General features: G+C 70.6%; 49 protein-coding genes and 2 pseudogenes. 21 read left to right on the forward strand and 30 right to left on the reverse strand.

The genetic code is table 11. The features are described 5' to 3' along the window. The first annotated feature begins 540 nt into the window (after positions 1–540). From ABZT02_RS31875 to ABZT02_RS31890, 4 genes are read left to right on the forward strand one after another with little or no spacing between them, the layout of a single operon-like run. The gene (locus tag ABZT02_RS31875) at positions 541–1,236 is read left to right on the forward strand and encodes a hypothetical protein (protein WP_356023626.1); all 696 of its coding nucleotides are present in this window, start codon (positions 541–543) and stop codon (positions 1,234–1,236) included. Then, positions 1,233–2,042 (forward strand): hypothetical protein, encoded by an 810-nt coding sequence (locus ABZT02_RS31880; protein ID WP_356023628.1) that lies wholly within the window; start codon positions 1,233–1,235, stop codon positions 2,040–2,042. Before ABZT02_RS31875 ends, ABZT02_RS31880 begins: the two co-directional genes overlap by 4 nt. Further along, positions 2,035–2,589, forward strand: coding sequence for a hypothetical protein (locus tag ABZT02_RS31885; protein WP_356023630.1), 555 nt, complete (start codon positions 2,035–2,037; stop codon positions 2,587–2,589). Before ABZT02_RS31880 ends, ABZT02_RS31885 begins: the two co-directional genes overlap by 8 nt. A gap of 28 nt (positions 2,590–2,617) precedes the next feature. After that, entirely contained in the window at positions 2,618–3,148 is a 531-nt protein-coding gene (locus tag ABZT02_RS31890) for an SUKH-4 family immunity protein (RefSeq protein ID WP_356023632.1), read from the forward strand. 386 nt (positions 3,149–3,534) lie between these two features. Here the strand turns inward: ABZT02_RS31890 and ABZT02_RS31895 are convergent. Then, positions 3,535–3,978, reverse strand: a pseudogene (locus ABZT02_RS31895) (alpha/beta fold hydrolase); the annotation flags it as partial. A 109-nt stretch (positions 3,979–4,087) separates the two neighbouring features. Between ABZT02_RS31895 and ABZT02_RS31900 the strand changes: the two are divergent. Then, complete coding sequence (locus tag ABZT02_RS31900) at positions 4,088–5,044, forward strand: arabinan endo-1,5-alpha-L-arabinosidase (protein ID WP_356023634.1); 957 nt, start codon at positions 4,088–4,090, stop codon at positions 5,042–5,044. A gap of 15 nt (positions 5,045–5,059) precedes the next feature. Here ABZT02_RS31900 and ABZT02_RS31905 read toward each other — a convergent pair whose 3' ends face one another. The 8 genes from ABZT02_RS31905 to ABZT02_RS31940 form a co-directional block, all read right to left on the reverse strand. Beyond that, entirely contained in the window at positions 5,060–6,742 is a 1,683-nt protein-coding gene (locus tag ABZT02_RS31905; protein WP_356023636.1) for a histidinol-phosphate transaminase, read from the reverse strand. Between the two features lie 175 nt (positions 6,743–6,917). After that, positions 6,918–8,066, reverse strand: coding sequence for an aldose epimerase family protein (locus ABZT02_RS31910; protein WP_356023638.1), 1,149 nt, complete (start codon positions 8,064–8,066; stop codon positions 6,918–6,920). A gap of 60 nt (positions 8,067–8,126) precedes the next feature. Continuing rightward, positions 8,127–9,371, reverse strand: coding sequence for a multiple monosaccharide ABC transporter permease (mmsB, locus tag ABZT02_RS31915; RefSeq protein ID WP_356023640.1), 1,245 nt, complete (start codon positions 9,369–9,371; stop codon positions 8,127–8,129). After that, positions 9,368–10,918 (reverse strand): multiple monosaccharide ABC transporter ATP-binding protein, encoded by a 1,551-nt coding sequence (gene mmsA / locus ABZT02_RS31920; RefSeq protein ID WP_356023642.1) that lies wholly within the window; start codon positions 10,916–10,918, stop codon positions 9,368–9,370. Before mmsA ends, mmsB begins: the two co-directional genes overlap by 4 nt. Positions 10,919–10,964: 46 nt before the next feature. Then, positions 10,965–12,071: a multiple monosaccharide ABC transporter substrate-binding protein gene (gene chvE / locus ABZT02_RS31925; RefSeq protein ID WP_355737416.1), complete on the reverse strand. Its 1,107-nt coding sequence runs from the start codon at positions 12,069–12,071 to the stop codon at positions 10,965–10,967. Between the two features lie 146 nt (positions 12,072–12,217). After that, positions 12,218–13,189 carry a hypothetical protein gene (locus tag ABZT02_RS31930; RefSeq protein WP_356023645.1) on the reverse strand — a complete coding sequence of 324 codons (972 nt, stop codon included), beginning with the start codon at positions 13,187–13,189 and terminating at the stop codon, positions 12,218–12,220. 109 nt (positions 13,190–13,298) lie between these two features. After that, positions 13,299–14,303 (reverse strand): alcohol dehydrogenase catalytic domain-containing protein, encoded by a 1,005-nt coding sequence (locus ABZT02_RS31935; protein WP_356023647.1) that lies wholly within the window; start codon positions 14,301–14,303, stop codon positions 13,299–13,301. Next, on the reverse strand, positions 14,300–15,457 hold the full coding sequence (locus ABZT02_RS31940; protein ID WP_356023649.1) for a mandelate racemase/muconate lactonizing enzyme family protein: 1,158 nt from the start codon (positions 15,455–15,457) through the stop codon (positions 14,300–14,302). Before ABZT02_RS31940 ends, ABZT02_RS31935 begins: the two co-directional genes overlap by 4 nt. A gap of 301 nt (positions 15,458–15,758) precedes the next feature. Between ABZT02_RS31940 and ABZT02_RS31945 the strand changes: the two genes are divergently transcribed. After that, entirely contained in the window at positions 15,759–16,832 is a 1,074-nt protein-coding gene (locus tag ABZT02_RS31945) for a hypothetical protein (RefSeq protein WP_356023651.1), read from the forward strand. A gap of 60 nt (positions 16,833–16,892) precedes the next feature. Here ABZT02_RS31945 and ABZT02_RS31950 read toward each other — a convergent pair whose 3' ends face one another. After that, a complete protein-coding gene (locus tag ABZT02_RS31950) occupies positions 16,893–20,879 on the reverse strand; it encodes a CHAT domain-containing tetratricopeptide repeat protein (RefSeq protein ID WP_356023653.1) in 3,987 nt (1,328 codons plus the stop codon). Positions 20,880–20,922: 43 nt separating this feature from the next. On the opposite strand from ABZT02_RS31950, the gene ABZT02_RS31955 reads away from it, so the two are divergent. Beyond that, the gene (locus tag ABZT02_RS31955; protein ID WP_356023655.1) at positions 20,923–21,267 is read left to right on the forward strand and encodes a hypothetical protein; all 345 of its coding nucleotides are present in this window, start codon (positions 20,923–20,925) and stop codon (positions 21,265–21,267) included. 5 nt (positions 21,268–21,272) lie between these two features. After that, entirely contained in the window at positions 21,273–22,184 is a 912-nt protein-coding gene (locus ABZT02_RS31960) for a hypothetical protein (protein WP_356023657.1), read from the forward strand. A 48-nt stretch (positions 22,185–22,232) separates the two neighbouring features. Here ABZT02_RS31960 and ABZT02_RS31965 read toward each other — a convergent pair whose 3' ends face one another. Continuing rightward, positions 22,233–22,667 (reverse strand): MarR family transcriptional regulator, encoded by a 435-nt coding sequence (locus tag ABZT02_RS31965; RefSeq protein WP_356023659.1) that lies wholly within the window; start codon positions 22,665–22,667, stop codon positions 22,233–22,235. Between the two features lie 91 nt (positions 22,668–22,758). On the opposite strand from ABZT02_RS31965, the gene ABZT02_RS31970 reads away from it, so the two are divergent. Beyond that, positions 22,759–23,757: an NADP-dependent oxidoreductase gene (locus ABZT02_RS31970; protein ID WP_356023661.1), complete on the forward strand. Its 999-nt coding sequence runs from the start codon at positions 22,759–22,761 to the stop codon at positions 23,755–23,757. A gap of 97 nt (positions 23,758–23,854) precedes the next feature. Continuing rightward, positions 23,855–24,277: an organic hydroperoxide resistance protein gene (locus ABZT02_RS31975; protein ID WP_356023663.1), complete on the forward strand. Its 423-nt coding sequence runs from the start codon at positions 23,855–23,857 to the stop codon at positions 24,275–24,277. A gap of 65 nt (positions 24,278–24,342) precedes the next feature. Here the strand turns inward: ABZT02_RS31975 and ABZT02_RS31980 are convergent, their stop codons facing one another. Together ABZT02_RS31980 and ABZT02_RS31985 are read right to left on the reverse strand one after the other, a co-directional pair. Beyond that, positions 24,343–25,494 carry a serine hydrolase domain-containing protein gene (locus ABZT02_RS31980; protein WP_356023665.1) on the reverse strand — a complete coding sequence of 384 codons (1,152 nt, stop codon included), beginning with the start codon at positions 25,492–25,494 and terminating at the stop codon, positions 24,343–24,345. A gap of 15 nt (positions 25,495–25,509) precedes the next feature. Continuing rightward, on the reverse strand, positions 25,510–28,044 hold the full coding sequence (locus tag ABZT02_RS31985; protein WP_356023667.1) for a M14 family zinc carboxypeptidase: 2,535 nt from the start codon (positions 28,042–28,044) through the stop codon (positions 25,510–25,512). A 172-nt stretch (positions 28,045–28,216) separates the two neighbouring features. Here ABZT02_RS31985 and ABZT02_RS31990 point away from each other — a divergent pair, with 172 nt between their 5' ends. Next, entirely contained in the window at positions 28,217–29,020 is an 804-nt protein-coding gene (locus ABZT02_RS31990) for an EI24 domain-containing protein (protein WP_356023669.1), read from the forward strand. Positions 29,021–29,060: 40 nt separating this feature from the next. Next, the gene (locus ABZT02_RS31995; protein ID WP_356023671.1) at positions 29,061–29,477 is read left to right on the forward strand and encodes a GNAT family N-acetyltransferase; all 417 of its coding nucleotides are present in this window, start codon (positions 29,061–29,063) and stop codon (positions 29,475–29,477) included. Positions 29,478–29,495: 18 nt separating this feature from the next. Here ABZT02_RS31995 and ABZT02_RS32000 read toward each other — a convergent pair whose 3' ends face one another. Both ABZT02_RS32000 and ABZT02_RS32005 read right to left on the reverse strand, forming a co-directional pair. Next, a complete protein-coding gene (locus tag ABZT02_RS32000) occupies positions 29,496–30,737 on the reverse strand; it encodes a pyroglutamyl peptidase (RefSeq protein ID WP_356023673.1) in 1,242 nt (413 codons plus the stop codon). Between the two features lie 75 nt (positions 30,738–30,812). Further along, positions 30,813–31,778, reverse strand: a complete 966-nt coding sequence (locus ABZT02_RS32005) for a LysR substrate-binding domain-containing protein (RefSeq protein WP_356023675.1) — start codon at positions 31,776–31,778, stop codon at positions 30,813–30,815. Positions 31,779–31,827: 49 nt separating this feature from the next. Between ABZT02_RS32005 and ABZT02_RS32010 the strand changes: the two are divergent. Both ABZT02_RS32010 and ABZT02_RS32015 read left to right on the forward strand, forming a co-directional pair. Continuing rightward, a pseudogene (locus tag ABZT02_RS32010) lies at positions 31,828–32,218 on the forward strand (RidA family protein). A gap of 11 nt (positions 32,219–32,229) precedes the next feature. Beyond that, entirely contained in the window at positions 32,230–32,553 is a 324-nt protein-coding gene (locus ABZT02_RS32015) for a YrdB family protein (protein ID WP_356023677.1), read from the forward strand. A 3-nt stretch (positions 32,554–32,556) separates the two neighbouring features. On the opposite strand, the gene ABZT02_RS32020 is transcribed toward ABZT02_RS32015, so the two are convergent. Continuing rightward, positions 32,557–33,138: a TetR/AcrR family transcriptional regulator gene (locus tag ABZT02_RS32020; protein WP_356023679.1), complete on the reverse strand. Its 582-nt coding sequence runs from the start codon at positions 33,136–33,138 to the stop codon at positions 32,557–32,559. A 103-nt stretch (positions 33,139–33,241) separates the two neighbouring features. On the opposite strand from ABZT02_RS32020, the gene ABZT02_RS32025 reads away from it, so the two are divergent. Next, positions 33,242–35,698, forward strand: a complete 2,457-nt coding sequence (locus ABZT02_RS32025; protein WP_356023681.1) for a glycoside hydrolase family 3 C-terminal domain-containing protein — start codon at positions 33,242–33,244, stop codon at positions 35,696–35,698. A gap of 73 nt (positions 35,699–35,771) precedes the next feature. On the opposite strand, the gene ABZT02_RS32030 is transcribed toward ABZT02_RS32025, so the two are convergent. Both ABZT02_RS32030 and ABZT02_RS32035 read right to left on the reverse strand, forming a co-directional pair. Continuing rightward, positions 35,772–36,743, reverse strand: coding sequence for an aldose epimerase family protein (locus ABZT02_RS32030; protein WP_356023683.1), 972 nt, complete (start codon positions 36,741–36,743; stop codon positions 35,772–35,774). A 10-nt stretch (positions 36,744–36,753) separates the two neighbouring features. Then, complete coding sequence (locus ABZT02_RS32035; RefSeq protein WP_356023685.1) at positions 36,754–37,638, reverse strand: SGNH/GDSL hydrolase family protein; 885 nt, start codon at positions 37,636–37,638, stop codon at positions 36,754–36,756. Positions 37,639–37,888: 250 nt separating this feature from the next. Between ABZT02_RS32035 and ABZT02_RS32040 the strand changes: the two genes are divergently transcribed. Further along, on the forward strand, positions 37,889–38,383 hold the full coding sequence (locus ABZT02_RS32040) for a DUF3145 domain-containing protein (protein WP_007381747.1): 495 nt from the start codon (positions 37,889–37,891) through the stop codon (positions 38,381–38,383). A gap of 66 nt (positions 38,384–38,449) precedes the next feature. On the opposite strand, the gene fabF is transcribed toward ABZT02_RS32040, so the two are convergent. The 5 genes from fabF to ABZT02_RS32065 all read right to left on the reverse strand — a co-directional run bounded on the left by fabF (position 38,450) and on the right by ABZT02_RS32065 (position 43,405). After that, entirely contained in the window at positions 38,450–39,730 is a 1,281-nt protein-coding gene (fabF, locus tag ABZT02_RS32045; protein ID WP_356023688.1) for a beta-ketoacyl-ACP synthase II, read from the reverse strand. A gap of 102 nt (positions 39,731–39,832) precedes the next feature. Then, complete coding sequence (locus ABZT02_RS32050; protein WP_030598985.1) at positions 39,833–40,081, reverse strand: acyl carrier protein; 249 nt, start codon at positions 40,079–40,081, stop codon at positions 39,833–39,835. Between the two features lie 77 nt (positions 40,082–40,158). Further along, on the reverse strand, positions 40,159–41,154 hold the full coding sequence (locus ABZT02_RS32055) for a ketoacyl-ACP synthase III (RefSeq protein ID WP_356023691.1): 996 nt from the start codon (positions 41,152–41,154) through the stop codon (positions 40,159–40,161). A gap of 17 nt (positions 41,155–41,171) precedes the next feature. Then, positions 41,172–42,110 (reverse strand): ACP S-malonyltransferase, encoded by a 939-nt coding sequence (locus ABZT02_RS32060; protein WP_356023693.1) that lies wholly within the window; start codon positions 42,108–42,110, stop codon positions 41,172–41,174. A gap of 89 nt (positions 42,111–42,199) precedes the next feature. Beyond that, on the reverse strand, positions 42,200–43,405 hold the full coding sequence (locus ABZT02_RS32065; protein WP_356023695.1) for a helix-turn-helix domain-containing protein: 1,206 nt from the start codon (positions 43,403–43,405) through the stop codon (positions 42,200–42,202). 93 nt (positions 43,406–43,498) lie between these two features. Here ABZT02_RS32065 and ABZT02_RS32070 point away from each other — a divergent pair, with 93 nt between their 5' ends. Next, complete coding sequence (locus tag ABZT02_RS32070) at positions 43,499–44,152, forward strand: pirin family protein (RefSeq protein WP_356023697.1); 654 nt, start codon at positions 43,499–43,501, stop codon at positions 44,150–44,152. Here the strand turns inward: ABZT02_RS32070 and ABZT02_RS32075 are convergent. Together ABZT02_RS32075 and ABZT02_RS32080 are read right to left on the reverse strand one after the other, a co-directional pair. Next, positions 44,149–44,964, reverse strand: coding sequence for a serine hydrolase domain-containing protein (locus tag ABZT02_RS32075; RefSeq protein ID WP_356023699.1), 816 nt, complete (start codon positions 44,962–44,964; stop codon positions 44,149–44,151). The genes ABZT02_RS32070 and ABZT02_RS32075 overlap by 4 nt on opposite strands. Positions 44,965–44,983: 19 nt before the next feature. Further along, positions 44,984–45,454 (reverse strand): GNAT family N-acetyltransferase, encoded by a 471-nt coding sequence (locus ABZT02_RS32080; RefSeq protein WP_356023701.1) that lies wholly within the window; start codon positions 45,452–45,454, stop codon positions 44,984–44,986. Positions 45,455–45,550: 96 nt separating this feature from the next. Here ABZT02_RS32080 and ABZT02_RS32085 point away from each other — a divergent pair, with 96 nt between their 5' ends. Then, positions 45,551–46,015 (forward strand): MerR family transcriptional regulator, encoded by a 465-nt coding sequence (locus tag ABZT02_RS32085; protein ID WP_356023703.1) that lies wholly within the window; start codon positions 45,551–45,553, stop codon positions 46,013–46,015. After that, entirely contained in the window at positions 46,012–47,028 is a 1,017-nt protein-coding gene (locus ABZT02_RS32090) for an aldo/keto reductase (protein ID WP_356023705.1), read from the forward strand. The genes ABZT02_RS32085 and ABZT02_RS32090 overlap by 4 nt, the downstream gene beginning before the upstream one ends. A 63-nt stretch (positions 47,029–47,091) precedes the next feature. Here the strand turns inward: ABZT02_RS32090 and ABZT02_RS32095 are convergent, their stop codons facing one another. From ABZT02_RS32095 to ABZT02_RS32105, 3 genes are read right to left on the reverse strand one after another with little or no spacing between them, the layout of a single operon-like run. After that, the gene (locus ABZT02_RS32095) at positions 47,092–47,949 is read right to left on the reverse strand and encodes a DUF4429 domain-containing protein (protein ID WP_356023751.1); all 858 of its coding nucleotides are present in this window, start codon (positions 47,947–47,949) and stop codon (positions 47,092–47,094) included. Positions 47,950–48,006: 57 nt separating this feature from the next. Continuing rightward, positions 48,007–49,224 (reverse strand): alpha/beta hydrolase, encoded by a 1,218-nt coding sequence (locus ABZT02_RS32100; protein WP_356023707.1) that lies wholly within the window; start codon positions 49,222–49,224, stop codon positions 48,007–48,009. A 54-nt stretch (positions 49,225–49,278) separates the two neighbouring features. Next, positions 49,279–49,914 carry a TetR family transcriptional regulator gene (locus ABZT02_RS32105; protein ID WP_356023709.1) on the reverse strand — a complete coding sequence of 212 codons (636 nt, stop codon included), beginning with the start codon at positions 49,912–49,914 and terminating at the stop codon, positions 49,279–49,281. Between the two features lie 66 nt (positions 49,915–49,980). On the opposite strand from ABZT02_RS32105, the gene ABZT02_RS32110 reads away from it, so the two are divergent. Together ABZT02_RS32110 and ABZT02_RS32115 are read left to right on the forward strand one after the other, a co-directional pair. Continuing rightward, complete coding sequence (locus ABZT02_RS32110; RefSeq protein ID WP_356023711.1) at positions 49,981–51,600, forward strand: MFS transporter; 1,620 nt, start codon at positions 49,981–49,983, stop codon at positions 51,598–51,600. Between the two features lie 252 nt (positions 51,601–51,852). Beyond that, positions 51,853–52,164 carry a small hydrophobic protein gene (locus tag ABZT02_RS32115; RefSeq protein ID WP_356023713.1) on the forward strand — a complete coding sequence of 104 codons (312 nt, stop codon included), beginning with the start codon at positions 51,853–51,855 and terminating at the stop codon, positions 52,162–52,164. A 638-nt stretch (positions 52,165–52,802) separates the two neighbouring features. Here the strand turns inward: ABZT02_RS32115 and ABZT02_RS32120 are convergent. Together ABZT02_RS32120 and aceE are read right to left on the reverse strand one after the other, a co-directional pair. Further along, positions 52,803–53,540 carry an ion channel gene (locus ABZT02_RS32120; RefSeq protein WP_356023715.1) on the reverse strand — a complete coding sequence of 246 codons (738 nt, stop codon included), beginning with the start codon at positions 53,538–53,540 and terminating at the stop codon, positions 52,803–52,805. A gap of 75 nt (positions 53,541–53,615) precedes the next feature. Further along, positions 53,616–56,348, reverse strand: coding sequence for a pyruvate dehydrogenase (acetyl-transferring), homodimeric type (gene aceE / locus ABZT02_RS32125; RefSeq protein WP_356023717.1), 2,733 nt, complete (start codon positions 56,346–56,348; stop codon positions 53,616–53,618). Positions 56,349–56,556: the final 208 nt, after the last annotated feature.

Genomic DNA, 56,556 nt, shown 5'->3' on the forward strand with positions numbered 1-56,556 from the left:
TCGGCGGCCTCCCTCGGTCGTGGCTGAGGACTGCGGCTGCCTAGGCTCCCGCCCGGCGGGTCCTTGCGGTCGCGGGTGAGGATCGGGAGTGTCTCGGCTCACGCTCGGCGGCCTCCTTCGATCGTGGCTGAGGGCTGAGGGCTGAGGGCTGAGGGCTGAGGGCTGCGACTGCCTCGGCTCCCGCTCGGCGGCGGCCCCTCGGTCGCAGCTGCGCTCCGCGACGCCTCGGCTCCAGCCCGGCGCCCCCTCGGTCACCGCTGAGGACTGCGACTGCCATGGTCCCGCCCGGCCGGCCCCCTCAGTCGTGGCTGAGGACCGCCCCCGCCCCGACCCCACCGCCGAGTCCCAGCCGCCCCACGCCGACCCATCTCCCCCTACCTCTCGACCCCGCCGCCCCCACCAGCAGAACCTCCGCCTCCGCCCCACAACCCACCACCCCGCTCCCTCCCACACCCCCGGCAAATCCCGCCCCCCGTAGTAAAGTTCGGCCGTCGTACGCGTGACCTGAAATGGTCCTGCCAAGACAAAGGGGGAACGAGCATGGGGGTCGTGCTGCCCGACGAGGCGGCCTGGGTGCTGGACCTCATCGGCGTCGAGTGGCCCAACGTCGACGAGGACGACTACCGGGACATGGCCGACGGCCTGCGTTCCTTCGCCTCCCGGATGCGGGAGGGCAAGGACGCCACGGCGAGCGTCGTCCAGGAGTTCCTGGAGGGGAACGAGGGCATCGCGACCGCGGCCTTCCAGCAGCACTGGGGCAAGGTCAGCGACGTACACCTGGAACGGCTCGGGGAAGCGGCCGATCTCGGGGCCATGGCCCTGGACGGCGCCGCCGTCGCCGTGGCCGGTGCCAAGGTCGCCGCCATCGTGCAACTGGGCATCCTGGCCGCCGAGATCATCGCCGCCCAGGCCGCCGCCCCCTTCACGCTCGGGCTCTCCGAGGTCGGCGCGCTCGGTGCCACCCAGGCCACCCGCCTCATCGTGCGGCGGCTGCTGAAGGAGGCCGAGCAACTCCTCATGGAGGAGCTCATGTCCGTCGCCATGGGCCCGGTCTACTCCGCGCTCGGCAACATGGCCACCGACCTCGTCCTCCAGCTCGGCGCCAACGCCGTGGGCCTGCAGGACGGTTACAGCCCCGGCAAGACCCTGCACGCGGGCAGCGAGGGCTTCTCCGAGGGGCTGGACGCCGTCACCGGCACCACGGGGAGCTTCGCCGGCAAGGGAGGCGCCGCGTGAGCGACACCGTACGCAGCGACAAGGACCTCCACGACCGGCTCGCCGACCGGATCACCTCCCAGGCCGACGAGCACGAGTCCGGTGCCCGCCCCCACCTGCGCCGCAGCCGTGCCGGGCTGGACCGGACCCGGGGCAAGGGCGCCCTGGCGGCGGCCGTCGAGACCGGGGCCGAGAAGATCCTCAAGGCCATCGAGGAGGCCGAGGACCAGCTCCACAAGCACCTCCAGGACGTGTCCAAGGGCGTGCGCGCCATGGGCGACAACCACGCGCGCAACGACAAGAAGATCGAGACGATGCTGCAGAGCATCGTCAAGCGCTCCCGCGACCAGGACACCGTCCGTGACGGCGGCGGCATCGGCAAGGACCGGCCGGACACGACCAGGGACCCGCACACCGTCACCCTGGAGTGGAAGCCCGGCATGCCCAAGCAGGCCTTCGAGCGGAAGGCGCGGGCCCTGCAGCGGCTCGGCGAGGAGGGCAAGCTCTTCAAGTTCAAGGGCAAGACCGAGGACTACCGCGACAAGAAGATCACCGCGGACTACAAGGGCGCGCTGGAAGCACTGATCCGCAGGAACCACAAGGACGACCCGGACTTCGCCGAAGAGGCCGCGGTGGCCGCCCGTAAAATGCAACCCGACCACGTCAACGAGCTCCAGACCGGTGGTCCGGACGCGTGGCGTAACCTGCGCATGCTCGACCGGACGACGAACTACGACATCGGCACCCAGCAGATACGCCCGCAGATCAAGGATCTTCCGGACGGCAATCCCATCAACATCGACATCAAGTGGTGGCCAGATGACTAGCGCGAGCCCGGCGTCGTCCCGTCTCATCGCGACGGTGGACGCCCTGCGGACGGCACTGGCGGAGAGCCCGGACGTGCTGTCGTTCACGCTCGGCGGGACGATCGACGAAGAGACGGCGGCTGCTGCGGAGGCCGACGGGGTGCCGCGGAAGTTCCTGGACTTCTGCCGGGTGCTGAACGGTGTGGGCTGCGGGCCGTCCGTGCAGCTCTTCAGCCTGCGGGAGGCCGAGGAGCACCAGTTCTACTGCGAGCCGGTGGTCGATTCCCCGCTGCCGCTGTCCCCCGAGAAGCTCTACTGTGTCGGGATGATCCAGGAAGCCCCGGTCTACCTCGACCGCGCGGGCGGCGACGTCCTCGGAGCTCTGGAAGAAGGCCCCGACTGGCCCGACGCGGAGCGCTTCGACCACTTGGCGCCCAGCGTGGAGGCGTTCTTCCTGGAGCGGCTGGTCGACCCCGCCGAGTACCAGCGGCTCGCCCTGATCGACGACGAGCTGGTCGAGTACGACGACTGGTTGAAACTGCTGCGACGAGCCGGCCTCAGCGGCTGAAGCGGGATGAAAGGGAAGAAGAGGACGCATGGCCACCCATGACGAGATGACGGAACTGTTCGGCGCGGACCGCGTGGTCACGCTGGACCGTGCCGTCGCCGAGGAGCGCGGACTGTCCGAGGCCGACGCCGAGGTGCTGTGCGAGGTCGGTGTACCCGTCTTCGTCGACGTGCTGTTCACCCTCGACACCGCCGAGGAGGGCCCCGACCCCTTCACCGTGGTGCCGGTCGCCGCGGGCGGCGAGGAGACCCACATCCTCGTCCTGGGCGGCCCCACCGACGACCCGGCGATGCGGTACTGCCTCGACATGGACCGCGGCTACGTCATCCTCATGTCCTTCGACGCCGAGCCACGCGCCGAGATCGTGAACCGCACCCTCGCCGACCTCGTCGAGTTCCTGTACCGGTTCGCACTGCGCGCCAAGCACCTGCAGGGGGCCGCCCCCCAGGACCGCGCCCCGTACACCGACAAGCTCGTCGAGTATCTCAAGGCCCGCGACCCGTACGCCTTCGCCCAGCCGGACAGCTGGTGGTCGATGGTCTTCGAGCAGGTCGGCTGAGTCCTACGACACTCAGGCCCGGGAGTCCCAGAACTCCCGCAGGGCCTCGGGTAGTACCCGGGCACCCGCACGAGGCGCGCCCCGAGGGAGTCCGTGAGGGACTCCGCGACGGCCATCAGCGGGAGACCCACGTGCTCGCGGTACGCCGTCGGCGCGTCCTCCCAGGTCCCGCAGATCACCAGAACCGGCACGGCGGCGGCCCGGACGGCCGGCAACGGAATCTCGGCCTCCCAGATCGGCCGCTCCCGCATCGACGTGGCAGCGGCCCGCAGCCGGCGCGGCGTGGGGTCGGGCATCCGCAGTCCGATGCCCTCCGTGGAGGCCCGCAGAAACCGCTCCGGCGTCACATGGTCCGGGACGACGGGCGTGCTGCCACGCACCCGGTCAAGGAGCTCGGCGACCACCGGACGGTCCGCGGCCGCGGTGAACGCGGAGGGCTGGATGAGCGCGAGGGAACGGACGAGATCGGGCCTGCGCGCGGTGGCGAGCAGCGCGGCGACGGCGCCGTTCCCGTGCCCCACCAGGTGCGCGCCACCGCCCAGTACGTCCATGACGTCCCCGGCATCGACCTCGAAGTCGCTGCGCGCGGTGTCTGGGCTGTCGCCGTAACCCCGGCGGTCCATCAGCAGCAGTCGTCGGCCGGCGGCGAGGGGCCGCTGCCCGGCGAAGCCGTACGTGGAGTCACTGCCCCAGGTGAGGAGGCTGTGGACGAAGAGGGCCGGGGCACCCTCGCGGGCCCCGACGCGGTCGTCCCATACGGTCACGTGCACGGCTGTCATGGAACACCCTTTGAGTTCCGGTTCACCAACAGCTGTTGCTGCGCGGACCATTGACGCGCAAGAGGTTCGATTCTACGGTCCCGTCCGAAGCTCTGATCGGTGATCGACATACCGAACATCCCCCCACTCGCGTCCCCCCACTCCTCAAAGGAGCGTCAGCGTGCGCCGCACCTCACTTCTGGCAGTTCCCGTCGCCTTCCTGCTGGCCCTGATCCCGGGCACGGCCTCCGCCTACCCCAACCCCGGGACCGTCACCGGTGCCACCACCATCCACGACCCGACGATGATCCGTACGTCGGCGGGACGGTACCTGCTGTACGGCACCGGCGGCGGTCTCGGCTACCGCACCTCCACCGACCGGACCGCGTTCACGGCAGGCAGTGACGCCTTCTCGACCAAGCCGAGCTGGTGGTCGTCGTACGCCACCGAGGCCTGGGCGCCCGACATCTCCTACCAGGGCGGCAAGTACCTGTTGTACTACGCCGTCTCGACGTTCGGCTCCAACAAGTCGGCGATAGGCGTGGCCACTTCGAGCACCGGTCTGCCGGGGTCCTGGAGCGACCAGGGGACCGTGTACACCTCGACCACCTCCAGCGACTACAACGCCATCGACCCGAACCTGTTCGTCGACGGCGACGGCAAGTGGTGGCTGTCGTTCGGCAGTTGGTGGACCGGCCTGAAGATGATCCAGATCAACCCGGCCACCGGCAAGCAGCTCTCCACCAACACGACCCGCTACTCCATCGCCTCCCGCCCCACCGGGACCAAGGCCGTCGAGGCGCCGTACATCGTCAAGCGGAACGGCTACTACTACCTCTTCGCGTCCTACGACACCTGCTGCGCCGGCACCAGTTCGACCTACAAGGTCAAGGTCGGCCGCGCCACCAGCGTCACCGGGCCGTACGTCGACAAGAACGGCGTCTCGATGATGAACAACGGCGGCACGTCGGTCCTGGAGTCGCACGGCCGGTACATCGGCCCCGGCGGCCAGTCGATCATGAACGACTCCGACGGCGACCTGATCGTCTACCACTACTACGACGGCAACGACAACGGCACACCCAAGCTCGGCATCAACCTTCTGAACTGGAGCAGTGGGTGGCCCGTCGCCTACTGATCCCGCCTGCGCCACTCAGCCGGCTTGGCCCATCCCCGCAGCGTTCGGCCAGCTCTGCGCGTTGGGCCAGCCGGTGGCGGGCGCCTGGGACAGCTCCTGCGGAGCCCCCGGCGCCGGCGCGGTCATCCCGCGCACCTGCGCGGCGGTGAGCCCCCCTCGGGCCGGCACCCCCGGTGGAGTCGGCCCGTAGGGCGGCGTGAAGGGCGCCGGAGTGGGCGGGGCGGCGGGCACGGGCACAGGGGCCGGCATGGGAGCGGGGGCCGGCATCGGGTCCGGAGCCGGCATCTGGGCCGGCATCGGCATCCCCGCCCCCATGGAGGCAGTCGGGCCCATGGGAGCGGCCGACCCCATCGAAGCCGCCACCTGCATGGGCGCCGCCGCGGCCACCGCCGCCGGCTGGGCGATCGGCATCGGCATGCCGACGCCACCGCCCATCCCGCCGCCCATCCCGCCACCGCCGACGGCCATCGCCGCCAGGTCCTGCATGCCCGCCCCGTTGGTCTGGCCGACGAGCCGGTCCACTGCCGCCGTACCCGAGCTGTAGCTGGTCCCTTGAGCGAGCTCGGGCACGGCGGCTCCCCTCCTGGTCCCGTAGAGCACCTGTTCCAGGCCGGACACCAGGCGACGCACGTCCACCTGGGGGCGCACCACGAGTCGCAGGAAGCGGCTCGAAGATCCGATCTTGTTGCCGCACTCGCGGACGAGGATCCGGTGCTCGGTGAGCATCCGGTCCCGGACCACGGTGCCTTCGGCGCCCACCGGCAGGCGCACGAAGAGGAAGTTCCCCTGGGAGGGGTAGACGGTCAGGCCGGGCAGCGCGGCGAGCTGGCTCGCCATGTCGAGGCGGTCCCGGCGGACCTGGTGGAGGCTCTGCGCGTACTCGGCGCCGTGCTCCTTGAGCATGAACACCACGTACTCGGCGAACGCGTTGAGGTTCCACTTCGGCAGCATCGAGCGCACCCGGCCCGCCAGCGAGGGGTTGGCGACCATGTAGCCGAAGCGGATGCCGTGCAGGCCGAAGTTCTTGCCGAGGCTGCGCAGGACGATGACGTTCGGCCGGATCATCGCCTCCTGGACCACCGAGGGCTCCTGCTCGGCGTCCGCGAACTCCAGGAACGACTCGTCGATGACGATGAGGTCCAGGTCGGCCATGGCGTCCATGAACTGCACGAGCGCGTGCTTGTGGAGGAAGCCGCCGTCGGGGTTGTTCGGGTTGCAGATGACCGCGACCCGCGTGCCCCGGGTACGTATGAACTCGGCGTACTGCGCGAGGTCCAGGGCGAATCCGCTGGACTCCTGGAGCGGGAACATGTCGACCCGCTTGCCGGTCTCCATCGGCTGGTCGGTCCAGCGGCCGAAGGTGGGGACCGGGACGGCGAGGGACTCGCGGACCAGCAGGTGGTCGATCCAGGTGATCAGTTCGGTCGAGCCGTTGCCCATCGCCACGGCCTGCGGCGGCAGTTGGAGCAGGTTGCACAGCTCGGCGGTGATCGTGTCGGCGCTGCTGGGGTAGTAGGTGATGATGTCCTTCAGCCGCGCGGCCATGGTGTCCATCATCGCCGGGGTGGGAAAGTAGGGATTGCAGGGGATACAGAAGTCCACCGGCCCCGTCCCGTCTCCGCCTTCGCGCGCCAGCGCCGCCATGGACGGGCTGTGCGCAGCCGTGCTGCGGAACAACGAGGTGACGTTGTCGGCCATCGAACCTCCGTATGGGGCGGACCCGGCGGGGACGACCGGGTCCGTCGTCATGGGGTGGCCCGCGCGGGGGAGCACGGGCCGCCCTTACATACGGATTCCTGCGTGGCGCTGTTCAACGGGTGTGAAAGAAGTGTGAGTTCGGGAACCCCGGGCCCGAACCCCGCATCAGACCAGGTCAGGCACCGAACGAGTGGATCGTCGTGGTCCGGTATGTCTGGCCCGGACGCAGCACCGTCGAGGGGAACGACGGGTGGTTCGGGGAGTCCGGGAAGTGCTGCGTCTCCAGGCACAGGGCGTCGCCCTGGCGGTAGGTGTGACCGCCGGTCCCGGTGAGGGTGCCGTCGAGGAAGTTGCCCGAGTAGAACTGGAGCCCCGGCTCGACGGTGGAGATCTTCAGCGTGCGGCCCGACGACGGGTCGCGCAGGGTCGCCACGTGCTCGGGCTTGGCGGTGATGCCCTTGTCCAGGACCCAGTTGTGGTCGTAGCCCTTGGCGAGGACCTGCTGCTGGTGGCCGGCCCGGATGTCCCGGCCGATCTGCTTGCCCTTGCGGAAGTCGAAGGGGGTGCCCGCGACCTTCGCCAGCTCACCGGTGGGTATCAGACCCGAGTCGGTGGGCGTGTAGCGGGAGGCGGCGATCCGCAGCTCGTGGTCCTCGATGGTGCCGGTGCCCTCGCCGCCGAGGTTCCAGTACACGTGGTTGGTCAGGTTGACCACGGTGGCCTTGTCGGTGGTGGCCTCGTAGTCGATCCGCCACTCGCCGTGCCGGGTGAGGGTGTACGTCACCTTCACCTTGAGGGTGCCCGGGTAGCCCATCTCGCCGTCGACGGACGTGTAGTGCAGGTGGATGCCGACGTCCGAGCCCTTGGTGAACGGCTCGACGTCCCACACCCGCTTGTCGAAGCCCTGGGTGCCGCCGTGCAGGCTGTTGGCCCCGTCGTTGACGGAGAGCTGGTAGCTCTTGCCGTCCAGGGTGAACTGCCCCTTGGCGATGCGGTTGCCGTAACGCCCGATCAGCGCACCGAAGTACGGGGTCTTGGCGACGTAGTCCTCGATGTTGTCGAAGCCCGCCGAGACGTTGGCGTAGTGACCGTGCCGGTCCGGGATCTCCAGGGACTGCACGACGCCGCCCCAGGAGAGGACCTTCATCCTCGTGCCGCCGTTGGCCAGCGACCAGATGTAGACCTTGGTGCCGTCGGCGAGGGTGCCGAAGAGCTTCTTGGTCGGCTTCTTGCTGCTGGACGCCTCAGCGGTGCCCCCGAGCGTCGTCGCGGCGATTCCCGCGGCCGCGGCACCCGCGATGACCGTTCGTCTGTTCAGTTCCATCTAGCGGCTCCTGTGAAGGAAGCGGGCCCCGCCGGTTTCTCCGACGGGGCCCGAGATGACTTACGAACCGGACTTGCGCTTGTTCCACACGTCGAACCCGACCGCGGCCAGCAGGGCGAGACCCTTGATGACCTGTTGCCAGTCGGTGCCGACGCTGAGGAGGTTCATGCCGTTGTTCAGCACACCGAGGACGAGACCACCGATGATCGCGCCGAGGACGGTTCCCACGCCGCCGCTCATGGACGCGCCACCGATGAACGACGAGGCGATCGCCTCGAGTTCGAAGTTCAGGCCCGCCTTCGGGGAGGCCGCGTTCAGGCGGGCTGCGACCACCAGACCCGCCAGGGCCGCGAGCACGCCCATGTTGAGGAAGACAAGGAAGGTGACCTTCTTGTCCTTGACGCCGGACAGCTTCGCGGCCGGCAGGTTGCCGCCGATCGCGTAGATGTGCCGGCCGAAGACCGCGTTGCGCATGACGTAGCCGTAGCCGACCACCAGCACACCGAGGACGAGCAGGATGATCGGCGCGCCCTGGTAGCTGGCGAGCAGCATCGTGACCGCGAGCACCGCGGCGGCGATCGCGACGAGCTTGAGCAGGAAGGCGTTCCTGGGCAGCACGTCCAGCGCGAACTCCTGCTGGCGCTTGCGGTCGCGGACCTCCTGGTAGATCACGAAGGCCAGCAGCGCGAAGCCGAGGAGCAGGGTGAGGTTGTGGTAGTTGGTGTTCGGGCCGACCTCGGGCAGGAAGCCGTTGCCGAGCTTCTGCAGACCGTTCGGGAACGGGCCGAGGGTCTGGCCCTCCAGCAGGATCTCCGTCAGACCGCGGAAGAGCAGCATGCCCGCCAGGGTGACGATGAACGACGGTATGCCGAGATACGCGATCAGATAGCCCTGGACCGAGCCCGCGACCGCGCCCACCACCAGGGTCAGCACGAGTGCGATCGGCCAGGCCACGTCGTGCTGGACCGTCAGTACGGCCGCGAAGGCGCCGACGAACGCGGTCAGTGATCCGACCGACAGGTCGATGTGGCCCGCGATGATCACCAGCATCATGCCGATCGCGAGGATCAGGATGTAGCTGTTCTGGAGCACCAGGTTGGAGACGTTGCGCGGCAGCAGCAGGTCGCCGTCGGTCCACACCGCGAACAGCGCGACGATCAGGCCGAGCGCGATCAGCATGCCGTACTGCCGCATGTTGCGGCGCAGCCCGTTCAGCATCAGCTGGAGCAGGCCCTCGCCGGAGGACGACCCCCCGCCCTTGCCCGGCGGCGCCGCGGCCGGAACCTTCGTCACATCGGTGCTCATCGCGTTACCTCTTTGTCCTTCGTCATCTGGCGCATCAGCACTTCCTGCGTGGCCTCGGCCCGCGGAACCTCACCCGTGAGCCGCCCGGCGGCCATCGTGTAGATGCGGTCGCACATCCCGAGCAGCTCCGGCAGCTCGGAGGAGATGAAGACGACCGCCTTGCCCTCGGCGGCCAGCTGGTCGATGACCGTGTAGATCTCGTACTTGGCGCCCACGTCGATACCGCGCGTGGGCTCGTCCAGGATCAGCACCTCGGGACCCGCGAAGATCCACTTGCTGAGGACGACCTTCTGCTGGTTGCCGCCGGACAGCCTGCCCACCGTCTCGAAGACGGTCGGCGCCTTGATGTTCATCGACTTGCGGAAGCGCTCGGCGACCTTCCGCTCCTCGTGCTCGTCGACCACACCGCGCTTGGCGACCTTGTTCAGGGCGGTCAGCGAGATGTTCCGGTTGATGTTGTCGATGAGGTTGAGGCCGTAGTGCTTGCGGTCCTCGGTCACGTACGCGATCCCGTGCCCGACCGCCTCCGCGACGGTCTTCGTACGGATCTCCTCGCCGTCCTTGAAGACCTGGCCGCCCGCGTGCCGGCCGTAGGTGCGCCCGAACACGCTCATCGCGAGCTCGGTGCGGCCTGCGCCCATCAGACCCGCGATGCCGACGATCTCCCCGCGCCGCACATGGATCGACACGTCGTCGACGACCTTGCGCGTCTGGTCGATCGGGTGGTGGACGGTCCAGTTGCGGATCTCAAGGGCCGGGGCCGCGTCCGCCTCGCCCTCGTACGGCGTGCGGTCGGGGAAGCGGTGGTCGAGGTCGCGGCCGACCATGCCCGAGATGATCCGGTCCTCGGTGGTCTCCGGGGCCTTCACGTCGAGGGTCTCGATCGACTTCCCGTCGCGGATGATCGTGACCGAGTCGGCGACCCGGCGGATCTCGTTGAGCTTGTGGGAGATGATGATCGAGGTGATGCCCTGCTTCTTCAACTCCAGGATGAGATCCAGGAGTTTGCCGCTGTCCTCGTCGTTCAGAGCCGCGGTCGGCTCGTCGAGGATGAGCAGCTTCACCTTCTTGGAGAGCGCCTTGGCGATCTCCACCAGCTGCTGCTTGCCCACACCGATGTCGGTGATCCGGGTCTCCGGGTGGTCGGTCAGACCCACCCGGCGCAGCAGCTCGGTGGCGTGCTTGAGCGTCTCGTTCCAGTTGATGAAGCCGCCGGAGGCGTGCTCGTTGCCGAGGAAGATGTTCTCCGCGATCGACAGGAACGGCACCAGGGCCAGCTCCTGGTGGATGATCACGATGCCGTGCTGCTCGCTCGCGCGGATGTCCTTGAAGGAGACGACCTCTCCTTCGAAGAGGATGTCGCCCTCGTACGTGCCGTGCGGATGGACGCCGGAGAGCACCTTCATCAAGGTGGACTTCCCGGCGCCGTTCTCACCGCAGATGGCATGGACCTCGCCCTGACGGACGGTCAGTGTGACGTCCGACAGCGCTTTGACGCCGGGAAAGGTCTTGACGATCGAGCGCATTTCCAGGACGGGTCCCGCCATGGTCGTGCCTTTCAATCAGGGGGATGGGCCGACAGTGAGGGGCTGACTAGTTGAGCTCGCTCGCCTTGTAGTAGCCCGTGTCGACCAGTTCCTTGGTGTAGTTGCTCTTGTCGACGCTGACCGGCTGCAGCAGGTAGGCGGGGACGACCTTGGAACCGTTGTCGTACGTCTTGGTGTCGTTGACCTCGGGCTTCTTGCCGTTGAGGACGTCGTCCACCATGGTCGAGGCGACCTCGGCGAGCTTGCGGGTGTCCTTGTAGACGGTCTGCGTCTGCTGACCCGCGATGATCGACTTCACCGAGGCGAGCTCGGCGTCCTGGCCGGTGATGACCGGCAGCGGCTTGCTGGCGGAGCCGTAGCCGTCCGACTTCAGCGCGGCGATGATGCCGATGGAGATGCCGTCGTACGGCGACAGGACCGCGTCGACCTTGCCGCTGCCGTACGTGGAGGTGAGGATGTCCTCCATGCGCTTCTGCGCGGTGGCACCGTCCCAGCGCAGGGTGGTGACCTGGTTGATCTTGGTCTGACCGGACTTGACGACGAGCTTCTTGCTGTCGATGTACGGCTGCAGCACGCTCATCGCGCCGCCGAAGAAGTACTTGGTGTTGTTGTCGTCGTTGGAGCCGGCGAAGAGCTCGATGTTGAAGGGGCCCTTGCCGCTCTTCAGACCCAGCTTGTCGACGATGTAGCTGGCCTGCAGCTCACCGACCTTGGTGTTGTCGAACGACGCGTAGTAGTCGACGTTCGGCGTGCCGAGGATCAGACGGTCGTAGGCGATGACCGGGATCTTGGCGTCCTTGGCCTGCTGGAGCACGTTGTTCAGCGACTTGTTGTCGATGGCCGCGACGATCAGGCCCTTGACGCCCTGCGTAATCAGGTTCTCGATCTGCGAGACCTGCTGGTCGGGGTCGTCCTCGCCGTAGACCAGCTTGGTCTTGTAGCCCTTGGACTGGAGGTTCTTGACGACGTTGTTGCCGTCGGCGATCCAGCGCTCGGAGGACTTGGTCGGCATCGCGATGCCGATGGTGCCTCCCTTGGCGCTGCCGGTCGACTCCTCGCTGCCGCCCTTGCTGTCCTGGCCGCAGGCGGAGAGGGTCAGGGCGAGGGAGGCGGCGCCGGCTATGGCGGTGAGTGCGGCTCGACGAGTACGCATGATCATCATCCTTGATGTCGGGACGGGCTCGGTCTGGTGGTGCGAGGACACTCTGGCAATGAGGTGCGGGCTCGGACCGAGGGGAAGAGGTGTGTGGGATTGTGTGTGACTGCGTCTGCTTTTGTGAAGGGAGTCTGTCCCAAACGTTATGAGGGTGTTTCGAAACGCTTCAGCGCACCAGGCAGTCGCGAGCCGAGCGGCGCCATGTCGCCGTCCGCTCCGTGCCGTGCGAGCAGGTCCAGGGCGAGCCGGCCCCGGCGTACCCGTTCCCGGGCCGTGTTCAGGGTCAGATCGCGCATGTGGTGCCCGTACGGGTAGATCCCCGGGGCCTTGGACAGGCCGAACTTCAGGTAGAGCGGCGCGCCGCGCCTGATCAGTTCGGCGACCTCGTACATCCGTACATAACCGCCGAGGTCGTCGGGCGCCTCGATGTACATGTCCATCGGAGCGGCCGACACTCGCCGGATCTCGGTGAGATGGTCGAGCGTCAGATCGCTGGGCACGTTGATGGAGTCGGCGCCCAGGTTCTCGTAGACCGCGTACGCGGCCGGGTTGACCGGACCGATGAGCGCGCTCAGCTTCAGGGTGGTCTCGGCCGGGATGATCCCGGCGGCACGCGCCCGGTGCAGCGTCCACAGCACGCCCTCGTCGGCGACGAGGAGGCACTGGACGCCCAACTCGGTTGCGCGGACGGCGTCCTCGACGCAACCGGCGACCGCGTCGTGGCCCCGGGCCCGCAGGCCCGCGCCGCGCGAGTCGGTGCGCGTCGAGCCGCCGATGTCCCAGGTGCCGCGCGGGCCGGTGAACAGACAGAGCTCGATGTCCCGCTCGCCCGTCGCCTCGACCATCTCGGTGATCTCGGCGTCGGTCAGCATCCACACACCGCTGCCCTGGCTGATCCGGTGGATCGGCACGTCGAGCCGCGAGGCTTCCTTCAGGACGACGGCCAGCGCCTCCGGCCCCTCGCACGAGGGGATCTCGGTGCGCCAGCGGCCGCCGCCGGGGAACGTGTGCGGTGAGGCGTCGGCGGGGTCGAGGGCGGGCGCGCCCAGGCCGAGCGCGGTGAGCGCCTGCTCACCGGGGCGGCGGGCCGCCGTGGCGGAAGCGTCGGTCGTCACAAGCTGTCCTTTGTGTTCGATATGTCGGACGAGGTTCGCGGCTCAAGTCGTGCGGGGCTTGGGTGTACGCCGGTACGGGGTGGTCAGGTCACCCCGTACCGGCGTACGTCTAGGGGCGGAGCAGCACCTTCCCGACCTTCGGATCACCGGACCCGACCAGTTCGATCGCCTCCGGGAAGCCGTCGAGCGGCAGCTCGTGCGTCACCAGCGGCAGCGGATCGAGCAGGCCGGCCCCGAAGACCCGCACCGTGTGCGCCCAGGCGTCCGGCGGGGCCCCGAAGACGGTGTGCACCTCCAGCTGCCGTACGACCAGGTCCGTCGGGTCGAGACCCTCGGCGCCCGGCGCCGGGATGCCCGTCAGGACCAGCCGTCCGCCGCGCCTGAGCAGGGAGGCGGCGGTGGTCGCGGCGGACGCGGACCCGGCGGTCTCGATGACGACGTCGAAGTCGTCGGGGAGCTCCTGGGCCCTGGTACGGAAGTCGGTGGCACCGAAAGCTTTCGAAAGCTCCGCCCGGTCGGGGCGGGTCCCTACCACCAGCAGCTCGGCGGGCGAGCCCGCCTTCAGGAACTGAACGGCGAACATGCCGAGCGTTCCGGTCCCCACCACGGCCACGCGCTCGCCCGGCAGGGCGTTCGCCTTGAGCGCGGCGGCCGCGATGCACGCGGCCGGCTCCAGCAGGGCCGCCGCCGTCAGGTCGGCGTCGTCCGGCAGGATGTGGAGCAGGCGTGCGGGCAGGGTGAGCGTGGTGGCCATCGCACCCGGCTGGGTGAACCCGGTCTCCTCGTACCCGGCCGTGCACAAGGTCGTCTCGCCCGCGTGGCAGCGGTCACAGACCTGGCAGTTGCGGAAGCCCTCACCGACGACCTTGCGGCCGACAAGAGTTGAAGGCACACCCGCACCGACCGCCTCGACCGTCCCGGACCATTCATGGCCCGGAGTGAGGGGATATCGGACGTATCCCTCGGGTCGGTTGCCCTGGTACACCTCGCGGTCGCTGCCGCAGATGCCGACCGCGTGGACGCGCACCAGCGCCTCGCCGGCCGCGGGCTCACGAGGGGCGTGATCGTCGAGCCGGTGCTCGCCGGGCCCCTCGATGACGACCTGCGAACTCACTTGGTTCCCTTGGGCTTGCGCTGCTCCCAGCCCTCGGCCCACAGGTCGAACCGGGCCTGCTGCTGCGGGAACTCCGCGGCGGCGTCCACGTCCAGCTCGACACCGAGCCCGGGCGCGTCGGAGAGGTGGAAGTAGCCGTCCACGACCTGCGGGGCGCCCTTGACGACCTTCTTGATGTCCGCGTCGGCGAAGTCGTTGAAGTGCTCGAGGATCTTGAAGTTGGGAGAGGTGAAGCCGACCTGCAGCGAGGCGGCGGTCAGCACCGGCCCGCCCACGTTGTGCGGGGCGACCAGCATGTAGTGGGTCTCGGCGGTGGCGGCCAGCTTCCGGGTCTCCCAGATGCCGCCGATGTGGCCGACGTCGGGCTGGATGATGTCCACGGCCTGGCTCTCGAAGAGCTCGCGGAACTCGATGCGGTCGTGGATCCGTTCACCGGTGGCGACCGGGATGTCGACCTTGGCGGCGACCTTCTCCAGCGCCTTCAGGTTCTCCGGCGGCACCGGCTCCTCCAGCCACGCGGGCTTGAAGGGCGCGAGGTCCTTGGCCAGCCGGACGGCGGTCGACGGCGAGAACCGGCCGTGCATCTCCAGCATCAGCTCGGCGTCCGGGCCGATGGCGTCGCGGACGGCCTCGATGAGCGAGACGGCGTACAGGCTCTGCTCGTGGTCCAGCTCGAAGTGGCCGGTACCGAACGGGTCGATCTTGAGCGCCTTGTACCCGCGCTCCATGACCCCGCGGGCGGCCTTGTGGTACGCCTCGGGCGTGCGCTCCGTGGTGTACCAGCCGTTGGCGTAGGCCTTGACCTTGTCGGTGACCTTGCCGCCCAGGAGCTGCCAGACCGGCACGCCGAGGGCCTTGCCCTTGATGTCCCAGCAGGCCATCTCGATGACGGCGATGCCGGACATGACGATCTCGCCGGCCCGACCGTAGTCGCCGTACTTCATCCTCTTGACGAGGTCCTCGACAGCGAACGGGTCGGAGCCGAGAATGTGATTGGTCTCGGCCTCCCGCAGGTAGCCGATCAGCGCGTCGGTGTGTCCCAGCATCCGGGTCTCGCCGACTCCGGTGATGCCTTCGTCGGTGTGCACCTGGACGTAGGTCAGGTTGCGCCACGGCGTCCCGACCACGTGTGTGCTGATTCCGGTGATGCGCACGGCGATTGCCCCTCGTTGCTTCGTCGGTCAGTGACGTCTGTTCGAAATTTCGTCACACGTTCGAAATGCTGACGTGACAGTAAGGAGGGGGTGAGGGGAGTGTCAATGGGTCGAACGCATAACGGTTTCGACACTGCTTTCGACACGGCTTTCGACGTCGGTTTCGGCGAGATCGGGAGGGATGCCCGAACGGTCCCTGGCGGACCCCTCAACTCGCCGTGCCGGAACGGGTAGTTCCGCACACAACCTTCACAGGCGTGACTATGAAAGCCAGGTGAGAGGAACTTAGTCTTCCCGCGTCATGGACTACTGCGACCCGTGCCGACGGCACCTCAATGGCGCCCTCGCCTGCCCGGGGTGCGGCACCTCCATCGAAGAGCTACGCGCGTACACCCCCCGCGTACCGGCCCAGGCCCAGCCGCAGGAGCCCCCGGCGTACGCGGCCTACGGGGCTTACGGGGCCGAGGGGCAGTACGGCGCCGGGGCCGGAGGTTCGCTCGCGGGCCATGAGGTGACACCGTACGCGGGAGAGGCCCCCGGTTCCGCCCCGTACGGCACGCACGGCGGGGGCGACCTCCACGGGGCGTGCGGCACGGCCGGGCAGGGTGACATGGCGTACGGCGGAGACGGCCATGAGGGCGCCCCGTGCGCGGGTGATCCTCTAGGCGCCGGCCCGGAGGCCGAGACCGGCGCCGCTGTGGGCAGCAGCCCCGCCGAGGAGGCCGTGGAACCGACCGGTGGCCGAGCGTCACGGCGGCGCGCACGCGGCCGTGGTGGCCGGAGCGCCGAGGACGCGGACGGCGCCGGGGAACCCGAGGACGCGCCCGGCGGCGAGTACGACGACGGCGGCGAGGGCGACCCCGACGACCCCGACGACCCCGTAGGCGGAGCCAGTCGTCGCGATCGCAAAGCCGCAGCGCACCGCCGACGCCGCCGCCGGACCCTGCTGATCGCCGCCGGCTTCGTGCTCGCGGCCGGTGGTCTGAGCCTCGCGGAGCTGGGCATGGACGCCCCGGGATCCTCTCCCAAGCCGGCCGCGGCGGGCGGGGAGTCGGCGGAGGGCGGCGCCTCCCCGGAGGCGAGCGCGTCGGCGTCGACGGACGCCGGCTCCGGCGCCACCGTTCCCTCGGGCTCGCCTTCCCCGTCGACCTCCGAGTCCCCGTCGCCGTCCGCGTCCAAGAGCGGGGACGCCGACGCGAGCAAGAGCCCCGAAGCCCAGTCGGCGACCACCAGGCCTCCTGGCGCGTCGACCCCCGCCGCCACGCCCACGTCCACGAGCGGCGGCTCGGCCCCCACCGTCACCCCCACCAGCGCGGCCCCGAGCCCGGACCCGTCCCCGACGGAGTGCGACCGCTTTCTGTGGTGGTGCACGTAGGGCTTCGCTTGTGTGAAGTCGGGATGGCCGTCGCTCGGGCGTGCCCGGGGGAGGACTCCGCTAGGGCCCGCTGTGGATCAGCGTCGCCCACAGGTGCGGTCGGCCGGGATGCTCGTCGCGCAGGTCCTGGATGACGCGATGGAGGACGGTCGCCGCGTCATCGGCGGACGGAGTGTCCGGCATCAGCCGGTAGAAGCGCTCGGCCGCGCCGGCCGCGACGCGGTCGTCCAGCGGCCAGAGACTCGCGACGACGTGCCGGAACCCGGCCAGCTGGAACGCGGAGGCAAGGTGGATGGACTCGTCCGCGTGCCGTCGGCCGACGTGTCCGGTGGAGCACGCGGACAGGTAGGCCAGCTCGGCCTCGTGGAGGTCGCGGCGGCCGATCACCGCGATGGACAGCACGCCGTCGTGCAGATGAAGCCCGCCCTCGGACGGAGTGTCGGGGTCGGTGCCGGCGTGACAGGCGAAGTGCGCCCAGCTCGCCTCGGGGAGCGCGCCGGTCACCCGGGCGGCGGTGGCCCGCTCGTTGGTGAGCAACGGCATGTCGGGATGGGCCGCGTGCAGGCTCGCCGCCTCGGCGGCGGTGGCCGGCAGGTCCGGCAGCCCCGGGGTCCGGTCGAGGGCGACGGTGAGCCGGCGCAGGGCCGTCGCAGCCGGACGTCGGTGGGCACGGGCCAGGGTCCGCAGAGTGGGCGTGTACGACGAGACCACCCGGTCGAGCGCCCCGGCCCGGCCGGGGTGTCCGGCCGCGTGCAGCGGCAGCAGCCCGAGCGGTCCGGTCGGCATCCACCACACGCGGGGGAGTGCTCCGTCGTCCGGCCGGAGCCGGTGTTCGACCGCGTCGAGGACCGGCTCGACCGCCGTGTCCCACAGTCGGCCGAGCAGCTCCGTCAGCACCCGTTGCCGGCGCAGCTCGCCGGTGAACGACCCGGCGTCGTGTGTCGCTTCCGTCAACTCGGCGGCCCATGCCTCGACTTCGGTCAGCCGCAGGTCGGGCAGCGGTACCAGCAGCGGGGGCCCGTCGGCGGTGACGACGATGCCGTCGCACCGCTGCAGTCCGGCGTTGAGCAGCACGACCGCCCCGCCGGTGGCGGTCGGCCGCAGCTCGCTCCACGTCGGCGGGAGCAGGAACCGGTCCAGGCCCGGCAGGCTGCGGATCTCCGTCAGCACGGCGTCGTGCTCGGCCCACAGCTTTTTGCGCCGGTCGACGTGATCGAGGTCCTGGCCGTCGGGCGTGGCCATGGCCGGGGGGTCCGGCGCGTTGAGGGCAGTACGGACGCGGCTCAGACGGCGGGCCAGGGCGGGATGCCCGGCCTCCAGGTCGGCGAGGGGTGTCCGCAGCGCCAGCCGCGAGGTCAGCAGGACCGACCGGCCCAGCTCACCGGCCTGGACCGCGCCGCCCGGGTCGTCGAGGGCACAGTGCGCGGCGATCGTCTCGCCGACCAGTCCACGGTTCGCGCCGAGGCGGTATTCGTGGTCCGCCGACGAGGTCTCCCGCGCCGCGACCGACGGCAGCAACTCCACCGCCGTGTCGAACAGCAGCCGGGCGGTGTGCGGTTCGTCCAGTACGTAGGCGAGCCGGCCCACCGCCCAGCAGGCGCGGAGTCGGTCGAGCGGGGGCGACGTCGTGGCCGCGAGCGCCTCCTGCGCGAGCCGGGCGATCCGTGACCGGTCGAGGGCGCCGTCGGTGTCCCACCGCCTTCTGTAACAGGCCCCGAGGAAGTAGATGCGCGCGGCCCGGTCGGGATGGTCGCCGGGGGTGATCGCGACCGCCTGTTCCGCGGCCTCGACGGCGCGGTCGAGGTCGGACGGTTCGCCGGTCCGCTGGAACCGCAGCCGGTGGGCGTTGCCGAGGTTGAACAGATGCTGCGCGCGGCCCGGATGGCCGACCGGGACTGCGGCGGCCGCCTCCCGCGCGAGGTCGACCGCGCGGTCGAGGTCGGCCGGATCGCCGGCGTGTTCGTACCGCATCTGATGGGCCCGCACGAGGTTGTACAGGCGCAGCAGCCGGTCGGGATGGTCGGCAGGGGTGGCCGCGAGCGCCCGGAGCGCGAGGTCGACGGCGTTGTCGAAGTCGGGCCGCTTGCGGCTCCGCTGGGAACGCGCCCCGTAGGCGACCCCGAGGTTGGACAGCCAGGTGGCCCGGCCGGGGTGGTCGTTCGGCGTGGCGGCCACGGCCTGTTCGTAATACGCGACGGCCCGGTCCAGGTCGTGGAGGCTGCCGCTGTGCCCGAACCGTTGATTGAGGGCGGTGCCGAGGTTGTTCAGGTGCATCGCGCGGTTCGGATGGTCCTCGGGTGTGGCGGCCACCGCGCGTCGGCCGGCGTCGATGGCCGCATCCATGTCGGACGACTCCCCGGTGCGGGCGAACCTGGACCAGTGGGCGAGGCCGAGGTTCGACAGGCGGTACGCGACATCCGGGTGGTCGGTGGGCGTGGTGGCCACGGCCTGTTCGTGATGCGCGACGGCCTGGTCCAGATCGGCCACGTCCCCCAGCCGTTCGAACCGCCCCCGCAGGGCCGCCCCGAGGTTGTTCAGGGCGGTCGCGCGGAACGGGTGATCGACGGGTACGGCGGCGACCGATCTCTGCAGGCTCTCGACGGCCCGGTGCATGTCGACGGGGTTTCCGTTCCGGTCGAATCGCGCGTCGTACGCGGCACCGAGGTTGGACAGGAGGGTCGCGCGGTCCGGGTGGTCGGTGGGCGTGGCGGTGACGGCCTGTTCGTAGTACGCGACGACACGGTCCAGATCCCCCACCTCGCCCAGCCGTTCGAACCGCGCGTGGTACACGACACCCAGGTTGGACAGGAACGTCGCGAACTGGTGGTGTCCCCGGGGCGCCGTGGCGACGGCCCGGCCGAGGTGGCCGATGGCCCGGTCCAGGTCGGCCACCTCGCCGAGCCGCTCGAACCGCGCGTGGTACGCCATGCCGAGGTTGGACAGGTAGGTGGCGCCGCCGGGCGCGTCGTCCGGGGCGGCGGCCACCGCGTGTTCGTGGTGGCCGATGGCCCGGTCCAGGTCCGCCAGGCTCCCGGTCCGCTCGAAGCGGGCGTGATAGGCGACGGCGAGGTTGGACAGGGTGGTCAGCCGATACGGGCTGCCCGTGTCGGCGGCGGCCTGTTCCCCGAACCCGATGGCGCGGTCCAGGTCCGCCCGGCGGCCCGCCCGTCCGAACCGTGCCCAGTAGGCGGTGCCGAGGTTGGTCAGGACGGTCGGCCGGTGCGGGGAGCCGGCGGGGCTGACGGCCAGCGCGCGCTCGCCGGTGTCGATCGCGCGGTCCAGGTCCGCGAGGTGTCCGCTTCCCTCGAAGCGCCGCAGGTGCCCCGTGGCGAGGTTGGTCAGGGTCGTCGCCCGGTTGGGGGAGTCGGCGGGGCTGACGGCCAGCGCGCGCTCGCCGGTGTCCATGGCGCGGTCCAGGTCCGCGAAATGCCTGGTCCTCTCGAAGCGCAGCAGGTAGCCCGAGGCGAGGTCGGTCAGGATGGTCTGCCGGTGCGGGGAGTCGGCGGGGGCGGCGGCCAGCGCGCGCTCGTCGGAGTCGATGGCGCGGTCCAGGTTCGGGAGGTGCCCGGTCCTCTGGAACCGCAGCAGATGGCCCGTGGCCAGAGTGGCCAGGTGGAACGCCTTGTTCAGGTCGGCGCCGGTCGCGACGACGGCCCGTTCCCCGAACTCGATGACCCCGTCCAGGTCGTTCGGGTGCCCGACCCGCTGGTACCGGAGGAGATGGGTGGCGCTGAGGTTGCCCAGGATCAGCGCGGAGTTCGGGTTGCCGACCTGGAGGTCGGCCACGGCCTGCCGCCCGATGCCGATCGACTGGTCGGCGTCGTCCTCCCGTCCCGTCAGCGCGTACAGCGCCCGGTGGGTCTCGGCGAGGTTGTACAGACGGGTGGCACGGTGGGGATGGTACGGCGGTGTCAGGGCGAGGACGCTCCGGAACAACGAGACGCAGCGGACCAGCAGGGCCGTGTCACCGGCTCGGGTGGCCGCGTCCAGAAGGTCGACCGCCTGTTGATTCAGCTGCTCCGGATCGAGCCGGTGGTCGGAGGACATCGCCCATGAGACTATCGGCCGACTGACGGAAGGGGGAGCCCTGTTGGACGCCGAACGATCGGCCCTGACCACGCTGTGCAAGGAGTTCGACGCGCTGATCGGCGAGACCAGGCTGCACTCCGCGGCACGTCAGGAACTGCTGGAACGGATCGTGACCGAGGCACGGGCCCGGCGCCCGGTGCTCGCTCTGCTGGGCCAGTTGCTGAACACCGACCGTGAGACCACGCTGCGCACGCTCGCCACGGGACTGCCGGGAGCCGGGTCGGGCACCGCCCGGCAGGAGAGGTTCCGCTGCCCGGACGGCGCCTGTGACCGGACGGCGGTGCCGCCACCGGCGGGTGCGATCCCGCGCTGCGCGGTCATGGGCCGGCCCATGGAGCGGGGGTAGCGCACGTGGGCGGTTTCTTCCAGCAGTTGGCCAAGACGCTGGCCGACCGGTGGATCAGCCTGCTCGTGCTGCCCGGTGCGTTCTTCCTCGGCGCGGTGTGGGTGTCCCTCGCCCTCGGCCAGGCCGACGCGTGGAACGTCGCGCTGCTGACCCGGCAGGCCGATGACGGCATGTCCACGGTCGCCGACCTGCCGAGCGGGGCGCAGGCACTCCTCGTCGTAGCCGTACTCGCGGCCGCCTCCGGTGTCGGCTTCGTCGTGCAGGCGCTGGCCGCGGTCACCCGGCGTGTCTGGCTGGGACCGTGGCCCCGCCCCTTCACCCCCATCGCGGTGGCGCGTACGGCGCGCCGACGGGCGCGGTGGCACCGGCTCGTCGAGGAACGCCGGGCGCTCGAAGCCGTGAACCCGGCCACCCGCACCCGCGAGCAGCAGGACCGGATCGACACCGCGGCCCACCGCGTCACCCGGCTGGCCATGGCCGAGCCGGGCAGGCCGACCTGGATGGGTGACCGGATCCACGCCGTGGAGTCGATCGCGTACCACCGCTACGGACTCGACCTGGCCTACGGCTGGTCCCGGCTCTGGCTGGTCGTCCCCGACCCCGCACGGACCGAACTCACCGCCGCGCACTCGGCGTTCGCCGCCGCGGTGGCCACCGGAACCTGGGCCGTGCCCTACCTCCTGCTCACCGTGGTGTGGTGGCCCGCCGTGCTGGTCGCCGCGGGCATCGGGCTGACCGGGTGGGCCCGGGCCCGCGCCGCCGTAGCCGATCTCACCACCCTGACCGAGGCCACCCTCGACCTGCACGGCCGTACGCTGGCGGCCGCGCTGGGGATCGGTGACGCGACGCAGGAAACCGGTCCGCTGACGATCAGCGAGGGCGAGCGCATCACCGACCTGGTACGCAAGGGCCGCTAGCCGGCAGTCGGCCGACGCGACCCCGGCAGCGCGGGCAGGCGTCCCCGGTCACGCCTCCAGCATCCGCCGCAACAGGTCCCGCAGAGACGTCCGCTCCCCTTCCGACAACCCCGCGAGCGGCGCCCGGGCGAACCGCAGCCCCTCCCGCAGCTCCCGCGCCACCTGAAGCCCCGCCTCCGTCACCGCCGCCACCTTGACCCGCCGGTCCGCCGGGTCGGGCCGTCGCTCCACCAGCCCGCGTGACTCCAGCCGGTCCACTATCCCGGTGACGTTCGACGGCTCGCACTTCAGTTTCTGGGCCAGTTTGCGCATGGGCAGCGGCTCCAGGGACAGCAGACTCAGCAGCCGTGCCTGCGCCCCGGTGAGGGCGTGCGCCGCGGCCGCGTCCTCGTAGTCCGAGTGGAAGCGGGCCACCACGTCCCCGATGAGCTCCAAGACTTCCATGGTCAGCGGGTCGGGCCGGGTCTTGTGAGGAGTGGGCATGGGATCCAGGATACCCCTTTACTTGACAACCTGAAATATTCAGAGGCATGGTTGTTTCAGGTACTGAAGCAAATGGAAAGGTCCAGGCATCATGATCAACCGCGAATGGCACCTCGTCTCCCGACCCGTCGGCTGGCCCAAGCCCGAGGACTTCGCCCTGGTCGAAGCCGAGGTCCCGACCCCCGGTGAGGGCCAGGTGCTGGTCCGCAACAAGTACCTCTCCGTCGACCCGTACATGCGCGGCCGCATGAGCGCCGCGAAGTCGTACACCGCCCCCTTCGAGCTCGGCAAGGTCATGCAGGGCGGCGCGGTCGGCGAGGTCGTGGAGTCCAAGGCCGAGGGCATCGCCGTGGGTGATCACGTCCTGCACTTCTTCGGCTGGCGCGAGCACGCGGTCATGGACGCGAAGCACGCCGTCAAGGTGGACGCCGACGCGGCCCCCCTGTCGACGTACCTCGGCGTCCTCGGCATGACCGGCCTCACCGCCTACGCCGGCCTCCTGCGCACCGCCTCCTTCAAGGAGGGCGACTCGGTCTTCGTCTCCGGCGCCGCGGGTGCCGTCGGCAGCCAGGTCGGCCAGATCGCCAAGCTCAAGGGCGCCTCCCGGGTCATCGGCTCGGCCGGCTCCGACGAGAAGGTCAAGCTGCTGGTCGAGGAGTACGGCTTCGACGCCGCCTTCAACTACAAGAACGGCAAGGTCAGCGACCAGCTGCGCGAGGCGGCCCCGGACGGTGTCGACGTCTACTTCGACAACGTCGGTGGCGACCACCTGGAGGCCGCCATCGGTTCCCTCAACGAGGGCGGCCGGATCGCGGTCTGCGGCATGATCTCCGTCTACAACAACACGGAGGCCGCCCCCGGCCCGCGCAACCTCGCCCGCCTGATCCAGACCCGCGGCCGCATCGAGGGCTTCCTGGTCGGCGACCACTACGACCTCCAGCCGGAGTTCGTCGCCGAGGTCGGCCCGTGGGTGGCGTCCGGGCAGCTCAAGTACCGCGAGACGGTCGTCGAGGGCATCGAGAACAACCTGGAGGCGTTCCTCGGGGTCCTGCGTGGCGACAACACCGGAAAGATGATCGTCAAGCTCTGACATCCGCAAGGTTTTTCCGTCATGCGGTAAGTTCTTTCCGAAATCCACTGTCGATCGTGGGCGCGAGTCGCGGTGGACCGAGGAGGAAGACAACCGCATGCCGGAAATCCAGCAGTCCGACGTCCTGTACACGGCCGTCGCCACCGCCGAGAACGGTCGCGACGGCCGTGTCACCACCGACGACGGCAGGCTCGACGTGGTCGTCAACCCGCCCGAGGAAATGGGCGGCAGCGGCACCGGCACCAATCCGGAGCAGCTCTTCGCCGCCGGCTACAGCGCCTGCTTCCAGGGCGCCCTCGGCGTCGTCGCCCGCCAGGAGAAGGCCGACATCTCCGGCTCGACGGTCACCGCGAAGGTCGGCATCGGCAGGAACTCCGACGGCTTCGGCCTGATCGTCGAGATATCGGCGAGCATCCCGAACGTCGACACGGACACCGCCAGGGCCCTGCTCGAGAAGGCCCACCAGGTCTGCCCGTACTCGAAGGCGACCCACGGGAACATCTCCGTGACCCTTGCCTGACGGAGCTCGTTGGTCGTACAGGCAGAGCCCGCACCCCTGGACGTGGGGTGCGGGCTCCGTCCTTCTCACACGGCCAGAGCCGCCCCGTGCACGGCCCTCACGAACCGCTCGTTCTCCGGCGCCGCGCCGCCCGGGAACGCCATCCGGCGACGGGTGTAGCCGTAGGCCAGACCGCTGCGGGGATCGGCGAAGGCCTGGGAGCCGGCGGCGCCGCTGTGACCGAAGGAACCGGCACCGAGGAACGGGTACCACATGTCGGCCGTGGCCTGGAAGCCCAGGCCGTAGGACTTGTGGGCCCGGGCCACCAGGTCGTAGCCGACGGACTGGATCTGGCCCACCTCGGCGATGGTGTCCGGCTTCAACAGGGGCGGCCGGTCGGCCACTTCACTGATCGCCGCCGCGTACATCCCGGCCAAACCCCGGGCGGCCGCCACTCCGCCCGCCGACGCCGGCCCCTTCGCCCGTACGGCACGGGAGTTGGCGTAGTCCACCAGGTCGCCCGGATCCGGTACCTGCTGGTTGAAGGCGATCGCGGTCAGGGTGTGCGGGCCCGTCGGCGCCGCGTCCAGCAGGGCCTGCTGCTCGGCGGTCGGGACCATCGGCTGCACGGAGCGGTAACGGGGCTCCAGTGCCTCGGGCAGCCCCAGGTGGAAGTCCAGCCCGTACGGCGCCCGGATCCGCTCCTCGTACACCTCCTGGAGCGTGCGGCCCGTCGCCCGCCGTACGATCTCGCCGCTGAGCGCGCCGATCACCAGCGCGTGGTAACCGAAGGCCGTGCCGGGGCGCCAGAACGGCTTCTGGTCCGCGAGCCGTTCCGCCACCGCCCGGTCGTCCGTCAGCTCCTGCGTGGTGAACCCGGCGTCCAGGCCGACCACCCCGGCCCGGTGCGCCAGCAGATCCCGCAGGCTCAGCTGACCCTTGCCCTCGGCGCCGAACTCCGGCCAGTAGTAGGTCACTTTGCGGTCCAGCTCCAGCGTGCCCTCCTGGAGCAGGAGGGCGACCACCAGATGGGCGGCACCCTTGGTCGACGAGAACACGCCGTAGAGGGAGTCCGGTCCAGCGCCCTCACCGGCCCACAGGTCGACGACCCGCCTGCCGTGCACGTATGCACTCAACTGCCCCTCGTAGTCGGGCCGTTCGCCCGCCACGAAGGCGGTGAACTCCTCGCGCACCGCCTCGAAGCCGTTCGCGACGGTGCCGTGGATCTCCTGCGTCATCCGCTCTCCTCAACCTCAGCCGCTGCCGGCGTGTGCCATGGTGAACAACGCCCGTCCGACCTGGGCGAACTCTCCCTTGGGATGATCCCGGAAGAGGGGCTCGGTGCCGAACAGGACGGCTTGCGGGCCACTGACGACCGAGGCCTTTCCGGCCGCGGCGGCGGGACCGCCCGAGCCGTCCGGCAGCGGCCGCCAGTGCCCGGAGACCAGCGGGTTCCCGGAGGCGTACGACTGCTCGACACGCACCCCGGGACCGAGGTCGGTGAACCAGACCGGCGCGTAGACGAACCCGACGTCGGGGGAGCCCGGGGCCCCGGCCGTCACCGGACCCGACGTGACCAGGCGCACCACGCCGTTGGCGTCCCCGTTGCCCTCCACCGGCTTCGCGGCCAGCAGCCCCGTGTCCGTGCTCAGTTCGGCCCCGACCGTCCCGCGGCCCACGAGCCCGTGCCCGGCGCCCAGGAAGGCGTCGAGGGCGGTGCGGGCGCCGCTGGTGAGGGCGGCGCGGTCCAGCCCCGCCGACACGAACAGCACGTCCACCGACGACCAGTCGAAACCGGCGTTCAGGACGGCCGTCGAGACCGGGGTGACCTCGAAGTTCATCTCCCGCAGCGCGAACAGCTCGCCGGGGGTCACGGCGGCGGCCACGCGTGTGCGGTGCAGCTCGGCCGCGCCCTTCAGCCTCGTAGCGTCGAAGACCACGTCGAAAGTGCGGGCGGCTTCGGTGGCGAGGTCACGCGCCGACGCGGGCACGATCGCACTGCCGTCGGGGGCCCGGCGTACCGAAACCCCTTGTGCGAGCAGCGAGTTGAGTGCCGCGATCTCCTGCGGGTCGGTCAGCCGCAGCCGCAGGTCGCCGCGCGGGGCCACCTGACCGACGTGCGCGGCGGCCCGGACGGGCCTCAGGGGCGCACCGGCCGGACTCCCGGACGCCACCGGCGTGACCGTCGCGCCCCACAGCCGACCCAGGCTCCAGCCCGAGATGTCGTACATCACGGACACCTTGTCGCTGATGTCCCGCCCGTCCGCGAGCAGCGCGTTCGCCAGACCCCGCTTCGGCTGGCGCATGTCGACGACGTACGACCCCTTCGGGTACGTCCGTCCGCCGAGCCGTACGTCACGGTCGGCGCGGCCGACGCGGACGTCGTTGGCGAGGAGGTGGTCGACGAGACGGGCTGCGGCGGTCGAGCCCGACACAATCACGTAGGCGCGGGGGAAGTCGGTGGTGTACACGTCCTCGGGCCCGATGCCCGGCACCCCGGGGACCGTCTCCTCGGACACCGGCACCTGAGCGGCCCCCGCCGCCCCGCGCCGGAAGACCTCGATCTGGTCGGCGATCAGTGAAGCGCGCTTCTCCCGCACGAAGTCGAGGGTCGCCCTGATGGCCGCGCCCGCCACAGCCGTGTTGATCGCGGACCGGCGCCGCAGTTCCGCCACGGGCAGGCTGTCGTAGAGGGAGTTGTTGACGGCCAGCGGGATCTCGACGGTGTGCGCGGCGACCGTGCCGTGGAAGGCCGCGTACTGCGGGGTGAAGATCGGCGGCCAGTCGTCCCAGCCCTCCTCCTGGTCCCGGAAGGGGATCTGCGCGGGCTCGACACCGTCCTTCGCGGGCGTGTAGCCGAGGCCGTTGACGGCGGCCTCCATGCCGAGCGCGTTCGCGTAGGTGTTCTTCAGGAAGAGGTCGTACTCGTAGTTCTCGCCGTGCGGGGGAGTGGTGGGCTCGATGAGTGTGCCGTTGACGTAACCGTGCAGGTCGAGCAGGACGGCCGGCTGCTTGTCGATCTCGATCTGCCGCATCGCCCGCACCTCGGGCTGCGAGGCGGTCACGAAGTCCCGGTTCAGGTCGAAGCCGTTGGCGTTCGCCCGGGTTCCGGCGATACGGCCGTCCGGGTTGGCCGTGATGTTGAAGTACAGCCGGGAGTGGGCGAGTAAGTCCTTGGTGCGCTTGTCCTCGGCCGTCGCGAGCTGCTCGACGATCCGCAGGGAGGCGTCCGTGCCCTCCCACTCGTTGCCGTGGATGTTGTTGTTGAAGAAGACCGGCGCCTTGTAATCCGCCCTGACCGCCTTCGACTTGGCGGCGGTCGCGGGCGCGTTCTCGATGAGCTCGCGCATCCGCTCCTGGGCGCGGGCCTGGGCGGTGGTCTCCGGGGCGGTCACGGTGACGAGGTAGAGCCGGTGCCCGCCCGCCGAACGCCCGGCGACCTCGACGCTCACCCGGTCGCCCAGCCGTTGCAGGGCGTTCAGCCTCGGCGCGATCGCGTGGTACGGGGTGAGGCCCAGCTTGACGGACCTGTCCGCCGGGTTCACGGGGTCGGGGGTGAGGACCTGCTCGCGGGGATAGCCGCGCGTGGTGTCCGTGAAGCCGGTGCTCGGGGCGGTGAGCGCGCGCCGGGCGGCGCTCTCCGGGGCCCGGGCCACGCCCTGGTCGCCGGCGCTCTCGCGGGTGGGGGGCTCGGGGTCCGCGGTCGCGCTGTACGGGGTGAGCAGCAGTGCGCTCGTGAGGGCGATGAGCAGGACGGGTCTCGCAGGAACGGTTCTCGTGGTGTGCACGCGTACCTCCTCCGGGGCTTCCTGAGATCGGTACGGCGAGATGTACCTGTTCGACTCAACCGCAACAAGAGGGAGTTCGTGGCGCGGATGCCCCGGATGGCGCAAGTCGGGTGTCGGGACGGGGCATCCGGCCGTATCCGCAGTCCGAGGGCCACCCGATAGGGTGCGGGACATGCGTGATCTCGGGGCGGGTTTCCACTATCTCCTGAAGGGCCAGCGGTGGGTGGCCCGGCACGGCAAGCAGTACGGCTTCGGACTGATCCCGGGGCTGATCACCCTGGTGCTGTACGCGGCGGCACTGGTGGCCCTGGCGACCTGGGGCGGGGACGCGGTGTCCTGGTCGACCCCGTTCGCCGACGACTGGTCCAGCCCGTGGCAGGGCCTGTTCCGTGGCTTCCTCACCGTTGTCCTGTTCGCGTTGGCCCTCCTCCTGGCGGTCCTGACCTTCACGGCGGTCACCCTCCTCATCGGCCAGCCCTTCTACGAGAACCTCTCCGAGAAGGTCGACCGGGACGTCTCCCCGGACGGCACGGCCCCCGAGTCCGGCCTGCCGCTCTGGCGCGAGCTGTGGATCTCGGCGCGGGACAGCCTCCGTATCGTCGTCCGAGCCCTCCTGTGGGCGGTCCTGCTCTTCGCCCTGGGCTTCGTCCCGGTCGTCGGCCAGACGGTCGTCCCGGTGATGGGCTTCTTCGTGACCGGCTTCTTCCTCACCGAGGAGCTCACCGCGGTCGCCCTCCAGCGCCGAGGGGTGGACCTCCGGGCCCGCCTGACCCTCCTGCGCTCCCGCAAAACCCTGATCTGGGGCTTCGGCACCCCCCTCGGCCTGTCCTTCCTGGTCCCCTTCGTAGCGGTGTTCCTGATGCCGGGCGCGGTGGCGGGGGCGACGCTGATGGCACGGGAGCTGCTGGGGGAGGAGACAAGGGAGGGGGACGACGAGCCCGACGGGGAAGCGGTGCAGGGTGCACTCGGCGCCTGACCCGACGATCCGCCCTGCGAGGCAAACGGATGCGGACGCCGTGTTCCGGCTCCTGCGGGACTTCGCCACCTCCTACCGCCCCGACCGTGCCCGCTACGAGTCCGTCACCTTCCCCCAGGTCCTTCGGGCCGCCGCCGAGCACCGGGCCGAATTCCTGGTCGCCGAGCAGGGGACACGGGTCGTCGGCTACGCCTACGCGGCCCGGATGCCGACCCTGTTCGCCGACGGCACCGTCCTCGAACTCCTGGAACTCGCCGTGGACGCACCCCTGCGCGGCCACGGCACGGGCTCCCGGCTCGTCCGCGAGGTGCAGGACTGCGCTCGGCAGGCGGGCGACACAGAGGTCACCGTGCCTACGCGCAGGGCCGCCGACTTCTACCACCGCCTGGACTTCACAGAGACAGCGACGTTCCTGAAGTGGCCTGTTCCGGGCGGCCGCGAGACACCCGGAAGGTAGCCCCCACCCCCGAGCGCCCTACGCCCCCGCCGCCACCGTCACGATCGCCCGCACCTGCGCGATGATGTCGAGCCGGTTGCGCACGAACCCCGGATCGGTCACCGTCCCCGTCGCCGGATCCGTGTTCCCCGCCCCGAACTCCAGGACCGGCGTGTGCACATGCCCGCCCGGCAGTACGTCGTGCAGCCCCAACCGGTCCCGCAGCAGCGTGACCCGGTACGCGATCTCGTTGGACAGGTAGTCCCCGCCGCCCCCGGCACGCGCCGTGGACCCGGGGCTCGGCCCGTCCGGACGGACGACCGGCTGAGTCCCTCCCGCCGGGATCTCGGTCACGCTCGTGTGGTCGTAGACGGGAAAACGCCCGGTGTCCGCGTCCACGATCGCCTTGTACGGCAGCGTCGTCGTCGTCCACTGCGGTTGCGAGGCCGGGTCGGTGACCGGCACGGTCCCCGTCACCCCGATGTTGTCGTTGTCCGGGAACCCGCCCCGCCAGGCCCCGTTGGTCCGCTCGACGTCGAACCGTCCCACCCGTCCCTGACTCACGGTCGTGAAGAGATCCACCCGCTTCAGATACGGCCGCAGCGCACGCTCCACGGCCTGGTCCGTGAAGTCCTGCCACCGCACGGGGAACACGACGGTCTCCACCCGCGCAGGCCCGTCCGCCGTCTCGATCACCGTCCCGTCGAGCGCGAGCGCACTCGCCCCGGACGGATTCGAGATCCGTATGTCCCGGTCCAGCGTGAACGGATCGAACCCGGTGACGAGCACCCGCTTCAGCCGGTCACCCCCCGGATACCGCACGGCCGTCTGCCCACGAGAGGTCCGCTCCAACTCGCCGAGCAGCGCCGCGCGTTGCCTGTCCGGCAGTGTGAACGACGGCTCCCAGGTCCGCACTTCACGCGTCATCCCCAACCGCGCCCAGTACAGCGGCCGGTCGTCGTCCCGGCCTAGATCGCCACCGGCAGACCCCCGCCCCTGCGCCCGGTCGACCGCCCGCTTCCACAGCGCCGACCCCTGCCGTACGACGACCTGCCGCGCCTCCCCGTACGAACGCGCCGACCCGAGCGCCCGCGTGAAGCGGAGGGGCACGGCGTCGAATCCGGACCGTTCGAGGATCTCCCGCGGCACGGCCTGATCGAGCCGCCGCTCCTCCACCGTGGGCGAGGGCGCGGTCGCTGCCGCCGCCGGGCTCACGGGGGCCACCGGCCCCGCCAGCAGGGCCAGTCCGAGGATGCCGATCCGAACACGTAGGGATGTCAAGGGAGTTCAGGTCCTTCCGTCGCTGTGGGGCGCGAGTGGTGCCGGACGACGGCAGTATCGCGTGACGGAAGTGGTCTACGCCATGGGGGGCGACGTACGGGGAATCCGCCCCGCCGCCTCCCGCAGCGCCGCCACGAACGCCTCCACGGCCGGTGAGGCCGACCGCCCCCGAAGCGTCGCCGCGTACACCGCCCGCGCCGGAGCCCCCTCGTCCAGGACCGGGAGCAGCACGACGTCCGGCCGTACGGACTCCGCGGCGAGCGCCGGTACCAGCGTCACACCGAGCCCGGCGGCGACGTACCCCTGCTTGGCGGTCCACTCGCCCACGACATGCGCGATCCGCGGCCGGAAGCCCTGCCGCAGGGCCGCGTCGAGGAGGGTGCCCTCGGGCCGCGGGCTCCCGGAGATCCAGTCGGCGTCCGCGAGCCGCCCGAGCCGCACCGGACCGCCGCCCTCACCCACCAGCGGATGCCCGGCCGGGACGGCGACGTACAGCGACTCGTCGAGCAGATGGCGCAGTTCGTACGCCGACAGCGGCGCCCCGCCGGTCGTGGAGACGACCGCGAGATCCAGTCGCCCCTCGGTGAGCCGGTCCAGCAACGACGGCGTGAGCCCCTCCTCGCGGGAGACCCGCACCCCCGGATGACGGGTGCGGAAGGCGCCGAGGGCGAGCGGGACCAAGGCCGCGTCCGCCGTCGGGAACGCCCCGAACCGCAGCCGCCCGCCCGCCACTTCACGCAGCGCCGCCAGCTCTCGTACGGCCTCCCGCAGCGCCCCGGTGACGGTCTCCGCGTACGGCACGAGCACCCGCCCCGCCTCCGTCAGCCGCACGCCCCGCGGCAGCCGGTCGAACAACGGCGCCCCGCCCAACGCCCCCTCCAGCGAGGAGATCTGCCGGGAGACCGCCGACTGGGTCCAGCCCAGCGTGCGCGCGGCCACGGTGAACGACTCGTGCCGGGCCACCTCGAGGAAGACCCGCAGCCAGACGGTGGCGAGGTCCGGGGGCAGCTCCGTGCGATGCGGGTTCGGCATGACGGCCATGCTGGACATTCGCTTGTCGCATCGCAAGGGCGGACCTAGCGTCGACGGCATGCAGATCACCCTGGACAACCCCGTCGGCGCGCCGCAGCCCCTGAGCCCCTACTACTCCCAGGTCGCCCGCGTCGAACAGGCCGACGGCGGCGCCCTGTTGTTCGTCTCCGGCCAGATCGCCGGAGGGGCCCACGCTCGCCGACCAGTCCCGGGGCGTCTTCGAGACCCTCGCCGCACTCCTTGCGGCGCACGGGGCGAGCCTGGCCGACGTCATCAACATCCGCACCTACCTCACGGACATCTCGGAGCTGGAGCAGTACGGCGCCGTACGACGGGAGTTCCTCACCGGCACCCCGCCCACCAGCATGACCTTCGAGGTGTCCAGGCTGTTCCGGCCCGAGGCGCGGATCGAGATCGAAATCGTGGCGGCGGTCCCGGCGGGCGGGTGATACTGCGGCCCATGAAGCAGGCGAACTTGGGCGTTCTCTTCCTCATCGAGCTGGGCGCTCTGGCGGGTGCCGCGTACTGGGGGTTCACCCGGGATGTCGGGGCACCCTGGCTGCTCGGTCTCGCCGCACCCGCCGTACTCGTCGCCCTGTGGGCGCTGTTCGGCTCACAGCGCGCCAAGTACAAGGTGCGCGGGGCCGGTCGATTCGGTTTCGAGCTGTTCTGGTTCGGTGCGGCCGCGATCGCCCTGTTCGCGGCCGGGGCCCAGGTCTGGGCGCTGGCGTTCGCCGCCGTCTGCGTGGTGAGCAAGGCCCTCGCCGCCGCCTGGAGCCAGTGACCCTCACTCCACCGGCTCGCCCAGCAGCCGCAGGAAGTCCCGGAACGCCCCCGGCATGTCCACCGACTCCGGGTCCAGCAGCCACTGGTACTGCAGACCGTCCATGACCGCCACCAGCAGGGGCGCGGTGCGTTCAGGGCTCAGTCCGTTGGGGAGGCGGTCGCCGTACCGGGCGCGGAGGGCCACCGTCATCGACGCGCGCACCCGGGTGTAGCGGTCGGTGAAGTACTCACGTGCCGGATGCCCCTCTGTCACGCTCTCGCCGAGGAGTGCGGAGAAGGTCTGGATGATGCCCGGCCGCATCGCGTTGTACTCGACGAGCGAGGTGAGCAGGTCGACGCGCCAGCTGCCGTTCGGCACCGCGTCCCACTTGTCCCGCTCCTCCAGCACCGCGACCAGCAGCGCGTCCTTCGTCGGGAAGTGGTGCAGCAGGCCCTGCTGGGTCAGCCCGACCCGCTCGGCCACCGCGGCCAGGCTCGCGCCCCGGTAACCGCGCTCGGCGATGACCTCCACGGCCGCCCGGACGATCTCGGCCCGGCGCTCCTCGCTTCTCGTCCTGGCGCTCATGGCGTCACCGTACGACATGACACCCCCGCAAATATAACGGCCATATAACGAAACCTACCGCTCGCCAGGTAATCGATGCACGATGAGAGGACCGCACGGACTTCAACGAGGAGGCACCGCCATGGCGGCACCCGAGGCACCCGAGGCGCCCGAGGGCACCACCCCCGCCGACCAGGCCCGCGAGGCGGCCGTCGAGGCGGCCCTGGCCGGACTGGACCTGGACGCCAAGGCCCGGCTCCTCGCCGGTCAGGACATGTGGACCCTGCCCGCGCTCCCCGAGATCGGCCTGGCCTCCCTCGTCATGTCCGACGGCCCGATCGGCGTCCGGGGTGTGCGCTGGAGCGCCGACGACCCGTCGATCGCCCTGCCCTCCCCGACCGCGCTCGCCGCCACCTGGGACCCGGAACTCGCGCGCAGAGCCGGCGTGCTGCTCGCCCAGGAGGCCCGCCGCAAGGGCGTCCACGTCCTGCTCGCCCCCACCGTCAACCTCCACCGCTCCCCGCTCGGCGGCCGCCACTTCGAGGCCTACAGCGAGGACCCCCACCTGACGGGACGGATCGGCGCCGGGTACGTCACCGGCGTTCAGGAGGGCGGAGTCGGCACCACCGTCAAGCACTACGTCGCCAACGACGCCGAGACCGACCGCTTCACGGTGAACAACCTGGTCTCCGAGCGCGCCCTGCGCGAGCTGTACCTGGCGCCCTTCGAGCACATCGTCGAGAACGCCCACCCGTGGGGCATCATGACCGCCTACAACACGGTCAACGGCACGACGATGACCGAGCACCACCACCTCGTCAACGAAGTCCTGCGCGGCGAATGGGGCTTCGACGGCTACAACGTCTCCGACTGGATGGCCGCCCGCTCCACCAAGGGCGCCATCGAGGGCGGCCTCGACGTCGCCATGCCCGGCCCGACGACCGTCTACGGCGAGGCCCTCGCCCGGGCGGTGCGGGACGGCGAGGTCGAGGAGAGCGCGGTCGACACGGCCGTACGCAACGTACTGCGGCTCGCCGCCCGCGTCGGCATCCTGGACGGCGCCGAACCCGTCGTCACCGAGCTCCCGGACCCCGTCGACGGCATCGAGCTGGCCCGCGAGATCGCCCGCCGCGCCTTCGTACTGGTCCGCAACCAGGGAGTGTTGCCGCTGCGTGAGGGCACGGTCGCCCTCATCGGCGCCGCCGCCCGCGACGCCCGGGTCCTCGGCGGCGGCTCCGCCACCGTCTTCCCGGAGGGCGTCGTCTCCCCGCTCGACGGCCTCACCGCCGCCCTCCCCGAGGGCACCCTCAGCTACGCCGTGGGCGCCGACCCCAACACCGAACTCGCTGTCGCCGACAAGGGGTTCACCCTCACGGCGGTCTGCCGGGACACGGACGGGAACGTCATCGGCACGGCGTCCGCCCCCAACGGCCAGATCCAGTGGATGGGTGCGGACCTCCCCGAGGGCGTCACCCACGACCGGCTGCACACGGTCGAGCTGACCGGCACCTTCACCCCGCGCGAGAGCGGCGAACACACCTTCGGCATCAAGGGACTCGGCGCCTTCAAGCTGGTCGTCGACGGCACGACGTACTACGACGACGTCCAGTCCACCGACGAGGACGACCCCTTCATCACCTTCTTCGGCGCCCCCCAGCCCCGCGCCCGGGTCCGACTGGCCGCGGGCGAACCGGTCGAGGTCTCCCTGACGTACGTCGTGGTCGTCCCCGAGGACGCGCCGATGAAGGTCATCGCCTTCACCCTCGCCCACCAGGATCCCCGACGCGACCCCGACGAGCTGATCGCCGAGGCCGTCGAGGCGGCGCGGAACGCCGACACCGCCGTCGTCGTGGTCGCCACCACCGAGCGCGTCGAGTCCGAGGGCTACGACCGCAGGGACCTCGCGCTGCCGGGCCGCCAGGACGAGCTGGTCCGCGCGGTGGCCGCCGCCAACCCGAACACCGTCGTGGTCGTCAACTCCGGTTCCCCGGTGGAGCTGCCCTGGCGCGAGGACGTCGCCGCCGTCCTGCTCGGCTGGTTCCCCGGCCAGGAGGGCGGCGCGGCCCTCGCCGACGTCCTGACCGGCGCCCACGAGCCCGGCGGCCGCCTCCCCACCACCTGGGGCGCCCTGGCCGACGCCCCGGTCACCCGGGTCGCCCCACAGGACGGCGAACTCCCTTACAACGAGGGCGTGTTCATCGGATACACGGCCTGGGAGAAGGAGGGCCGCACCCCGGCCTACCCCTTCGGCCACGGCCTCGGCTACACCGACTGGACCTATGAGTCCGTCGAGGTCCGCGGCACCACCGTCCGGGTCCGGCTGCGCAACACCGGCGCCCGCCCGGGCCGCGAGGTCGTCCAGGTCTACCTGGCGCCCGCCGAACCCGACGCCGAGCGCCCGGCCCGCCGGCTCGCCGGCTTCGCGGGGGCCGAGGCCGGTCCCGGCGAGAGCGTCGAGGTCACCGTGGAGATCCCGCGCCGGGCCTTCGAGATCTGGGACGAGAAGACCTCATCGTGGTCGTATGTGAAGGGTTCGTACGAAATCCAGGTGGGGCGCTCGATCGGGGACCGCCGGGTCACCGTGACGATTAACGTCTGATCGGAGGGGGCACAGCCCTCACACAAGCAGCCCCGGCCCGGGACCTGACCCCTGGGCCGGGGCTCGTGCGTGCTCAGCGCGTACCGAAGCCGTACACCGTCTCGGAGCGGTACACCTCGCCCGGCCGCAGCACCGTGCTCGGGAACTCCGGCCGGTTCGGGGAGTCGGGGAAGTGCTGGGTCTCCAGCGCGATGCCGTCGCCGGGCGCGAACGGCTCGGGCAGATGGTCCGCGGTGTACAGCTGGAGCCCCGGCTCGGTGGTCGCCACCGTCAGCACCCGCCCGGACGCGGGGTCGTACAACTCGGCGACCTCGACGGCCTGTTCGGTGATCCCCTTGTCCAGCACGAAGTTGTGGTCGTAGCCCGCGCCGACCTTGCGCGACCGACGGAAGTCGAACCGGGTGCCCGCGACCTCCTCGACCCCGGTCGGGATCAGATCCGCGTCGACCGGGGTGAACCGCGAGGCGTCGATCCGCAGCTCGTGCCCGCCCGCGTTCCCGGAACCGGCCAGGTTGAAGTAGCTGTGGTTGGTCAGGTTGATGATGGTGGGCGCGTCGGTGACCGCCTCGTACGAGATCCGCAGCGCACCCGACTCGTCCAGGCTGTACGTCCCGGAGACCTCCAGGCGCCCCGGAAAGCCCTCCTCGCCGTGCGGGCTGACCCGGCTCAGCCGCACCCCGTGCTCACCGGCGGGCTCCATGTCCCACACCCGCTTGTCGAAGCCGTTCTCGCCGCCGTGCAGGGAGTTGGGCGCGTTGTTGGGCGCGAGCGCGTACGTCCCCCCGTCCAGCTCGAAACGGCCCCCCGCGATCCGGTTCGCGTACCGTCCGATGAAGGCGCCGAGATACGGACCGGAGTGGTCCAGATACCCCTCCAGGCCGGCGAAGCCCAGCACCACGTCCGCCGCCCGCCCGTCCCGGTCCGGAACCTCGACCGACTGCACGATCCCGCCGTACGACAGGATCCGCACGCGGACGCCCGCGCGCTCCAGGGTCCAGCGGTGAACCGGTGTGCCGTCGGGAAGTGTGGCGAAGAGTTCGTTCATGTGCGGAACTTTAGGACACGGACCTGACCTTGCGGTAAGCGATCTCCGCCAGCCGCGCCTGTCCGTTCACACTCGGATGGAACCAGTCCCAGTGGCTGAGCTGGTCGGTGCCGAACCGGTAGTCGTACACCGCGCCCCCGTCGTACCGGCACCGCTCGTCCTTGGCGCACACCTCCTTCAGTACGGAGTTGTAGGCCTCCACCCGCTGCTGCACGGTGTCCCGGCGCTCGGTCGCCGCCGCGTCCAGGGCGTCCGCGTCGGCCAGCATCGACGGGCACACGCCCAGCTTCCACACCTGCTTGCCCAGCGGATTGGTGCGGCCCTGGGACCACAGCCGCTTGAGGTTCGGCACGCTCGCCACGTACACCTGCGCCTGGGGAGCCGTCTTGCGCAACACGCCGAGCGCGTCCTCGAAACCGGCGCGGAAGTCGGACACCGACGTCATCGCCGCCGTGGAGTCCCGGCAGGCGTCGTTGGCGCCCACCATCACCGTCACCAACCCCGGCTTGTGCGCCGCCGCCTGTGCCATCTGCCCGGGCAGGTCGGCCATCCGCGCCCCGGACACCGCGTGGTTCCAGCTGCGCCCGGCCGCCTTCGTCCTCCCCAGCAGCCGTACGGCCAGGGAGTCGACCTGCGTACTGCTCCCGGTGGCCCAGGACACGTCGGGGCAGTCCTTCAGCACTCCGCACGCGTCGAAGCCCCGGGTGATCGAGTCGCCCACGGCGGCCATCGACCCCGGGCTGCTGTCCCACGCCGGGGTCGGCTTCGGCGAGGGCGTGGCCTTCGGGGTCGGCCCTGCCGAGTCGCCGCCCACGGCGTCACAGCCGGCGACACCCACCAGAGCCGCCGTCAGGACGGCGACGACGGCCCGCGAGCTGTGGCCCTGCTTCCGCATCCGTGGTGTTCCCCTCGTGAAATGGTGGTCCTCTCATCACAACGCACGGGAGTTCCCGGAGGCTGCGAGGGAACGATCGACACCCGTACTAGCGTCCTGCCGGGTGAATGGCGGGCGTTTCGGGGCATCGGGACGGACGGTACGTCACACTCCTTGCCCCGCCGCACGGTAGCCTCGCCATCAACGTGGCTGCCCGCCATCGCCGCCATGCCAGCCAGCAAGACTTGTCCCGCTCTGCCCGGAGGTCCCGGTGACGACACGTGGAGTTCTGTACGTGCACTCCGCGCCGCGCGCGCTGTGCCCGCACGTCGAGTGGGCCGTCGCCGGGGTGCTCGGCACGCGCGTCAACCTCGACTGGATCCGGCAGCCGGCCGCGCCCGGCACCTGGCGCTCGGAGTTCTCCTGGAAGGGCGAGGTGGGCACGGCGTCCAAGCTCGCGTCGGCCCTCAGAGGCTGGCACCTGCTGCGCTTCGAGGTCACGGCCGAGCCCTGCCCCACCGCGGAGGGCGAGCGTTACAGCTGCACGCCGGAGCTCGGCATCTTCCACGCCGTCACCGGCATCCACGGCGACATCCTGATCCCGGAGGACCGCCTGCGGGCGGCCCTGACGCGTTCGCAGCGGGGGGAGACGGACCTGGAGGCCGAGCTCGCCAAGCTCCTCGGCAAGCCCTGGGACGACGAGTTGGAGCCGTTCAGGTACGCCGGCGAGGGCGCCCCGGTCCGCTGGCTGCACCAGGTCGTCTGAGTCCTCCGTACACGTGAAGGGCCCCCACCGACCGGTGGGGGCCCTTACGTTGCGTGAAGACGCCTCTCAGACCGTACGGAACGCCAGTACGACATTGTGGCCGCCGAACCCGAACGAGTCGTTCAGCGCGGCGATACGACCCTCCACGGGCAGCTTGCGGGCCTCGCCGCGGACGACGTCGGCGTTGGCCTCCGCCTCCGGGTCGAGGTTCTCGACGTTGATGGTCGGCGGAGCCACCCGGTGGTAGAGGGCGAGGACGGTCGCGACCGTCTCCACGCCGCCCGCGCCACCGAGCAGGTGACCGGTCATCGACTTGGTGGCGGAGACGGCCATGTGGTCGGCGTCGTCGCCGAACACCTTCCGCAGCGCCTTGAGCTCGGCGATGTCACCGGCCGGAGTCGACGTCGCGTGCGCGTTGACGTGCACGATCTCCGCCGGGTTCAGGTCGGTGCGGTCCAGCAGGTTCTGCAGCGCGTGCGAGATGCCGCGGCCCTCGGGCTCCGGCTGGACGATGTCGTGGGCGTCGGCGGAGATGCCCTGGCCGACCGCCTCGGCGTACACCCGCGCACCGCGCGCGGCGGCGTGCTCGGCGGACTCCAGGACGACGACACCGGCGCCCTCGCCGAGGACGAAACCGTCCCGGGCGACGTCGTAGGGACGCGAGGCGCCCTCGGGGTTCTCGTTGTTCTTGGACATCGCCATCATGTTGCCGAACGCGGCGATGGGCAGCGGGTGGATCGCCGCCTCCGTGCCACCGGCGACGACGACGTCGGCGCGGCCGGTACGGATCATCTCGATGGCGTAACCGATGGCCTCGGCGCCCGACGCGCAGGCGGAGACCGGGGTGTGCACACCCGCGCGGGCCCCGACGAGCAGACCCACGTTGGCGGACGGGCTGTTGGGCATCAGCATCGGCACGGTGTGCGGGGAGACGCGGCGGACGCCCTTCTCCTTGAGCACGTCGTACTGGTCGAGCAGGGTCGTCACACCGCCGATGCCGGAGGCGATGACGGCGCCGAGACGGTCGGGGTCGACCTCGCCGACCGAGCCGTCCTCACCGGCCTTGCCTTCGAAACCGGCGTCGGCCCACGCCTCCTTGGCCGCGATCAGCGCGAACTGCGCCGAGCGGTCGAGGCGCCGGGCCTGCGGCCGGGGAATGACCTCGGTCGGTTCCACCGCGATCTGCGCGGCGATACGGACCGCCTGCTCGGCGGCCCACTCCTGCTCCAGAGGCTTGACGCCGGACTTGCCGGCGACCAGACCCTCCCAGGTAGAGGCTGCGTCGCCACCCAGCGGTGTGGTTGCGCCGATACCGGTGACGACCACGGTGCGATTGGTCGGGCTCACGGGAAATCTTTCTCCAACGTTACGAGGATTAAGCGGCGCCACCGCCGGGTGGCGGGGCCGGGCATGTCCGGCCTGGAGGACTCCCGAGGGAGCCCGGGGAACTCAGGCCTGGTGCTTGAGGATGTAGGTGGTGGCGTCGCCGACCGTCTTGAGGTTCTTGACGTCGTCGTCCGGGATCTTGACGTCGAAGCGCTCTTCGGCGGCGACGACGACCTCGACCATGGACAGCGAGTCGACGTCCAGGTCGTCGGTGAAGGACTTGTCCAGCTGGACGTCCTCAACCGGGATGCCGGCGATCTCGTTCACGATGTCGGCGAGACCGGCGACGATCTCTTCCTGAGTGGCGGCCATGTGGCGCTCCTTCGTTTTCTTGATCAGAGGGTTGGCAGTGCTTCCCGTCCCGGACCGGTTGATCCGGCACGGAGTGCCTAGGGGAGGGTAACGACAGTGGCGGCGTAGACGAGACCCGCCCCGAATCCGATGACGAGCGCGGTGTCGCCGCTCTTCGCCTCGCCGGTCGCCAGGAGCCGCTCCATCGCGAGCGGGATCGAGGCGGCCGAGGTGTTGCCGGTGGTGCGCACGTCCCGCGCGACCGTGACGTGCTCCGGCAGTTTGAGCGTCTTCACCATCGAGTCGATGATCCGCTCGTTGGCCTGGTGGGGGATGAAGACGTCCAGGTCGTCCGGGCTGATCCCGGCCGCGTCCAGCGCCTGCTGGGCGACCTTCGCCATCTCGAACACGGCCCAGCGGAACACCGCCTGGCCCTCCTGCGTGATCGCAGGGAACTTGCCCGTGGAGTCGTACTCGGTCCACGCCACGGTCTGCTTGATCGTCTCGGACTTGTCGCCCTCGGAGCCCCAGACCGTGGGGCCGATGGCCGGCTCCTGGGAGGGGCCCACCACGACCGCGCCGGCGCCGTCGCCGAACAGGAAGGCCGTGGCACGGTCCTCCAGGTCGGTCAGGTCGGACAGCCGCTCGACACCGATGACAAGTACGTACTCTGCCGAGCCCTCGACGATCATGCCCTTGGCGAGGGTGAGGCCGTAGCCGAAGCCCGCGCAGCCCGCCGAGATGTCGAAGGCGGCGGCCTTGTTCGTGCCCAGCTTGTCGGCGATCTCCGTCGCCACCGCCGGGGTCTGCTTGAAGTGCGAGACGGTCGAGACGATCACGCCGCCGATCTGCTCGGCGGAGATCCCGGCGTCGGCGATCGCCTTGCCGGACGCCTCGATCGACATCGCGGCGACGGTCTCCTCGGCGTTCGCCCAGTGCCGGGTCTGGATGCCGGAGCGCGAGCGGATCCACTCGTCGGACGAGTCGATCGTCTCGAGGATCACCTCGTTCGGCACCACCCGGGTCGGGCGGTAGCCGCCGACACCGAGGATGCGCGCGTACGGGGCGCCCTTGCTGGGCTTGATCTTCGACATTGCTCTTGTGCTCCTTTTCAGGCGCCCGCCGCGTCAGCGGCAGGTGTCAGCGTCTCAGCGATGAGCTCGCGAGCAGCGTCGAGGTCGTCTGGGGTCTTGAGCGCGAGCGTCTTCACACCCGGCAGCGCGCGCTTGGCGAGGCCGACCAGCGTGCCACCGGGGGAGACCTCGATGAGCGCGGTGGCGCCGAGCTCCTTGAAAGTCTCCATGCACAGGTCCCAGCGGACCGGGTTGGCGACCTGGCCGACCAGCCGCTCCAGCACCTCGGCACCGGTGGCGACGGCCTGGCCGTCCTTGTTCGAGACGTACGTGACGCTCGGGTCGGCCGGCGTCAGATCGGCGGCGGCCTTGGCCAGCGCGTCGACCGCGGGGGCCATGTGGTGCGTGTGGAAGGCGCCGGCGACCTTCAGCGGGACGACCTTGCGGACGCCCTCGGGCTTGTCCTCGTTCAGGACGGCGAGTTGCTCCAGCGTGCCCGCGGCGACGATCTGCCCGGCGCCGTTGACGTTCGCCGGCGTCAGGCCCAGCTTCTCCAGGTGCGCGACGGAGACCTCGGGGTCGCCGCCGAGCAGCGCCGACATGCCGGTCTCGGTGATCGCGGCGGCGTCGGCCATGGCCAGACCCCGCTTGCGTACGAGGGTGAGGGCGGCGGTGTCGTCAAGGACGCCGGCGAACGCGGCGGCGGTGATCTCACCGACGGAGTGGCCCGCGACCGCGCCCGGGGTGACGGCACCGAGTGCCGAGGCCGACAGGATCCCGGCGGCGACCAGCAGCGGCTGGGCGACGGAGGTGTCGCGGATGGCGTCCGCGTCGGCCTGTGTGCCGTAGTGGGCGAGGTCCAGTCCGATGGCGTCGGACCACGCGGCGACGCGGTCCGCGGCACCGGGGAGTTCGAGCCAGGGGGTCAGGAAGCCGGGCGTCTGGGCGCCCTGGCCGGGAGCGACGAGTACGAGCACTCTCACACTCTCTCTTGAGGGCGGCCCTAGCCGCCCGTGGGGACAGGGACGAAGAACAGGAAGGGGTTTTGTGGGCCCCCGACAAAAGCCTAGGGCTGGAGATCCCCGTCGGCCAGACGCCCCAGGATGAGCGCGATCCGCAACGTGAACGCCGAACGTACATCGGAGGGCGACCAACCGGTGACGTCAGTCACACGTCGAAGCCGGTAGCGCACGGTGTTGGGATGCACGAAGAGCATCCGGGCCGCGCCCTCCAGACTGGACGCCTGTTCGAGGTAGACGGAGAGCGTCTCGAGGAGCGCGGAACCGGCCTCCTCCAGTGGTCTGTAGATCTCCTCCACCAACTGCTCGCGTGCACTGGGATCACCGGCCATCGCGCGCTCCGGAAGCAGGTCGTCCGCCAACACCGGGCGCGGGGCGTCCTGCCAGGCCGAACACGCCTTGAGCCCGGCGGCGGCGGCCTGCGCGGACCGCGTGGCGGCCAGCAGATCGGGTACGACGGGCCCGGCGACCACGGGTCCGGCCGCATAGGGCCCGATCAGCGACTTGGCCACGGCGAGGGGGTTGTCGCTGCCGCCTGCGATCACGACGAGCCGGGCCCCCAGGACCCCGGTCAGCACCTGGAGCTTGGCGTGCCGGGCGGCCCGCCGGATGGCCTCGACGGTCAGCTCGGAGTCACCCTCGGGAGCGGGACCGAGGACGACGCACACATGCTCGGGAGAGTTCCAGCCCAGCGCGGCGGCCCTGCTCACGGCCCCCTCGTCGGCCTCACCGCTGAGCACGGCGTTCACGACGAGCGACTCCAGCCGGGCGTCCCAGGCGCCGCGTGCCTCGGCGGCCTGGGCGTAGACCTGCGCGGTGGCGAAGGCGATCTCGCGGGCGTACACGAGCAGGGCCTCACGCAGCACGGACTCGTCACCGGGGGCGGCGACCTCGTCGATCGCGCTCTCCATGACCTCGATGGTGGTGCGCACCATCTCCACGGTCTGCCGCAGCGTGATGGCCCGGGTCAGCTCACGCGGAGCGGTCCCGAACACGTCGGTCGAGATGGCCTGCGGGGCGTCCGGACGCCGGAACCACTCGGTGAAGGCCGCGATACCGGCCTGGGCGACCAGCCCGATCCAGGAACGGTTCTCCGGGGGCATGGCCCGGTACCACGGCAGCGTCTCGTCCATGCGCGCGATGGCCTGCTGGGCGAGAGACCCGGACGACTTCTCCAGCCGCTTCAGGGTCGCGATGTGGGCGTGGGCGCCGGGCGCGGAGGGGTCGGACTTGCGGTGTTCGGGTTCGGGCACGGGGACAAGACTGCCTTATCCGGACGTCAGTGCGCGCCGCCGGGTACCGACAGCCGTGCCGCCTTTGGCGGACCCCGGCACTACCGTGGTTCCGTGACGGACGTACGGCGCGCCGCGGAGCGCTACCCAGGCGGGGATCCCGGGACCGGGATCGAGTCGTGGCACGCCTTCTCGTTCGGGCCGCACTACGACCCCGACAACCTCCGGTTCGGCGCGCTGATCGCCTGCAACGAGGAGCGGCTCGTGCCCGGGGCCGGGTTCGACGAGCATCCGCACAGCCATACCGAGATCGTGACGTGGGTGGTCGAGGGGGAGCTGACGCACCGGGACTCCACCGGGCACGAGACGGTCGTACGGGCCGGTGACGTCCAGCGGCTGAGCGCCGCCGCGGGCGTCCGGCACGTCGAGCGCAACGACGCCGGGACGCCGCTGACCTTCGTGCAGACCTGGCTGGCGCCCCTGGAACCGGGCGGCGAGCCGTCGTACGAGATCGTCCGCGGGATCGCCGACTCGACGCCGTACGCGATCCCGGAGGCGGGTGCGATGCTCCACGTCCGGCGGCTGGGCGCGGGGGAGCGGACGGCGGTGCCGGACGGGCGGTTCCTGTACGTCCATGTCGTGCGGGGCGAAGTGCGGCTGGACGGCGAGGAGTTGGGAGCCGGTGACGCGGCCAGGGTCACCGACGCCAAGGAGCTGGACGTGGTGGCGGTCACCCCGGCCGAACTGCTGGTGTGGGAGATGTCCTAGAGCTCGGCCAGGACGGCGTCGGTGAGCGCCGGCCACACCTCGATGGCCCACGGCCCGAAGGCACGGTCCGTCAGCGCCACACAGGCCGCCCCCGCGTCCGGGTCGATCCACACGAACGTGCCGGACTGGCCGAAGTGCCCGAAGGCGCGAGGCGAGGACGAGGAGCCCGTCCAGTGGGGGGACTTGGAGTCGCGGATCTCGAAGCCGAGGCCCCAGTCGTTGGGGTTCTGGTGCCCGTAGCCGGGGAGCACGCCCTTCCTGCCCGGGTACTGGACGGTCATCGCCTCCGCGACCGTGCGCGGGTCCAGCAGCCGCGGTGCCTGCACCTCCGCCGCGAACCGGAGAAGATCCCCGACCGTCGACACACCGTCCTTCGCGGGGGAGCCCTCCAGGGACGTCGCCGTCATGCCCAGCGGCTCGAGCACCGCCTGCCGCAGGTACTCCGCGAACGGGATGTCCGTCGCCTTGGCGACATGGTCGCCGAGCTGCTCGAAGCCCGCGTTCGAGTACAGCCGCCGCTCGCCGGCGGGAGCGGTCACCCGGTGCTCGTCGAAGGCCAGCCCCGAGGTGTGCGCAAGCAGGTGGCGGACCGTCGATCCGCTCGGCCCGGCCGGCTCGTCGAGCTCGATCGCCCCCTCCTCGTACGCGACGAGCACGGCGTACGCGGCGAGCGGCTTGGTGACCGAGGCCAGTGGGAAGCGGTGACCTGTCGGACCGTGGGTGCCGAGGACCGTGCCGTCGGCGCGCACCACCCCCGCCGCAGCGGTGGGAACCGGCCAGTTCTCGATCAGCGCGAGGCTCTGCAAGGACATGCCGTCGAGCGTAAGCGGCTCAGAGGGTCAGCATCATCGTGGGGTCCGGCTTGGGGACGAAGCCGAGGGAGGCGTAGAGCGGCTCGGCCTCCGGGGACGCGGTCAGCATGACCTGCCCGGCGCCCTGCTCGCGGAACCACGCCAGCAGTTCGTCCATGCACGCGCGCGCGTACCCGCGTCGTCGCGCGCCCGGGTCGGTGGCGACACTGAAGACGTACCCGGCCAGGCCGTGCGGGTTGGCCGCCTTCCCGATCCGGTAGTCGACCGTTCCGACGACCAGTGCGGCGAGCGCCCCCGGCCGGTCCGGGTGGTCGACGACGAAGGCCGCGAAGTCCCCGTCGGGCTCGCCCAGTTTCCGTCGCAGCGACGGCAGCGCCTCGGTGTGCCACGCTGTGGAGGCGTCCCCGCCGGGCAGCGCGTCGATCATCACCTGGCGCAGACGCAGCACTTCCCCGGCGTCCTCGGTCGTGGCACGGCGTACGAGACTCATGACCGCACGCTAGCGACCGCACCTGTGGCGCGTCCTGCCGATTTCTTACCGGTACCGCTTGCTTGGAGTGCACTCCAAGGCCATAGCGTTGGGGTCATGACGGTGATGGAGACCACGGGAACCAGGACCGACAGCTGCGCGGCCCCGCCGCACCCCCACCGGCGTCCGCTGGGCCAGGACAGCTACACGATCAGCGAGGTCGTCGCCTTCACCGGCCTGACCGCGCACACCCTGCGCTGGTACGAGCGCATCGGCCTGATGCCGCACATCGACCGCTCGCACACCGGCCAGCGCCGCTACAGCAACCGCGACCTCGACTGGCTCGACTTCGTCGGCAAGCTCCGGCTCACCGGCATGCCGGTCGCCGACATGGTCCGGTACGCGGAACTGGTGCGCGAGGGCGACCACACGTTCACCGATCGGTTCGAGCTCCTGGAGTCGACCCGCCGGGACGTCCTGTCCCGGATCGCGGAGCTCCAGGACACGCTCGCCGTGCTCGACCGGAAGATCAGCTTCTACGCCGGAGCCGGTCGCACCTACGAAACGGAGAAGGCAGGATGACGGACAGCACGATCCCGACCGCACGGCTCGGCGACACCGGTCCCGAGGTCGGCGTCCAGGGACTCGGCTGCATGGGCATGAGCTTCGCGTACGGCCCCACGGACGCCAAGGAGTCCCGGGCCACCCTGGAGCGGGCCCTGGAGCTCGGCATCACGCTCTACGACACGGCGGACGCCTACGGCGCCGGGGAGAACGAGAAGTTCCTGTCCCCGTTCTTCAAGGCCCACCGCGACGAGCTCGTGATAGCCACCAAGTTCGCCCTGGCGATCCCGCCGGACGACCCGACCCGCCGGATCATCCGCAACGACCCGCCGTACATCCGCCAGGCGGTCGAGGCGAGCCTGAAGCGCCTGGACGTCGACGCGATCGACCTCTACTACATGCACCGGCGCGATGTGAACGTGCCGATCGAGGAGTCCGTCGGCACCATGGCCGAGCTGGTGCGCGAGGGCAAGGTCAAGCACCTGGGCCTGAGCGAGGTCACCGCGGCGGAGCTGCGTGCCGCGCAGGCCGTGCACCCCATCGCCGCCCTGCAGTCCGAGTGGTCCCTGTTCAGCCGGGACATCGAGGCCCAGGTGGTCCCGGCCGCCCGCGAACTGGGTGTGGCCCTCGTCCCGTACTCCCCGCTCGGCCGCGGCTTCCTCACCGGCTCCTTCACCGACGCCGACAAGGACCTCACCGCCGACGACTTCCGCCGTCAGCAGCCCCGCTTCACGGGAGACAACGCGACGGCCAACGCGGCCCTGCTGGAACCGGTCCGCACGGTCGCCGAGGCCCACGGAGCCTCCCTGGGCCAGATCGCCCTGGCCTGGGTCCAGCAGCAGACGACGGTCCACGACCTCCCGGTCATCCCGATCCCGGGCACCCGCAAGCCGACCCGGGTGGCGGAGAACGCGGCGGCGACGGGCATCGAGCTCACGAAGGAGGAACTGGAGCTGCTGGAGCCGATCGCGGCGAAGGTGGCGGGCGACCGGTACGCGGACATGCGGTTCTCTTCGGCGGGCCGTGAGTGAACTGACCTGGGGGCGCGGGGAACTGCGCGACAAGCCCCACCGGCCCGCACCCGACAACGCACCTCAAAGCTCCGCCAACAACTCCGCCTTCTTCACGGAGAACTCCTCATCAGTGACCAGCCCGGCCTGATGCAACTCCCCTAGATGGCGAATCCGTTCGGCGATATCCGCAGGGTCCCGGCGCGGCACGCCCGCCGCCGGGACCGCTGCCGCCGGCCCCCGTTGGCGTACGGCCGCGAGGACCGCCGCCGCGAACGGCAACGACTCGTGCACGGGCCCGTACCCGAGCCCGAACACCACCGCCGCCGGATCCTGGTCCGCCTGCACCGGCCCCGGCTCCCCGCGGAGCAACCGCAGATGCCCCTCGAAGACCTCCGGCGACCGCCACTCGACGCCCGTCAGCTCGGACACCGGGAAACTCTGGTCGCCTGCCTTCCACTTCGCCGAGGACGCTCCCGTCCAGAACCAGCGGAAGCGCACGGTACGGCCGTCGAAGGACGCCTTCCCGTCGTACGCCTTGAACTGCAACGGCACCTCGGGCGCCGGCACCAGGAAACGTTCCGCCGGCTCGTCGTCCTCTTTCAGGAGCGTGCGCAACTCGTCCGCGTAGTACTCGGCGAGCGTCTCCTTGTCGGCCGGCAGCACCAGCCGGTACGGATCGCACCCTTCCTTCAGCTGCCCCGCCGCCGCCTCCATGAGCGGATCCGCCCCCGGCCGCGGCTCGGCGTGCAGCACCACCGTGCCCCGCTTCCCGGGAGTCAGCGTCACCCCGGAGATCGCCTCCAGGGGGATCCGTCGTTCCCCCAGCGCCTGGAAGAGCTTCGGTGTGCGAATCCCCCTTTCGTAGCGGATGAGCACGGAGTCGGACTCGAACTCCCAGGCGGCATGAAATCCGGCCAGTACGTCACCCATGCGGGTCATCGTATTCGGCACGAGCTCCTTCGTCCCTCCTCGCGCAGACCGCAGTTCCTGCGGTCTCTACGCGCGTCCGGCCGTGGCCGTGCCGGACAAACCGGCGCGGCAGGCTTCGTCCTCGTGGGCGCAGTGCACCGAGCGGTACGCGCCAATGCCGATCTCGGCGAAGTTGAGCAGACTCTCCGTTCCGGGCTCGAAGTAACCGGCGTGACCGTCCGCGCCCCGCGCGGACAGCACGCGCGCGCCGAACGCCGAGGACACCGGGTCGGCGCCGTGGCCGAGCCCGCCGACCTCCATGTACGGCACGTCCTGGATCCAGTCGTCGGCGTCCCGCATCGCCCACACGCGCGCGGTGGTGCGCAGGTGGGAGGCGTTGGCGACCCGCATCCCGGGGCTGCCGGCCACCGCGATGTCGGCCACCCGGTCGGGCAGCGTGTGCGCGGCCACCCCGCACACCACGGAGCCGTAGCTGTGGCAGAACAGGGAGACGGGCGCGGTGCCGGGCAGTGCGCGCACCAGCGCGTTCAGCCGGACGGCGCCGTTCTCGGCGCGCATCGCGGTGGCCGAGTCGATGCCGAGTCCGGCGGGTGCCGTGTAGTCGGCCCAGGCGATCACCGCCGTACGCGTGGACGGGCTCGCCTGACGCTCGGCCCCGTAGAGGGCCCGGGCCATGCCGAACGGCGCGGACCAACTGCGGTTGGTGCGCTGGAAGGTGAGCACGTCGGTGTCCACGCCGGGCACGACGACGGAGATCCGCTCCGCCGTGCGGAGATCACCGAAGACCTCGGCGACCCGGCCGGAGCCGTCGGGGTCGAAGGCGAGGATGTGGCGCTCCGGGGCCGTCAGCGACTCGAAGCGGTGCATACGGCGGCCCGCCTCCTGCTGACCGGCCGGCGTGAGCCGCTTGTCGTGCATGCGGGTGCGCTCGACGGCACGGGCCTGCAGGAGCGCGAGGCGGTTGGCCTGGTAGCGCAGTTGGACAGGGGCGCCGTTCATGTTGCCGACCGCGAGGGGATAGCGCTGGGCGAGGCGGACCCGCTCCGGGGAGGTGAGCGAGGCGAAGAAGCGCGCGAGCTGGGCGGGGGCGGTGTCCGGGTCCGGCAGCGGGTGTCCCTGGAGGCGGCCGTGCCCCCAGGACTCGAGCGAGGCCTGGAGCGCGGTGGTCTCCCTCTGGTTGCGCAGAGCGGTCCAGCCGGTGGTCGCCAGCATCACGAACACCACGGCGAGCGCGAGCAGTGCGCGCCAGACGTTGAGTTGCGGGGAGGTGTCGAAGGAAGTCACTGAAAGGACACACTAGGAGAACGGGACGGTCTCGGGTTAATCGAGTGACAGGGATCACGTTTTGAGGTAGGGAGGCCACTTGCCGGTCAGTGCGGGGCCCAGCAGTTCGAGGTGGGAGACCGTCAACGCGCGCATCGCCGCCAGGCTGAATTCCCCCTCGGCCGACCACTGCCGTTCCGTCAGCCGCATCACGCCGCTGAAGACGGCCACCAGCAGCCTGGGGCGCGGGTCGGCCGCCGCGTCGAGGCCCTCGCGTTCGGCGAGTACGCGCGTGAGCACCTCCTCGGCCTCCGCCGAGCGCCGCAGATGCGCGGCGAGCAGGACGGGCGTCGACTCGATCACCCGGTACAGGGCCAGGAACCGCTCCACCGGTACGACCGACTCCACGACCTCGTGCAGGGTGTCCCAGCCCTCCAGCACGGCCTGGCGCAGCGCCTCCAGCGGGGGTTCGTGCGGCGGACGCGCGCGTACGGCGTCGACGAAGTGCGCCACCGTCATCTTGTCGAGCGCGAGCGCGGCGTCCTCCTTGCCGGCGAAGTAGCGGAAGAAGGTGCGCTGCGAGACCCCTACGGCGTCGGCGATGTCGTCGACGGTCGTCTGCTCGTAGCCCCGGGTGGTGAAGAGCTCGATCGCCACCCGCAGCAGTGCCTCCCGGGTGCGCTGCTTCTTGCGTTCGCGCAGAGTTTCCATTGGTGTCAGTTACCGACTTGTGAATTGGTTTGTCAATTGTCAGTGGCTGTCATTAGCCTCGAACACATGACTAGTCAGACCACCATCGACACGACGGGGCCGGGGGACGGGGCGTCACAGTCCCCGTCGGATCAGCCGCCCTCCTCCGGGCTGCGCGGCCACCCTTGGCTCACCCTGCTGACCGTGGCCGTCGGGGTCATGATGGTGGCCCTCGACGGCACCATCGTGGCCATCGCCAACCCGGCCATCCAGGCCGACCTCAAGGCGAGCTTCGCGGACGTCCAGTGGATCACCAACGGCTACTTCCTCGCGCTGGCGGTCGCCCTGATCACCGCGGGCAAGCTCGGTGACCGCTTCGGCCACCGCCAGACCTTCCTGATCGGTGTCGTCGGCTTCGCCGCCGCCTCGGGCGCCATCGGACTGTCCAGCAGCATCGCCGCGGTCGTCACCTTCCGCGTGCTGCAGGGCCTGTTCGGTGCCCTGCTGATGCCGGCCGCGCTCGGTCTGCTGCGGGCCACCTTCCCGGCCGAGAAGCTCAACATGGCCATCGGCATCTGGGGCATGGTCATCGGCGCGTCCACCGCCGGCGGCCCGATCCTCGGCGGTGTCCTCGTCGAACACGTCAACTGGCAGTCGGTGTTCTTCATCAACGTGCCGGTCGGTGTCCTCGCCCTCGTCCTCGGTGTGCTGATCCTCCTCGACCACCGCGCCGAGAACGCCCCGCGCTCCTTCGACATCCTGGGCATAGCCCTGCTGTCGGCCGCCATGTTCTGCCTGGTCTGGGCGCTCATCAAGGCCCCGACCTGGGGCTGGGGCGACGGACTGACCTGGACCTTCATCGTCGCCTCCGTCGTGGGCTTCGCGCTGTTCGCCGTCTGGGAGACGAAGGTCAAGGAGCCGCTGATCCCGCTCGGGCTGTTCCGCTCGGTGGCGCTGTCGGCGGGTGTGGTCCTCATGGTCCTCATGGCGATCGCGTTCATGGGCGGCCTGTTCTTCGTGACGTTCTATCTGCAGAACGTGCACGGCATGAGCCCCATCGACGCCGGTCTCCACCTGCTCCCGCTCACCGGGATGATGATCGTCGGATCCCCGCTCGCGGGCGCGCTGATCACCAAGCTCGGCCCGCGGATCCCGCTGGCGGGCGGCATGGCGGCCACCGCGATCGCCATGTACGGCATGTCCACGCTTCAGACGGACACCGGCAGCGCCCTGATGTCCCTCTGGTTCGCGCTGCTCGGTCTCGGCCTCGCGCCCGTGATGGTCGGCGCCACCGAGGTCATCGTGGGCAACGCGCCCATGGAGCTCTCCGGTGTGGCCGGCGGTCTCCAGCAGGCCGCGATGCAGATCGGCGGCAGCCTCGGTACGGCCGTCCTCGGCGCCGTGATGGCCTCCAAGGTGGACGGCGACCTCCCGGGCAACTGGAAGGACGCGGGTCTGCCCGCGCTCACGCCGGCCCAGCTGGACCAGGCGTCGGAGGCGGTCCAGGTGGGCGTGGCCCCGGTCGCCAAGGGAACGCCGCCGGAGATCGCGGCGAAGATCGCCGACGTCGCCCACGACACCTTCATCTCCGGCATGAGCCTCGCGTCCCTGGTGGCCGCGGGAGTCGCCGCGTTCGCCGTCCTGGTCGCCCTGCTCACCAAGCGCGGTGCGAACGCGGAGGCGGGCGCGGGCGTGGGCCACATCTGACGGGACTTCAGCCTTCTTCCCCTATCTGGGTGAAGAGGCTAAAGATTTCTCGCACCCGGTACGCGCCGCAGGTCACAGTAAGTCAAGTCCTCCGCACGGCAGGCTGGTGCGCCGCGGAGGGCGGACGGCGCTGCGGCGCGCTGCCGGAGGGGGGCGGCGCGCCGCAAGGCCGGAGGATTAACCGCGCGGACCGGGGTACTCGCATCGTTGAACCCGAGACGAACCCAACCAACCTAGGGTGTCAGGGAGTTGATGATGGCGGGCTTCGGACAAGGAACGCGCAGGTACCCCCGATCACGTGGCCGGACGTGGTCACGGACCGGGCCGGATCGCGCGACGCTCGGAATCATCGGAGTCATCTGCGCGATCGCGGGCTTCTTCGTACTGGGCATCATCCTGGGCCCCATCGCGATGGTCTGCGGCTGGCTCGCCATGGGCCGCACCTGGTCGGGCGGCAACCGCGCCTGGCCCGCTCTGGTCGCCTTCGTACTGGGCGCCATCGACACGCTCCTGGCGATCATCTGGCTCGTCGGAGCGGCCACCCCGGGCAGCGGGATGTTCTGACCCGGGGCGCGTGAGGGAAGGGCCCCCGGTGGGACGACCGGGGGCCCGCCCGCGTCCTGGGGGTCCGGCGTCTGCGGCCGCCCTCGGCGGAGGGCCGCGCGGGGTCGGCAGGACCCGGATCTCCTGCGTCAGTGCCGGCTCGCTGCGGCCACGCCGGGCAGTGGGCGAGAGATGGTCCCCGGTGGGGCGACAGGGGCTCCGCCTTCGTCCTGGCAGGGGCCGGCGTCCGGGGTGTCCGCCGGCGGACGTGCAGCGCGGGGTCGGGAGGTCGGCAGGATCCGGGCCTTCTGCGTCGGTACCCGGATCGTCGCGGCCCCGGGACCGTTCCCCGGTGGGCCGACCGGGGGTTCGCCCGCCCTCAGCAGGGTCTGGGGCCTCCTGGGTCAGTGCCCGGATTGTCGCGGCCGTCCCGGGGCGGTTTTCTGGTGGGTCGGCTGGGGGCCCGCCCGGCCTCGGCAGGGCCTGGACCTCCTGCGTCGGTGCTCGGGTCGCCGTCGTCGCGCCGGACTGCGGGTGAGGGATGGCCCTTCGGTGGGTCGAGCGGCGGCCGTCCGCCTCTTGGGCGGGCCCAGGGGGCTTCAGGCGTCCGTCGGCCGGGTCCGGGGTGAGGTGAGCCCGATCTCCCGGCGGAGTCCTCGTCACCCGCCGACGGACGTCTTCCGCAGGGCCGCGACCTCCGCTCGCAGAGCCCGGACCTCCTCCGTCAGGGCGCGGATCGCCTCCGTCTGCTCGCGTTCCTCCACGTCGTCCTTCTCGAAGCGCTCGATGAACCAGGCGGCGATGTTCGCGGTCACCACACCCAGCAGGGCGATCCCGGACAGCATCAGCCCGACCGCGATCATGCGGCCCAGGCCGGTGGTCGGGGCGTGGTCGCCGTAGCCCACGGTCGTCATGGTGGTGAAGGACCACCACACCGCGTCACCCAGTGTGCGGATGTTCCCGTTCGGCGAGTCCCGTTCCACCGACAGCACGGCCAGCGAGCCGAACATCAGCAGCCCGACCACCGCACCGCCGACGTACGTCGTCACCCTGATCTGCGAGGCCATCCGCGCCCGCCGCCCCACCAGCAGCAGCGTGGAGACGAGCCGCAGCAGCCGCAGGGGCTGTATGAGCGGCACGACCACGGCGCACAGGTCCATCCAGTGCTGTCGTACGAACCCGCGGCGGTCCTGCGAGAGAGACAGCCGCATGAGGTAGTCGACGGCGAAGACCCCCCACACCACCCACTCGACCACCGTGCAGGCCGCCGTCAGCGGATGCCCCGCGGAGGTGTCCACGATCGGCACGGCGTAGGCGACCGCGAACAGCACCGCGAGCGCCAGAAGGGGCCGCTGGGTGTGCTGTTCCCAACGGGCCTGCGCCGATTGTTCCTTCATGCCCGCATCGTAAAGAAAAGGTGAAGGGTGGTGGGCCGTCAGGCCTCACCACCCTTCAGGGGCGCAGCGACACGACTACGCGTCGCCTCCCGCCGCACCAGGGTCGGCAGCCGCGACGTCCAACAACTGGTACCGGTCGATCGCCTGCTTCAGCACCGACCGGTCCACCTTGCCCTCCCGCGCCAGCTCGGTCAGCACGCCCACCACGATCGACTGCGCGTCGATGTGGAAGAACCGCCGCGCCGCGCCCCGGGTGTCCGCGAAGCCGAACCCGTCGGCGCCCAGCGACTGGTACGTGCCCGGCACCCACCGCGCGATCTGGTCGGGAACCGCCCGCATCCAGTCGGAGACGGCCACGAACGGACCCTCCGCCCCCGCCAGCTTGCGCGTCACGTACGGCACCCGATGCTCCTCCTCCGGGTGCAGCAGGTTGTACTCCTCGCAGGCCACGGCCTCGCGCCGCAGCTCGTTCCAGGAGGTCGCCGACCAGACGTCCGCCTTGACGTCCCACTCCTCGGCGAGGATCTTCTGCGCCTCGACCGCCCACGGCACGGCCACACCGGAGGCCATGATCTGCGCCGGGATCGACCCCGAGGTGCCCTCGCTGAAGCGGTAGACGCCCTTGAGGATGCCCTCGGCGTCGACGTTCTCCGGCTCGGCCGGGTGCTGGATGGGCTCGTTGTAGACGGTGAGGTAGTAGAAGACGTCCTCGCTGTCCGGGCCGTACATGCGGCGCAGACCGTCCTGCACGATGTGCGCGATCTCGAAGCCGAACGCCGGGTCGTACGCCACACAGCCCGGGTTGGTCGAGGCGAGCAGCTGTGAGTGGCCGTCCGCGTGCTGGAGTCCCTCACCGGTCAGCGTCGTACGGCCCGCGGTCGCGCCCAGCACGAAACCGCGCGCCAGCTGGTCCGACATCTGCCAGAACTGGTCACCGGTGCGCTGGAAACCGAACATCGAGTAGAAGACGTAGACCGGGATCAGCGGCTCGCCGTGCGTGGCGTACGCCGAACCCGCCGCGATGAGGGAGGCCGTGCAGCCCGCCTCGGAGATGCCGTCGTGCAGCATCTGACCCGTCGGCGACTCCTTGTACGCGAGCAGCAGCTCCCGGTCGACCGACTCGTACTGCTGGCCGAGCGGGTTGTAGATCTTCGCACTCGGGAAGAACGAGTCCATGCCGAAGGTGCGGTACTCGTCCGGCGCGATCAGTACGAAGCGACGCCCGAGTTCCTTGTCCCGCATCAAGTCCTTGAGCAACCGCACGAAAGCCATCGTCGTGGCGATCGACTGCTGCCCGGAACCCTTCTTCACGGTCGCGTACGTCTTGTCGTCCGGCAGCGCGAGCGGCTCGGCACGCACGACACGCGTCGGGACGTAACCGCCGAGACCCAGCCGGCGGTCGTGCATGTACTGGATCTCCTCCGAGTCCCGGCCCGGGTGGTAGTAGGGCGGCGCGCCCGACTCCAGCTCCTTGTCGGAGATCGGCAGGTGCAGCCGGTCGCGGAAGCCCTTGAGGTCGTCGACCGTCAGCTTCTTCATCTGGTGCGTGGCGTTGCGGCCCTCGAAGTTCGGGCCCAGCGTCCAGCCCTTGACGGTCTTGGCGAGGATCACCGTCGGCTGGCCGGTGTGCTCGACGGCCGCCTTGAACGCCGCGTAGATCTTCTTGTGGTCGTGACCGCCGCGGCCCAGGTGCAGGATCTGGTCGTCGGTCATGCCCTCGACCATCGCGCGCAGCCGCTGGTCGTCGCCGAAGAAGTGGTCGCGGATGTAGGCGCCGGACTCGGTGGCGTAGGTCTGGAACTGGCCGTCCGGGGTGGTGTTCATCCGGTTGACGAGGATGCCGTCGCGGTCCTGCGCAAGCAGCGGGTCCCAGCTCCGGTCCCAGATCAGCTTGATCACGTTCCAGCCGGCGCCCCGGAAGACCGACTCCAGCTCCTGGATGACCTTGCCGTTGCCGCGCACCGGGCCGTCGAGGCGCTGGAGGTTGCAGTTGACGACGAAGGTGAGGTTGTCGAGGCCCTCGCGCGCGGCGATGGTCAGCTGGCCGAGCGACTCGGGCTCGTCCATCTCGCCGTCGCCCAGGAACGCCCACACGTGGGACTTGCTCGTGTCGGCGATCCCGCGCGCGTGCATGTAGCGGTTCATCCGCGCCTGGTAGATCGCGCCGATCGGGCCGAGGCCCATCGACACGGTCGGGAACTCCCAGAAGTCCGGCATCAGCCGCGGGTGCGGGTACGAGGACAGCCCGTGCGGCGCCTTCGACTTCTCCTGGCGGAACCCGTCGAGGTTGTCCTCGCTGAGGCGGTCGAGCAGGAACGCGCGCGCGTAGATTCCGGGGGAGGCGTGGCCCTGGAAGAAGACCTGGTCACCGCCGTCGCCCTCGTCCTTGCCGCGGAAGAAGTGGTTGAAGCCGACGTCGTAGAGGGACGCGGAGGACGCGAAGGTGGCGATGTGGCCGCCGACGCCGATCCCGGGACGCTGGGCGCGCGAGACCATCACGGCCGCGTTCCACCGGGTGGCGTTCAGGATCTTCCGCTCGATCTCCTCGTTGCCCGGGAAGAACGGTTCAGCCCTGGTCGGGATGGTGTTCACGTAGTCCGTGCTGCGCATCTCGGGCACGGCCACGCGCTTCTCGCGGGCCCGCTCGATGAGCCGCAGCATCAGATAGCGGGCCCGCTCCCGGCCGCGCTCGTCCACGGCGGCGTCGAGGGAGTCGAGCCACTCCTGGGTTTCCTCGGGATCGAAGTCAGGAACCTGACTCGGAAGGCCGCCAATGATGATCGGGTTGCGATCGGATCCGGAAGCCACGCTGTTCCTTACCTGTCAGAGGGCCGTATTTCTGTATGTCTGCACCGCTCCCCATCGTGTACCTCGGGGGGCCAAACGTCATCTCTACTCCGGGGTAACCCGGGCCTGCTACCCGGGTATGGTTCCCAAACACGCAAAGAGGGCAGAAAGGTGTGGCATGTGTCACGACGTGACCGCGATGATGTGCCTGTGGTTGGGGTGACACGTT

Source organism: Streptomyces sp. NPDC005402 (genome assembly GCF_040606575.1).
Classification (GTDB): domain Bacteria; phylum Actinomycetota; class Actinomycetes; order Streptomycetales; family Streptomycetaceae; genus Streptomyces.

What these genes read in the sequence shown, in the direction of transcription:
- ABZT02_RS31950 (WP_356023653.1), bottom strand. Translation starts at nt 20,879, where the DNA reads ATGTCCTCCGACCACCGGCTCGATCCGGAGCAGCTGAATCAACAGGCG.
- ABZT02_RS32115 (WP_356023713.1), top strand. Translation starts at nt 51,853, where the DNA reads ATGATGGCGGGCTTCGGACAAGGAACGCGCAGGTACCCCCGATCACGT.
- ABZT02_RS32005 (WP_356023675.1), bottom strand. Translation starts at nt 31,778, where the DNA reads ATGGCCGTCATGCCGAACCCGCATCGCACGGAGCTGCCCCCGGACCTC.
- ABZT02_RS32110 (WP_356023711.1), top strand. Translation starts at nt 49,981, where the DNA reads ATGACTAGTCAGACCACCATCGACACGACGGGGCCGGGGGACGGGGCG.
- ABZT02_RS31890 (WP_356023632.1), top strand. Translation starts at nt 2,618, where the DNA reads ATGGCCACCCATGACGAGATGACGGAACTGTTCGGCGCGGACCGCGTG.
- chvE (WP_355737416.1), bottom strand. Translation starts at nt 12,071, where the DNA reads ATGCGTACTCGTCGAGCCGCACTCACCGCCATAGCCGGCGCCGCCTCC.
- ABZT02_RS32090 (WP_356023705.1), top strand. Translation starts at nt 46,012, where the DNA reads ATGACGGACAGCACGATCCCGACCGCACGGCTCGGCGACACCGGTCCC.
- ABZT02_RS31875 (WP_356023626.1), top strand. Translation starts at nt 541, where the DNA reads ATGGGGGTCGTGCTGCCCGACGAGGCGGCCTGGGTGCTGGACCTCATC.
- ABZT02_RS32030 (WP_356023683.1), bottom strand. Translation starts at nt 36,743, where the DNA reads ATGAACGAACTCTTCGCCACACTTCCCGACGGCACACCGGTTCACCGC.
- ABZT02_RS32020 (WP_356023679.1), bottom strand. Translation starts at nt 33,138, where the DNA reads ATGTCGTACGGTGACGCCATGAGCGCCAGGACGAGAAGCGAGGAGCGC.
- ABZT02_RS32035 (WP_356023685.1), bottom strand. Translation starts at nt 37,638, where the DNA reads ATGCGGAAGCAGGGCCACAGCTCGCGGGCCGTCGTCGCCGTCCTGACG.
- mmsA (WP_356023642.1), bottom strand. Translation starts at nt 10,918, where the DNA reads ATGGCGGGACCCGTCCTGGAAATGCGCTCGATCGTCAAGACCTTTCCC.
- ABZT02_RS31990 (WP_356023669.1), top strand. Translation starts at nt 28,217, where the DNA reads ATGCGTGATCTCGGGGCGGGTTTCCACTATCTCCTGAAGGGCCAGCGG.
- ABZT02_RS31975 (WP_356023663.1), top strand. Translation starts at nt 23,855, where the DNA reads ATGCCGGAAATCCAGCAGTCCGACGTCCTGTACACGGCCGTCGCCACC.
- ABZT02_RS32120 (WP_356023715.1), bottom strand. Translation starts at nt 53,540, where the DNA reads ATGAAGGAACAATCGGCGCAGGCCCGTTGGGAACAGCACACCCAGCGG.
- ABZT02_RS31980 (WP_356023665.1), bottom strand. Translation starts at nt 25,494, where the DNA reads ATGACGCAGGAGATCCACGGCACCGTCGCGAACGGCTTCGAGGCGGTG.
- ABZT02_RS32050 (WP_030598985.1), bottom strand. Translation starts at nt 40,081, where the DNA reads ATGGCCGCCACTCAGGAAGAGATCGTCGCCGGTCTCGCCGACATCGTG.
- ABZT02_RS32085 (WP_356023703.1), top strand. Translation starts at nt 45,551, where the DNA reads ATGACGGTGATGGAGACCACGGGAACCAGGACCGACAGCTGCGCGGCC.
- ABZT02_RS32075 (WP_356023699.1), bottom strand. Translation starts at nt 44,964, where the DNA reads ATGTCCTTGCAGAGCCTCGCGCTGATCGAGAACTGGCCGGTTCCCACC.
- ABZT02_RS31910 (WP_356023638.1), bottom strand. Translation starts at nt 8,066, where the DNA reads ATGGAACTGAACAGACGAACGGTCATCGCGGGTGCCGCGGCCGCGGGA.
- ABZT02_RS32055 (WP_356023691.1), bottom strand. Translation starts at nt 41,154, where the DNA reads ATGTCGAAGATCAAGCCCAGCAAGGGCGCCCCGTACGCGCGCATCCTC.
- ABZT02_RS31965 (WP_356023659.1), bottom strand. Translation starts at nt 22,667, where the DNA reads ATGCCCACTCCTCACAAGACCCGGCCCGACCCGCTGACCATGGAAGTC.
- ABZT02_RS32080 (WP_356023701.1), bottom strand. Translation starts at nt 45,454, where the DNA reads ATGAGTCTCGTACGCCGTGCCACGACCGAGGACGCCGGGGAAGTGCTG.
- ABZT02_RS31945 (WP_356023651.1), top strand. Translation starts at nt 15,759, where the DNA reads ATGGACTACTGCGACCCGTGCCGACGGCACCTCAATGGCGCCCTCGCC.
- ABZT02_RS31885 (WP_356023630.1), top strand. Translation starts at nt 2,035, where the DNA reads ATGACTAGCGCGAGCCCGGCGTCGTCCCGTCTCATCGCGACGGTGGAC.
- ABZT02_RS32015 (WP_356023677.1), top strand. Translation starts at nt 32,230, where the DNA reads ATGAAGCAGGCGAACTTGGGCGTTCTCTTCCTCATCGAGCTGGGCGCT.
- ABZT02_RS32025 (WP_356023681.1), top strand. Translation starts at nt 33,242, where the DNA reads ATGGCGGCACCCGAGGCACCCGAGGCGCCCGAGGGCACCACCCCCGCC.
- ABZT02_RS32105 (WP_356023709.1), bottom strand. Translation starts at nt 49,914, where the DNA reads ATGGAAACTCTGCGCGAACGCAAGAAGCAGCGCACCCGGGAGGCACTG.
- ABZT02_RS31905 (WP_356023636.1), bottom strand. Translation starts at nt 6,742, where the DNA reads ATGGCCGACAACGTCACCTCGTTGTTCCGCAGCACGGCTGCGCACAGC.
- ABZT02_RS32095 (WP_356023751.1), bottom strand. Translation starts at nt 47,949, where the DNA reads ATGACCCGCATGGGTGACGTACTGGCCGGATTTCATGCCGCCTGGGAG.
- ABZT02_RS31970 (WP_356023661.1), top strand. Translation starts at nt 22,759, where the DNA reads ATGATCAACCGCGAATGGCACCTCGTCTCCCGACCCGTCGGCTGGCCC.
- mmsB (WP_356023640.1), bottom strand. Translation starts at nt 9,371, where the DNA reads ATGAGCACCGATGTGACGAAGGTTCCGGCCGCGGCGCCGCCGGGCAAG.